The following is a 56790-nucleotide window of genomic DNA, read 5'->3' as shown; positions in this document are numbered from 1 at the left end:
CGGCCTGCATCGCCTGATTCAATCGCGCCAATCGCCGCGCGCCTACATCGACAAGGCCACCGGCGAAGAGATCATCGTCCATCCGAAGAACGACCTGTTCTTTATTCCCGTGAAAATCTGGCCATACATCCTGGCGGTTCTGGGCATCGTGTTCTTCTTCCAGAAATAAGCCGCCACGCAAGGCAATAGATTTTTTAAATTGGAGTGATGAAAGCGCTTCCACATGGTATAAAGTGGCAACACTTTTACTTTCTCATCCCATGCCCTCCGTCAGAACGCCGATCAGTACGCCGCCCATGTTCAACCTTGCGTGGCCGTTGCTGGTCGAGCTGGGACTGGCGATTGCCTCCAGCATCATCGGCACCGCGCTGGCCTCGCGCATTTCGGACGAGGCGGGCGGCGCTTTCGCCATCGCCAGCCAGGTGTCGGCCGCGCTGTTCATTTTGTTCCGCATCATCGGCGCCGGCGTCAGCGTGGTGGTCACGCAGAATCTCGGCGGCGGCCAGCGCGCCGCGGCTGACAAAGTGGCCCGTGCCGTGGTCGGCGCCAGTACCTGGCTGGGCGCGGTCACCGGCCTGATCGCCATGCTCGGCGCGCACGGCCTGCTGCATCTGCTGAATACCCCCGCTGAAGTCTTCCCGATTGCCGCACCGTTTCTGATCGCGCTGGGCCCGGCCATGCTGTTCGATGCATGGAACGCCTCCATGGCCGGCGTGATGCGCGCGCATCTGCGCACGCGCGACACGCTGGTGGTGCTGATCATCATGCACGTCAGCCACCTGCTGCTGGCGCTGCCGCTGATGTACGGCTGGGGACCGCTGCCGGCGCTTGGCCTGCCGGGCTACGCGCTTGCTTTGGCCGTCAGCCGCATGATCGGGCTGGCGCTGCATCTGATGATGTGGCGCACCCACCTTGCCATTACCGTGGCGCGCGACGACTGGTGGCGCTTGCCGCGTCCCGAACTGTCCGCCGTGCTACATATCGGCTTGCCCGGCGCGGCGGAAAATATCGCCTGGCGGCTGGCCTTCATGGTCAGCGTGGCGACGGCGGCCGAACTGGGCACCAAGGCTTTGGCCACGCAAGCCTACGTGTTACAGCTGATGGGCGGCGTCATGATGTTTAGCATCGCTACCGGGCTGGCGGTGGAAATCGTGGTCGGCTACCTGATCGGCGCCGGCCGTTTGCGTGAAGCGCACCGTGTGGTGCGGCGCGCGCTGGCACGCGGGCTGGTGGTGTGCGTGCTGATCGCTGCCTGTGCGGCGCTGCTGGGTCGCTGGCTGCTCGGCTGGTTCACGCAGGACCACGAGATTCTCGCCGCCGGCGCCACGCTGCTGTGGATCACCGTGCTGCTGGAACCGGGCCGCACCTTCAACCTGGTGGTGATCAACGCGCTGCGCGCGGCCGGTGATGCGCGTTTCCCCGTGATGGCCGGCGCGTTCTCGATGCTGTTCGTGCTGGCCGGCGGCAGCTGGCTGCTGGGCGTGGTGCTGGGCTGGGGCTTGCCTGGCGTCTGGATCGCCTACGCGGCCGATGAATGGATACGCGGCTTGATCATGTGGCGTCGCTGGCAAACCCACGCCTGGGTGCCGCACGCTCGCAGCTCGCGCAAGCGGCTGCGTTCCCCGCTGGTGATCGAGGGCTAGGCCAGTCCGGACGCTGTTTTTTGCGTGACGGGCAGGTTGCGCGCGATCACGCGCAGCATGTCTTCAACGTCAATCGGCTTGGCGATGAAGTCGTTCATGCCGCAGGCGATGCATTCTTCACGCTCGGATTCCATCACGCCGGCCGTCATCGCCAGCACCGGCAGGTTCAGGCGGAGTTCATTGCGAATTTTGCCGGTGGCTTCAAAGCCGTCCATCTCCGGCATCTGCACGTCCATCAGCACCAGGTCGTAGCGGTGCGCCTCGGTGCGCAGGCGTTCAACGGCGAGACGGCCGTTGTCGGCGGTGTCAATGGTCGCGCCGGCGTGCGTCAGCATGGTGCTGGCCACCAGTTGATTAATCGGATTGTCCTCCACCAGCAAGATACGCACGCCGTCGAGCCGCTGGCCGATGATGTCTGCATCGGCCGCTGGCACCGCATCGCGCGCGCTGGCCTGGGCTTGTTGCAGCGTTTCCGCCAACCGCGCGCCGGTGACGGGTTTGAGCAGCACCGCGTCCGCCATCTGAGCGCCGTCGGTGTGCAGCAGCCTGCCCTGGCCGAAAGCGCTGATCATCAGGATCACCGGCGTTTTGGCGATGGCGTCGTCGGCGCGGATCGCCTGCATGGTGGCCAGACCGCACATGCCGGGCATGTCCCAGTCCACCAATACACCATCGTAGCGCGGACCTTGACTGTGCAGTAGCGCCAACGCCTGCTCGCCGGTGCTGGCGCTATCGCAGCTCCAGCCGCGCGCGCGTATCGTGCGACACAGATAGTCGGCGCTGGTGCTGTCATCGTCCACCACCAGCAGGTGCTGGACCGCGCCGAGACGTTCCTGCGCCGGTTCGACGCCGGCCTGCAGCGGCACGGTGAGAATGAATTCGCTGCCCACTCCGTGCGTGCTGCGGACGTCGATGTCGCCGTTCATCAGCGCGGCCAGGCGGCGCGAGATCGCCAGTCCAAGGCCTGTGCCGCCGAAGCGGCGCGTCATAGACGCATCGGCCTGCGAGAAAGGCGCGAATAACTGCGTCAGGCGGTCAGCGGGAATGCCGATGCCGCTGTCACGCACCGTGAAGCGCAGCGTTGCCGGCGCCTGCGCCAATTCCACCAGCACCGATACTGATCCTTTTTCGGTGAACTTGATGGCGTTGCCGACCAGGTTGACCAGCACCTGTTGCAGCCGGTGGCCATCACCCACCAGCGATTGCGGCACGCCTGCTTCAACGCCGATCGCCAGTTCCAGATCCTTCTCACCGGCGTTGACGGTCATGATGGTGGCAACCGCCTCCAGCATGGCGGACAGGTGGAACGGCGCCGGCGCCAGCTCCATGCGGCCCGCCTCGATCTTGGAAAAATCCAGCACGTCATTCAGGATGCTGAGCAGCGAGTGACCTGACGACCGTATCATGTCCACGTACTTGCGCTGTTCGCCCGACAGCGTGGTATTGCCCAGCAAATGTGCCATGCCCAGCACCGCATTCAATGGCGTGCGGATTTCATGGCTCATGTTGGCGACGAATTCGCTCTTGGCGCGGCTGGCCGCTTCCGCCAGGTCACGCGCGGCGATCAGCGAACTTTCGGACTGCCGCAATGCGCCTGTCATCTGCCGCGCCAGCGCGGTGGCGTAGGCCTGGCGTGCGGTCAGCGCCCGCACCACGCCGAAGAACAGCAGGCTGATAATCACGCCGGCCAGCAGCACGATGTGCGACTTCTGGCGGTCGATGGCGTCTTCAAATGTCGGCTGCGAGGCAAAGCGCAGCGTCCATTGGTGATGCAGCAGGTCCAGCGACATGGTGCGCAGATACGGATTCGGATACTGCTGCGGATCGGCCGGTGCGCGCTCGCTGGAATACAGCAGCGAGGCCGGACGGGCGCCGTTGCCGTCGAAGATCTCCACCCGCACCGTGTGATCGGCGGGGCCAAGCAGGTCGCGCATCAACTCGTCGGCGCGGATTGGGCTATAGGCAAAACCCTGCAACGCTGCCATGCGCTGCTCGGGCGTGCTGTCCGTGCCGAGGCGCGAGTCCTTGCGATAGATCGGGAAGTACATCAGGAAGCCGGGCAGGCCGGTGTTGTCGTGATCCTGCACCAGCACCACCTTGGCCGTCAGCGCCGGCGAACCGCTGCGCGCAGCCTGCAGCAAGGCCACGCGGCGGGTCGGCTCGGACAGCATGTCGTAGCCGAAGGCGCGCAGGTTGCGGCCGGCGAACGGCTCCAGGTACATCACCACCACCGAGCTGCCGCTATCGGGACCTTGGTTATTGCTCCAGATGTGGAAGTCCTCGTAGCCCTGGTTGCGGATGTCCTTCTCGGTGGGGTCGCGCTGGTCGGCGCGCAGATACATGCCGTAGCCCAGTCCCATCACGCCGGGGAAGTTGTACGGCAGGTCCATGCCTTCGGCGAAGTCGCGCCACTGGTCGCGCGTTGGTTCCTGCTGCGCCTTGAACAGCGCCTGGGCGCCGCGCAGGCCGGATTCATACAGCGTCATGCGGCGTGCGATGCGCTTGGCGATATCGGCACATTCGGATTCGAACTGCTCCTGCGCGCGCCGCTCGGTGCTGGCCGACAGCAGGTGCCACACCGCCACCGTCAGGCCGACGCCGATCAGCAGCGTGCCCCATTGCGCGGCGTTGTAGCTGACCGCATCGTTGCCGGCGCGCTTGCGTTCACTGACGTCGGCGCACAGCACCATGGCGATCAGGCTGCACAGCATGATGAAACTGACCAGCGCAATCAGCGCGTCGTTCAGCGTGCCGACCGCGAATGGCCCGTAGCCGTGGATGGTGCCCGTCACTGCGCAGCAGGCGGTCACCATGCAGATGGTGCTGGCGCCGCGCAGGCCATGCCGGTGTGAAGACCAGGCGATGGCCAGCACGAACAGATACGGCAGCCATCCCAGTCCATCGTCGTAGGAGTAACGGCGGCCGAACACTGCATACGACAACGCCGCCAGCACCAGCAGCGACAGCGCGATTTCCAACGCGCCGCGCCAGTTCCAGCGCGGCAGCCGCCGCACGCACCAGATGATGATGGCCGGGCCGACAAGCAGCACGCCGGCCATGTCGCCGACCCACCAGGTCAGCGCGATGGCGCCATGCGCGGCGGCCGGCGCCAGTCCGCTATAGACCAGCGTGCTGCTGCCGATGACGGCGCTGACCGCGCTCATGGCCATCGCCACCAACGCGAATTTGTAGACGTTCTGCTGTTGGCCGATCGGCTGTTTGATGTCGAAGTAGCGTTTGACCAGCCACACGCCGGACAAGCCTTCGAGCGTATTACCGCTGGCGATCAGCGAGGAGGCCAGCAGCACGCCGCTGTTGAGCGGCAGGCCGTTGGCGTGGAAGGTGGCGAGGTTGGCGGCCAACGCTCCCAGGAAGATAGCCGGCCAGGCGCGATAACCGATCAGCAGCAACGCCGCAAAGGCGATGCCGGACGGCGGCCAGACTGGCGTCGCATTCGTATGCGCGAACGCCAGCAGCAGGCTGGCGCGGGCAATCAAGGCGTAGCACAGCGTGAGCAGCACAAGCGCGCGCATGGCGGATTCTGTGGTTGTCAACGATGAGCCACTATAGCGTAAATATTGTCATAATGGTTTGGCAGATGCACCCATCGCGGGTTATATTTTGTCATCTTTGTTGATAGCGAGTGAACCTTGTCCTTGTCTTCCAACGATACCCTGATCGTTGCTGTGTCGGTGCTATTTGCCGTGCTGGTCGGCCTGTTGTCCCTGGTGATGAACGTGCGCCAGACGGCGGCGCGCGACGCGGCCCGGCTACGCAGCCAGGAAAGCGAACGGCGCGCGCGCGTGCTGGCCGACACGCTGCCATTACTGATCGCTTACCTCGACCGCGACCTGCGCTACCGCTTCGCCAACGCCCATTACCGCGCGCAGTGGGGGCTGGAGCCGCAGGATATGTTGGGTAAAACCGTCAGTGAAGTATTCGGTCCGGCGGCCGGACCATGGCTGGAGGATTTGGAGTCGGCGCTAGCCGGGCGTCGCTTGCATTACGAACGCGACTTCCAGGGCCCCAATGGCGTGGACCACTTCCTGGTCGATCTGGTGCCGGACATCGCACCGGACGGCCGCGTCTCCGGCTTCTACTTGACCGCGATGAATATCACCGACCGCAAGAACAGCGAGCAGCGCGCCGAAGCGGCCAGCCGCGCCAAGAGCGAGTTTGTCGCCAATATGAGTCACGAGATCCGTACGCCGATGAACGCGGTGCTGGGCGTGGCCTACCTGCTGGAGAACACGCCGCTGACCCAGGCGCAGAAGGAATACGTCGGCATGATACGGTCGTCCGGCCAGATGCTGCTGGGTGTTTTGAACGACGTACTGGATTTTTCCAAGATCGAGGCCGGGCGCATGGAGCTGGCGCCGCAGCCTTTCCTGCTGAGGGAAGTACTGGACTCACTATCCAACGTGATGTCGCTGCCGGCCAATGCGCGCGGCATCAGCCTCGCCATCGACGCCGACGACGAAGTGCCGCCAGTGCTGGTGGGCGACGCCATGCGCCTGCAACAGATTCTCCTCAACCTGGTGGGCAATGCGGTCAAGTTCACGGAGCGCGGCGGCGTGTCGGTGCGGGTGATGCTGGAGCAGGCTGCGGCGGAGCAGGGCTTGCGGCTGCGTTTCACGGTGCGCGACTCCGGCATCGGCATGGACCTGGAACAGCAGAGCCGCCTGTTCTCCGCCTTTAACCAGGCCGACGCCTCCACCACGCGGCGCTTCGGCGGCACCGGCCTGGGACTGGCGATCTGCCGCCGGCTGACGGAGCTGATGGGCGGCGCTATTTCGGTGCGGAGCACGCCGGGCGCCGGCAGCGAGTTTGTGGTGACGCTGCCGTTTGGCGTGGCCGACGACGACGTCCCGGTCGAACATCCGGCCTTGCAGACCGCCGCCGCGCAGGGCTGGCTGATGCCGGAGGCGCCGGCCTCGCAGGACGCGCCACCGGAGCCCGAGCCGGCGCCCGCTCCCCGATTGCAAGGACTGCGGCTGCTGCTGGTGGAAGACCATCCGCTGAATCAGCTGGTGGCGCGCGGCATGCTGGAACACGCCGGCGCCAGTGTGGAGGTGGCGGAAAACGGCCAACTGGCGGTGGACCGCCTGCGCGACCGCGCCGAAGACTACGACATCGTGCTGATGGACGTGCAAATGCCGGTGATGGACGGCTTCGAGGCCACGCGCCACATCCGTCATGCACTCGGCCTGAAACTGCCGGTGCTGGCGATGACGGCGGGCGTGATGCAATCGGAGCAGGACCAGTGCATCGACGCCGGCATGGACGATTTCATCGCTAAACCGGTGGATGTGGAGCAGATGCTGGACACCATTTCGCGCCATTGGGACGCAATTCGCGCCCGCTGAACGCATTTCGTCACATGGCCGCACGGCCGCCCCGGTGCGTGGATAAAGTGGCATCACACCTTAACCACTTGATCCAACCGGGAGCCTGACATGTCCAAATTGATCCTCGCCTTGCTGCTTGCTGTTTGCTTCTCTGCCCATGCCGCCGACCTGACCATCCATGTTGACGGCGTCGCCAGCGCCGAAGGCAATGTCATGATCGCCGTCTACAACTCGGCCGACACCTTCCTCGCCAAGCCACTGCGCGCGGTGCAGGCACCGGCCAAAAACGGCACGGTGGAAATTAAAGTAGCCGACCTGCCGGTTGGCGACTACGCCTTCGCCGTCTACCACGACGCCAACGCCAACGGCAAAATGGACCGCAACATGGTCGGCATGCCGACCGAGGACTACGCCTTCAGCAACAACGCCTTCGGCAAGCGCGGCGCGCCACGCTTCGAAGAAGCCCGCATCGCGCTGCCGGCCGATGGCGCCGTCACTGCCGTCAACCTGCGCTGATCGGAGAGCCGACATGACCAACCGCCGCCAATTCCTCAGCTTCGCCGCACTGGGCCTGGCTTCCTCGTCCGCACTGGCCGACAGCCTGACCTACGAATCCTTCCACCACGCGCTGGACGGTAACGCGCGGCTGATGGCCTACGCCGACCATACCGGTGACGTCTCCGGCGACGCCACGGTGCTGGGCCGGATGCCGGCGGACCTGAACGGTGTCTTTTATCGTAATGGGCCGGGACGCTTTGAACTGGGCGGCGAACGCTATCACCACTGGTTCGACGGCGACGGCTTCGCCCAGCGCTGGCAGATCGGCGACGGCAAGGTCAGTCATATCGGCCGCTTCGTCGCCACGCAAAAATTCCAGGACGAGAGCAAGGCAGGGCAATTCCTGTATCCGGCCTTCGGCACCTACGTCGGCCGCAAGGCAGTCAAGAACAACGACAGCGTCAACGTCGCCAACACCAATCTGCTGCCGTTCAATGGCCGCGTGTACGCGCTGTGGGAGGGCGGTTCGGCTACGGAAGTCGATCCGCAAACGTTGGCCACGCGTGGCATCAAGACCTGGCGCCCGGACCTGAAAGCCATGCCGTTTTCGGCGCACCCGAAGATCGACCCGGACGGCGGCCTGTGGAACTTCGGTAATGCGCCGGGCTCCAATCAGTTGGCGATCTACCGCATGAATGCAGTGGGCGAGGTCACGCGCACCGCCATGATCCCGGTGCCGCAACTGAACATGGTGCACGACTTCGTGGTCAGCGGCCGTCACCTGATCTTCCTGGTGGCGCCTTACGATATGCGCACCGGCCCCGAAGTCAGCTTGGGCGACAGCATGCACTGGGCCGGCGACAAGCTGCCACTGCGCGCCATCGTCATCTCCAAGGATACGCTGGCGCTGCGCCAGGTATTCGAACTGCCGGCACGCTCGGTGTTCCACTTCGGGAATGCCTATGAAGATGGCGCCTGCACCCGGCTGGACGTGGTGCTGCATGAAGGCGATGCCTTGCGCAAGGTCGGACTGCCGATGCGCGGCCAGATGCGCATGGTGGGCGACAATCCCTCCAGTACGGTGCAGATCACGCTGGACTACGCCAGTGGCCAGGCGCGCGAGGCGCGGATGTTCGGCGTCAGCGAATTCCCGCGCGTGATGCCACAGGTGGTGTCGGCGCGTCACCGCAAACTGCTGGTGCTGGGCGCCAGCGGCCGCGAACTGATACTCGACAGCGTCAATGTGATCGACACCGACAGCGGCAAAGTGGACGGCTACGCCTTTGGACCCGGCTGGCAAGTCGAGGAGCACGTATTGGTACCGCGCCGTGGCGCGCGTTCGGAGACGGATGGCTATGTGGTCGGCGTGGCGCAGGACACGCGCCGCGCACAAAGCGTACTGACGGTGTTTGATGCGCACAACATCAAGGCTGGTCCGGTAGCGCTGGCACGCTTGCCATATCGCGCGCCGGTTTGCTTTCATGGTAACTTTCTGGCGGCATGAATTAAATGAAAGCAGAGATGACGCAACAAGACCGTAGCCTGGTGCGCGAGCACCCGCTGGAGCTGATCCCGTTTTTCCGCCGCTGGCAGCCGTCGCTGGTCCGCGACTGGCTGTACACGGTGATCTGGAGTACCTTGCTCGGCGTGGTGCTGACCGCGTTTGTGCGCCTGCTGACCAATGACGACGCCACCTTGTACGAGCGGCTGTGGTCCATGCTGCTCATGTCGAATCTGGTCGGCGCGATCTTCCATGGCAGCGCATTGGCGGCCAATCGGCTGTTGGACGGCTGGCCGCGTCGCGCGCACCGTCTGCCGCGTGTCCTGTTCAACATGGCCCTGATGGCGTTCAGTGTGCTGGCTGGCGTCCTGCTGGGGAATATGATCTGGAACGGTAGTAATCCGCTGCACCTGCTGGGCAACCGCGCGGTGGTGTTGCAGTGCCTGGTGATCGGCGCGTTTGTGGCGCTGCTGATGTACATGGTGCGCAGCGCCGCCGAGCGTCGCAGCGCCCGCGCCATGGAAGCGGTGCGTCAGAAGGAATTTGTGGCGGCCAGTGCGCGCATGCTGGCCGAGGCGCGGCTGCGCGCATTGCAAGCGCAGATCGAGCCGCATTTTTTGTATAACACGCTGGCCAATGTGGTGAGCCTGATCGGACCTCGTCCGGCCCAGGCGCAGCACATGCTGGAGCGCTTCATCGACTATCTGCGCGCCAGCCTGGCCGCCAGCCGCAGCGACGAGGCGACACTGGCGTCCGAAGCCGCGCTGATCGCCGCCTATCTGGACGTGCTGGCAGTGCGCATGGGCGACCGCCTGCGCTACCGCATCGACGTGCCGGACGAGTTGCGCCAGTTCCGCATCGCGCCGATGCTGCTGCAACCGGTGGTGGAAAACGCCATTGCGCACGGCCTGGAGCCGAAGGTGGAAGGCGGCGAGATCGTGGTCAGCGCGCGGGTCGAAGGTGAGCAGGTCAGCATCCGCATCAGCGACACCGGCGCGGGCCTGAACGAATCGGCGCCGCGCAAGCCGGGGGGCGGCGTCGGCCTGAGTAATCTGCGTGAGCGCCTGGGCAGTTTGTATGGCGGCGCCGCTAAGGTAGAATTATTGGAAAATCAACCCTGCGGCATGACGGTGCGCGTCTTGCTGCCTTTGAATGTGAGTCCGACATCGATACCATCCGTGCCCTGATCGCAGATGATGAAGCCCATCTGCGCGAATACTTGGAAAGCCAGCTGAAAACCGTTTGGCCGGAACTGCGGGTCGTGGCTCGCGCCGCCAACGGTATCGAAGCGCTGCGCATGATCGATGAAGAGGCGCCGGAGGTGGTGTTTCTCGATATCCGCATGCCGGGCCTGACCGGGCTGGATGTCGCCGCCAAACTGGTGGACAGCCCCAAGCCGCCGCACATTGTGTTCGTCACGGCCTATGACCAGTATGCGGTGGAAGCCTTTGAGCACTCGGCGGTGGATTACCTGCTGAAGCCAGCCAACATCGAGCGTCTCGAGAAGACCGTCGCCAAGCTGAAGGTGCGGTTGAAGCCTGCGTCGGCCGAAGGCGCGGTGCCGGCGGCGGCGTTGCACGCCTTATTGGCGCAACTGGCCGTTGCAGTGCCGGCGGCTGCACCAGCCGCCGCGCCGCTGCAATGGATACGCGCCACGCACGGCGAGGAAACGCGTTTAATCCCGATCGACGACGTGATCTACTTCCAGAGTAACGATAAATACACCAGCGTGTTTGTGGCGGATGGCGAAAGCCTGATCCGCACGCCGATCAGCAAGCTGCGCGAGCAGCTCGATGAACAGCAGTTCTGGCAGATCCACCGCAGCGTGATTGTCGCCGCGCGCCATGTGGCCGGCACGCGGCAGGATTTTCGCGGTCGCTTGATGGTGCAGCTGAAAGGCCGCCCGGAACAGCTGGTCGTCAGCCGTAACTACGTCGATCTGTTCCGGGGGATGTGACTCTTTACTTGGCCAGTACCGGCTTGACTTTGGAAGCCGCCAGCTTGGCGTTGACGCGTGCGGTTTCGACGTCGTCGGCGGTCGCCAGGGCCACGCCCATGCGGCGGCGGGCGAACGATTCCGGCTTGCCGAACAGGCGAATGTCGGTGTTCGGCACACGCAGCGCGTCGGCCACGCCCTCAAAGGCGATGCCTGCCGCTTCGTGCTGGCCGTAGATGACAGCCGAAGCGCCCGGCGCCTTCAGCGCCACGTTGACCGGCAGGCCGAGAATCGCCTTGGCGTGCAGTTCGAATTCGCTTTGCACTTGCGTTGCCATGGTCACCATGCCGGTATCGTGCGGACGCGGGCTGACTTCCGAGAACCACACCATATCGTCCTTGACGAACAGCTCTACGCCGAACAGGCCGAGGCCACCCAGGTCCGCCGTGACCTTGCCGGCGATGTCGCGTGCGCGCACCAGCGCCACCGGGTCCATGCGGCATGGCTGCCACGATTCCACGTAGTCGCCTTGTACTTGCACGTGGCCGATCGGCTCGCAGTATTGCGTGATGACCTGGCCATCTTCGCCCAGCGAACGCACGGTCAGCAGGGTGATTTCGTAGTCGAAGTCGATAAAGCCTTCAACGATCACGCGGCCCGAGTCCACGCGGCTGCCGGCGGCGGCGTAGTCCCACGCGGCTTTGACTTCGGCGGCGCTGTCGATCTTCGACTGGCCTTTGCCCGACGACGACATCACCGGCTTGATCACGCATGGGAAGCCCACGGCTTCGGCGCCGGCGGCCAGTTCTTCCAGGCTGCTGGCGAAGCGGTATGGCGACGTGGCGATGCCCAGCGTTTCTGCTGCCAGACGGCGGATGCCTTCGCGGTTCATGGTCAGCTGCGCGGCGCGCGCGGTTGGAATGCAGGTGATCTTGCCGGCTTGTTCCAGCTCCGCCAGTTTGTCGGTGGCGATGGCTTCGATTTCCGGCACCACCAGGTCAGGCTTCTCTTGCTCGATCAGCGCCGCCAGCGCATCGCCGTCGGTCATGTTGATGACGTGGGCGCGGTGTGCCACCTGGTGACCAGGCGCGTTTGGATATCGGTCGACGGCAATCACTTCGACGCCCAGGCGCTGCAGCGCGATGATGACTTCCTTGCCGAGTTCACCGGAGCCAAGCAGCATGACTTTGGTGGCGGTAGGGGACAGGGGCGTGCCGAGAGTGCGTGGAGTGTTCATAGCTTGGAAATGGAAGTTAGAAAGAATAAACCAGTGTCACCGAGGTTTGCGTGTCGGTGTTTTTCTTGTCAGCCGGGACGTTGGTATCGCTGCGGATATTGAACGCGGCCTTCATCTGCATGGTGCTGTTGATTTTGGTGCGCAGCGCGGTTTCCGCCATCGAATGGATATTGTCGGTGCCGCGTTCGACGATGACGTTCTGGCTGAATTGTGCGCTGTCGCTCAGCTTCCATTTCAGGAGTGCCGCACCGCGCACAGTCGGGCCGTTTTCGGTTTCGGTGGGCGAGCGTACGCCGCGGAAGTAGCCGGGACCGACTTCCACGTCCAGCGTGTGCGTGTCCGATTGGTAGATTTGCGTACCGTAACCGACGCCGATGGTCGAGTAGCGGGTATAGGCGCCGAATTTGTCGTCGACGTGGGTCGCCAGCGCATACAGCTTGCCATGCTCGTCGTGCAGCAGCTTGTAAGCCGCTTTGGCCGATGCCGCGTAGCGCTGCGCCGAGCGCTCGCGCACTTGCTGGCCTTCGTCGTTGGTGACTTGTTCATCCTTGAAGTAACCGGACAGGATGTATTCATTGCTCCAGTTGTGCAGCTCCTGCTTGGCATCGAGCTTGCCGGTGACCGAAGTACCGACCGTGTTACCCGAGGTGGAGATGGCGCCCAGTTCAGCGGAAGTGTTCCAGCCATGGGCATTGACCGGGTCCATCGAGTCTGCGGCGGCATAGCCGTGGGCCAGCGCAAGCGCAGAGAGAATAAGGAGAGATTTCATAGGCAAGAGGACACGGCGCCGCGCAGCGGCAACACGCTGTCGTGATACGGAAAGAAGGCGGTATTGTACCCGACATAGAGCGACAATGCCGCATCGGAGACGGGATGTGCGAGGACGTACAGACTGGCGATGCGGCGGAGCGGATGATGAAGGCTCTTATCAAAGGGGCATCAATCATGAAAATCATCCTGTGCGCGGCGTTAGTCGCAATGACTGGTGTGGCCGGCGCCGCCGTCAACCGCTGTGTTGACGCTGACGGCCATGTGCTGTTGACCGACGTCGATTGCCCGCAAGGCAGCCGCGCTGAAGACGACAATATCGAGCGTGTGCCGGCGGCGATGACCACGTCCGTGGCGGCCGCTCCGGCGCCGCGCAGCCGCTGGGCCGATCTGCCGCGCGCGCAAGTGCGCAAGACTGTCAGCACCGATGTCGCCACCTTGCAGGCCGCGCGTCAAAGCCTGACCATGGAAGATGAACTGCGCAAGCAGCGTCGCCTGGTCAGCGCCCGTTGATGTAGTCTTCCAGCCCGGCCGCCAGGGCAGTGTAGACGGCCGCGCAGGCAGGATTGCTACGCAGGTTTTCATGCATGGCCAGCCAGGTCTCCATGCTGATGTTGAACTGGCCGGGCACCACCCGCACCAGATCGGGGTCGCGCGCCGCCAGCCGCACCTGGCAGATGCCGATGCCCAGTCCCGCGCGGATCGATGCCAGGTGGACCAGGTCACTATCGCTGCGTAGCGCAAAGTGGCTGCTGGCCAGGCCGCTCAATAGTGGTTGCAGCTTGCGCGTAAAGGCGCTTTCTGTATCGATGCCGATCAGCGTGTGTTGCTTCATTTCTTCCATATTTTTTGGCATGCCGTGGCGCTCCAGGTAGCGCCGGTGCGCATGGAATCCCAGATCGATATGCCCGACGCGGCGTGCCACCAGCACGTCCTGCTCCGGGCGTTGCATGCGGACGGCGATGTCGGCGTCGCGTCGCAACAGGTTTTCGATGCGGTTGGAGACCGCCAGTTCTATCGTGATGCCGGCATGGCTGTCGCGCAGTTGCACCAGTAAAGGCGGCAGCACTTCCACGCTGACTACTTCGCTGGCCGTCACCCGCACCGTGCCCTTGATCTGCGCGTCGGTGCCACGGCCTATGCCGGAGGCGGCGCGCAGCAGGGCAGATGAAGCGGAAGACAGCGTTTCAGCATAGGGTTGTAGCGCATGGGCAGCGTCGGTGGCGATGAAGCCAGCCTGCGAACGGGTGAACAGCGATAAGCCAAGCGCTTGCTCCAGCGCGTCGATATGGCGGCCGACGGTCGGTTGTGTCAGCCCCAGCGCCCGCGCAGCGCCAGACAGCGAACCTTCCTTCAGTACGGACAGGAAGGAACGGTACAAATCCCAGTTAGGTTCGGCGATAGGCATACGAAATTGTATAGCGGCTATGCAGCTTTCGGTAATTTTCTTTTAGCTCGCGCGAGGGCACACTACATCCATCAACTCACACAGGAGAACAGCATGGACAAAGTGGCACTGGTATTGGGCGCAACGGGCGGCATTGGCGGAGAAGTGGCACGGGTGCTGCTGGCGCGTGGCTGGCAGGTGAAGGCTTTGCACCGCGCGCCGGAGCGTGTGGCAAAGAGCGGCGACGGCTTGCAATGGCTGTCCGGCGATGCGATGGAACATGACGACGTGGTGGCTGCTGCGCAGGGCGTGCAGCTGATTGTGCATGCGGTGAATCCGCCGGGTTATCGCAACTGGGGCCAGCTGGTGTTGCCAATGCTGGAGAACACGATGGCGGCGGCACGCGCCAGCGGTGCGCGGATTCTGCTGCCGGGTACCGTCTACAATTACGGGCCGGATGTGTACCTGCACATCACGGAAGATGCGCCACAGCGGCCGGTGACCCGCAAGGGCGCGATCCGGGTGGAGATGGAGCGGCGTCTGCGCGCCTCCGGCCTGCCAGTGCTGATTGTGCGGGCGGGCGATTTCTTCGGGCCGGATGCGGGCAACAACTGGTTCGCGCAAGGGCTGGTCAAGCCGGGCAAGCCGGTGACGGCGATCAGCAATCCGGCGTCGCCGGGCGTGGGCCATCAGTGGGCTTACCTGCCGGATGTGGCGGAGACCATGGTGCGGTTGCTGGAACTGGGCGAGGCGCTGCCGCAGGTGGCTGTCTATCAGATGGAGGGGCACTGGGATGGCGATGGCATGCAGATGGCCGCTGCGATTGCGCGCGCGGCCGGCCAGCCGCAATTGAAAGCCGGCGCCTTCCCCTGGTGGCTGGTCACGCTGGCGGCGCCGTTTGTGACGGTGTTCCGCGAATTGCGCGAGATGCGTTATCTGTGGCGGCAGCCGGTGCGCATGTCCAATGCCCGGTTACGCAAGGCGCTTGGCACTGAGCCGCATACGCCGTTGGACATTGCCGTTCGCCGTACCTTGCAGGGGCAGGGCTGCTTGCCGGCCGACGCACCACCTCATGCAACGGCTCAGGTCAGCGCCAGCCCGGCGATGCCGACCAAGCCTAGTGCACCGGCGACGGCCGCCAATGGCGCAATGCGCGTTGGCCAGTAAGGCAGCAAGCCGGCAGCCAGCAGCGCGCCGACTGTCAGCATGCCGATCCACGCGACGAATCCGGCGCCCGAGCCCCACAGCAGCACACATGGCACGATGGCCAATGCCAGCAGCAGCGTGCCGCCGGCGTGCAGCAGGTAACGCTTGCGAGCCGGCGCATCGGCGCCATAGACCTGTTTGTGATGGCGGTCGATCGTCAGCGATAACGCGCTCATGCCGGCAAAGCACAGTCCGAGTGCGGTCAGTACGACAAGGGCGTAACTCATGATGCAGCCTTTTTCATGGCGGTTGCGGAAGCCGTCTTGCGCGGGGCCGCGCTGCGCACGCGTAGCGCGGCGGCGGCCAGCAGGGCGCCGATGGCAATGGCGGTCAGCTCGACGGCGGCGCGTTCGATGTCGCGCTGCGCCAGATAAGCCAGCAGATGCTGGCCGGTGGTCAGCACATTCAATAATGGTAGCAGCACGCACAGCACCGCGCCAGCCCACAACTGTTCGCGCCACGCTCGCGCCGGCGGACGCAGTGCGGCATGCAGCAAGGCCGCCAGCCACACGCCAAAGAAGGCTGCCACTTCCCATTCGTGCCGCTCCACCAGGTCATGCGGCAGCAACCGGTTGGACCACAGGAAGCCGATACACGCCAGCGACAAGCCGGCCACGGTGGCCACATTCAGCACGTCGATGATGCGATAGACGCGCGGCGTGCCGGCGCCGAATTCGTTCAGCGATTTCTGGCGGCGCTTCACCATAAACAGGATCGCGCCGGTGGCCATCATCATGGTGCCCGCCATGCCGGCCACGAAGTAGATCCAGCGGATCACCGAACCGGCGAAATGCAGGCGATGTAGCTCGTCCAGCGTGGCCATGGTGGCGCGCGCACCGTTGGGCGGTGCGCGGTGCGGCATTTCGGTCTCGCGCAGCGCGCCGGTGACGCCGTCGAACTTCATCACGCCACGTTTGCTCAGCAGGTTGCCGTCCTGTGTGTCAGGCGACGTGGTGCCGTAGACATCCACCGTCATCGCCGCATCGCCAGGATGGTTGACCACCACCGCATAGGCAGGGCTGTGGAAGGTCGCTTCGGCGACATGCACCAGCGGATTCAGTGACGTCAGCAGGCCGGGCCGGCCGGATGGCTTGCTCTCAGGGCCGTACTCGCGCACATTTGCAGTTTCGCGGGTGCGCAGTTCCTGCGCCCACGGAATGGCCGGCATATACGTGCTCCAGCTGATCGCCAGCCCGCTGTAGACGATCATGAACAGGAAGGGCAGCGTCAACACGCCCGCCAGATTGTGCGCGTCCAGCCACGAACGCTGGCCCTTGGCCGGGCGGAAGGTGAAGAAATCCTTGAAGATGCGCTTATGCGTGATGACACCGGAAATCAGCGCCACCAGCATGGCCGCCGATGCCGCACCGACGATCCACAGGCCGGTGGTCCCGGCATGCAACGCGTGATGGAACTCGACGAAATGCTGACCGCCCAAGGTGTCGCGCACCGCACTGGCTTCTTCCGGCAATGCCGCGCCGGTGGCCGTGGACAGGTGCGCATCGGCGTAATAGCCTTTGTCGTTCAGCCAGAACACCTGAAATTCATCCTTGCCGGCGCGTGGCCACAGCTCCCACATCTTGCTGTTGGCCGCGTGCTGCTCCAGAAAGCGCAGGCCGTGTTTGAGCTGCTGTGCGTGATCTAGCGGGCCGGCAAACGGCGCGGCGGCCGGCTCCTGCACTTGCTCCGGCCGCATCCAGTCGGAGATGGGATCGACGAATACGCTCAGGGTGCCGGTCAGGAAAATGGCGAAGGCCAGCCAGCACACCCACACCCCCACCCAGGTATGCAGCCACGCCATGCGCTGACGCAGGCCGCCGGTCATGCTACGGCTCCGGTGGCGCCGGCAACTGCGGTCAGCACCGCAAGGCTGAAGCTGGCGCCCAGCAGTCCGGCCCAGGCGCGCATCGCGCTACGCGTGGCAAAGGCCCAGATGATGGCCGGCGCATACAACGCCAGGCCAAGCAGTGCGCCGCCCAGCATGGCGTCGCTGCCCGGTCCATTGAGTGCAGACAGCAGCGCGCCGCCGCTGGAGGCAAACAGGTAGCCGCCTACGATGGCGGCAGCAATGCGGTTCATGTCGTGGCCTCCGTCGGCTTAGCGGAAGCGGTAGTTGAGCGACACCGTCACATTGCGCGGATCGCCGTAGTAGTTGCCGTAGCCGGTCGAGTAGTAATGCTTGTCCAGCGCATTATTGACATTGACCGTTGCCGACAGCTCCTTGCTGATGCGATAGCGCGCCATCAAGGCCACCAGCGCGTAGCTGTGCTGCGTGAAGCGTTCGCCGTTCGGGCCCATGCCGTCCTGGTAGATATCGCCTTGCCAGTTCACGCCACCGCCCAGCGTCAGGCCGTTGCCGACGTTGGCCAGGTCGTAGCTGGTCCAAAGTTTGAAGTTGTTCAGCGGCTGGCTGGTTTGCAGGCGGTTGCCTTGCTGGTCTTCGATGCGCGAATGGGCGTAGCCGGCGGTCAGTTGCCAGCCGCGCCGGATCTGGCCCGACACTTCCAGCTCAAAGCCCTTGGCGGTCGCGCCTTTGACGGTGTGGTAGGCGTTGGAGCCATCCGGCAGCACCAGCTGGTCGGCATCCATTTCGGCCAGATTATCCTGGCGCATGCGGAACACCGACAGGCTGGTACTCAGCAGACCGTCCAGCAGATCGCCCTTGATGCCGACTTCCGCGTTCTTGCCTTCCAGTGGATCGATCACGCGATTGTTGCGGTCACGGTAGGTCTGCGGCGAGAAGATGCCGGTGTAGCTGGCGTAGGTCGACCACTGCGGATTGATGGTGTAGACCACACCGGCGTACGGGGTGATATTGCGGTTGCTTTCAACTTCGTCGTTCACGGTCGGCGAACCCCAGCTTACGCTTTCGGTGGTGCGCTTCCAGTTGGTGACGCGCGCGCCGAGGATGACCGATACGTCATCGGTCGGACGCAGTCGCAGCGAGCCATAGCCGGCCAGTTGCTTTTCTTTTTCCGTGTAACTGCCTTTGATGGTGCCGACGTAGTTGGGCGTCGGCGAATTGCCGTTCCAGGTGAAGAAGTTCGGCACGGTGGCGTCGTAGCCCGGCAAAATCCACGCTGGGTAGCTTGGGCCGGTGTTCTTCATATCGGAGGCGCTGAAGCCAATCACCGCTTCGTGCTTGCGGCCAAAGGCCTCGAATGGGCCGCTGGCCACGGCATCGACCGAGAACTGTTCCGGTTTGCTGTTCCACTTGGTCTGCCACAGCGACAGGCCGGCGCCGGTCTGGCGGTCCAGCGAGCCTTGGCCAGCATAGCCTTGCACCGCGTCGTACTGGTTGGCGGCATAGTTGATCGCGACTTTCGCGGTCCAGTCATTGGCGAAGTAATGTTCCAGCGTAGCGAAGGCCAGGCTTTGCTTGCGGATGTAGTAGCTGGAGCTGGAGGCGCTGTTGGTCGAGCGCGGGAAATCGGTCTTGGTGCCGTCGCTGTAATAGACGGCGAAGCCACGGCTGGCGCCATCCAGTCGCTCGTTCTGGTAGCTCAAGCCTGCGCTCAGCAGCGTGGACGGGCCGAGGTCCGCTTCGACGATGCTGTAGAACAGATCCTTGTCCTGATGATAGCGGTCGACGTAGGAGTCGGCGTTTTGATGGGCCACTACCACGCGGCCGCGCACGTGCTTATCTTCGCTCAGCGGCGCCGAGATGTCTGCCTGGGCGCGGTACTTGTCCCAGCTGCCGGCTTCCAGTTCGGCCTCCGCGTGCAGTTCGCGCGTCGGACGCTTGCGCACCAGGTTGATGGCGGCGGCCGGGCTGCCGTTCCCGCCCATCAGGCCTGCGGCGCCGCGTACGACTTCGATGCGCTCGTAGATGGCGGCGTCAAAGCCGGCCGGCTCCACCAGCTTGGTGGTCGGGATGCCGTCGAACATATAGGTGTCGATGGCGAAGCCGCGCGAGAACAGCTGGTCGGTCTCGCGGCTGGCGGATGAATGTTCCAGGGTGATGCCGGTCGTTTGTCCGACCACGTCTTGCAGCGTTTCCAGGTGCTGGTCGGCGATGCGCTGGGCGGTCATGACGCTGACGGATTGTGGCGTGTCGCGTATCGACAGTTCCAGGCCGGTGGCGCCGGTGCTGCGGGCCTGGCCCGGCGCGCCATCGGTGACGCCGTGGACTTCGACCTGGGCCAGCGTGGCTGGTGCGGCGGCTGCGGCGCCGGCAGCGGTGCTGGATGAAGAGGCGTGTTTTTGCAGCGTCAGCGTGCCGTCGGTGCGGGACACCAGTACCAGGCCGCTGCCGGCCAGCAGATGTTCCAGCGCTGCGCGCGGGGTATAGCTGCCTTGCAGTGCAGGGCTGTTCAAGCCTGCGGTGAGGGCTGGATCGAAGGACAGCGAGATGCCTGCGTTGACCGCCACGCCGGACAGCGTGCGGCCCAGCGGACCGGCCGGCAGTTGGTATGCCTGCTGAGCGGCGGCCGGCGCTTCGGCGGCCATGGCGCTGGCGCCCGTGGCGGCATGGCCGGCGGCCAGCGTCATGCTGAGCAGGGCGATGCGGATGGCGCGTGGGAGTCGGCGTTCGGACGAGGCAGGGCGGTTGGCTGGCATTGCGGTTACTTCCTTTCGGTGGCAGATAGAGGGTGTCTGCCTGTATGCCAGCCGAGTCGCAAAAAAGTATCAGCCAAATGGAAAAATATTTTCAGGTGCGGGGAATCAGCGTAATCCAGTAGCCGCGCAAGCGCTGGACGGCATCGACCGGGTAGGTGGAGACCAGCATATCCAGCGTGCGTTCGCTATCACCGATCGGGAAGGCGCCGGAGACGTGCAGCGCCGCCACCGACGGATCGACGCGCACCAGGCCATTGCGGTAGCGCGACAGTTCGGCCACCAGTTCGTCGAGCCGCATCTGGTCGGCCAGCAGCATGCCACGGGTCCAGGCGCTCAGTGCTGGATCAAGGATGCGCAGCGGGGCGACGTGCTTCTGGTTGAAGCGGGTCTGCTCGCCGGCGTTGATGATGTGCGATGCGGCGCTGGCGGTGGGCGTGACACGCACTGCGCCTTCCAGCACGGCGAGGCTGGTGCTGCATTCGTAGCGGCGTACATTGAACACGGTGCCGAGCGGCTCCATCACGCCTTCCGCTGTGCGCACGCGCAGCGGGCCGGCGTCCGGTGCGTGGCCGCTGCGGACCAGGATCTCGCCGCTGCGCAGCACGATCAGGCGCTCGGTTGCCGTGAAGCGGACGTCGATGGCGCTGGCGGTGTTGAGCGTGACGCTGGTGCCGTCGGCCAGCGTGACCGTGCGGCGTTCGCCGACGGCGGTACGGATATCGGCGGTCCACTCCTGCGATTGCGCGTAACGCCAGCCGCCCCATGCCACCGGCACGGTCAGCATCAGCGCGACAATGCGGGCGACTGCTGCGCGGCGGCCGGCACGGTGGCCGTCATGTGCGCGGTTCAGCACCGGCATCGCGAGTTCGGGAGGCAGCGTGCCCAGTTTATCGAGAAGGCGTTCGGCGCGTTCCCACGCCAGTGCGTGTTGCGGGTCGCTGGCGCGCCACTCTTCGCAGGCGGCGTGGTCTTCGGTGGTGGCGCCGTCTTGCAGGCGCACCAGCCATTCGGCCGCCTGTTCCAGCGCTTCGGGCGATACGCGGGCGTTCACGGCATGTCCTCCATCGCCAGCAGGCATTGCAGGAAGGCCTGTTTCATATAGCGCTTGATGGTGATGAGCGACAGGTCAAGATGCGCGGCGATGTCGGCGTAGCCCATGCCGTCCAGCTGCGCCATCAGGAAGGCTTGCTTGACCTTGGGCGGCAGCGCGTCCAGCATGTCGTCGATGACGTGCAGCGTTTCGAAGATCAGCAGTCGCTGTTCCGGCGAGATGGCGGTGGGTTCGGGCAGGGCGGCCAGCGCTTCCAGATAGGCGCGTTCCAGCGCCTGGCGCTGATACCAGTTGACCAGTACACCTTTAGCTACCGTGGTGAGGAAGGCGCGCGGTTCGTGCAGCGCGGCCAGATCGGCGCGGCCGAGAATGCGGGTGAAGGTGTCTTGCGCCAGATCGTCCGCATCGCTGGCGTTACCCAGCTTGACGCACAGCCAGCGCTGTAGCCAGGAGTGGTGCTGGCTGTACAGGGCGGTGAAGTGCGGATGCTTGATCGAGGAAGCGGCGACTGTCATGATATGAGAATAGGAATGATTCTCATTCTATATCACACGGACAGCCGCCGCAAGCACCTTACATGCGTGGTTCGCCGGTCTTGGCGTTGACGCCGATGGTGTTGCCCGGTGGCGTACTCATTTGCACGCGGTGCTGCACGCCACGGTAGTCATAGGTGACTTCCCAGTATTCCGGCTTTTGGTTGCCGACGTTTTCGCAACGGCGGACGTCACGGGTGGAGATGTTGTTCTGGTTGGCGACGTTGTTGCCGATGGCCGCGCCGGCGATTGCACCGCCTGCGGTAGCGACGTCACGACCAGTGCCGCCGCCGACCTGGTGGCCGAGAATGCCGCCGATCAGCGCACCGGCGATCACGCCGCCGGCGTTAGGACGCGATGGTTCGTTGACCTGTTGACGCTCAACCCAGCAGCGCTGCTCTGGCGAGCCAACCACGGCGCGTACGTCGCGGATAGGCACGTCGATGACACGCTCGCTCGGACGGCGGCGCCATTCGTAGCTTGGTTGCGCAACTGGCGGCGGTGCTTCGTTTTCATAACGGTCGCGCATTTTGACTGGGCGTACCGACGAGATGCGGTCGTTCAGTCCCATGCCGCGCAGCGATTCGTAGCTGCCACGGCGCAGCACCATGCATTGGCCGCGGAAGTTGGCGTCTTCGCAGACTTCCCACTGGCCGCGGTCTACCACCACCGACGAGGCGCGGTCGTTGAAGCCATTGCGCGACAGGTCGCGCACCTGAGTGTTGGCGGAATAGGCGCGGCCGCGCAAGCCTTCGCCTTCATAGAATGTGATTTGTGCAAAGGCTTGCGATGCCATACCCAGTGCGGCGGCTGCCACGGCGATTTTTATGGTGTTGTTCATTGTCTTCTCCTGATTGGATGAAGTTTAAGCATGAACTTTTTCCGCTCTCGCATCTGTACGCAAGCGCACACAGTTAGGGCTCGACGGAATGCGCGCGTTTCAGGCAGCGCAGCACGAAGGTGGAGCGGCTGTGTTTCAGGCCCGGCAGTTTGTAGAGCTTCTTGCGCAGGAATTCCTCGTAGCCGGCGGTGCCGGCGACGGCCACCTTGATCAGGTAGTCATAGTCGCCGGTCAGCAAATAGGCTTCCATCACTTCCGGCAGGGTGGCCAGCGCCTGGCCGAATTTTTCGAAGATATCGTCGTCATGCCGGTCCAGCGTGACTTCGATGATGACGGTGTCGGGGTAGCCGAGCGCCGTCTGGCTGAGCAGGGCGGCGTAGCCTTCGATCATGCCGCCTTCTTCCAGTGCGCGCACGCGGTTCCAGCAGGGCGTGGTGGACAGGCCGACTTTTTCGGCCAGCTTGGTGTTGCTCAGGCGGCCGTCCATGCGCAATTCGCGCAGGATGCGGCGATCGATTTCGTCGATTTCCATGGATTGGCATTCGTAAGGATGAATATTCCATGTATTTTAAGCGATGCAGGACAATCTGCTGCCATTCGGCTAATTTAGTATAGATCTGAGAAGCCTATTTTTTGTGTTTATGGCTATGCTATCAGCATGGATACCACACAAAAAACCTACCGCTTCTGCATCGAGCCGGATGCATCTATCGCCACGCTGGAGGCGGCGTTACAGGTCGTGCGGCGATTGGATGTTGAGCTGCGCGCGCTGCGTACCACCTCCACGCCGTATGGCATGGAAGTGCAAATACGATTGGCGGCGCCGGAGGAAGATATTCTGACGTTGTGCCGCATGCGGCTGCATAACCTGATCGGCGTGTTGCCGATCCGGGAAATGCCGACATTGGTAGTCAACAATGCTCGTCAGGCGGTGACGTAGGTGTATTTAATCAGGAACACCACGGCGATGATCCACACCACCGGCTTGACTTGGCGCGCCTGGCCGGTCAGCAGTTTCAGGCCAGCGTAGGTGATGAAGCCAAAGGCGATGCCGTGCGCGATCGAGTAAGTGAACGGAATCACCAGCGCGGTAATCGCGGCCGGCACGCTTTCGGTGGTGTCGCTCCAGTCCACATCGACCAGGTCGCGCAACATCAGGCAGGCGACGAACAGCAGCGCCGGCGCGGTGGCGTAGGCCGGCACCACGCCGGCAATCGGCGCGAAGAACAGCGCAGCCAGGAACAGCACGGCAACCACCAGCGCGGTCAGGCCGGTGCGGCCGCCGGCTTGCACGCCCGCTGCGCTTTCCAGATACGCGGTGGTGCTGGAAGTGCCCAGCAGGGAGCCGGCCACGATGGCGGTGCTGTCGGCCAGCAGCGCTTTATTCAGGCGCTCCATGCGGCCGTTGACCAGCAGGCCAGCGCGCGAGGCCACGCCCATCAACGTGCCGGTGGCGTCAAACAGTTCGACCAGGAAGAAGACCAGCACCACGTTGAACAGGCCGAGACCCAGCGCGCCTTGCAGGTCAAGATGGAACAGCGTCGGTTCGATCGACGGCGGCAGCGACATGAAGCCGTGGAAGGTATTCCCGCCGAAGAAAAAGCTCAGCACCGTCACCGCCACAATGCCGATCAACAGCGCGCCCGGCACCTTCAGGCGATCCAGCGTGACGATCAGCAGGAAGCCGAAGATGGCCATGATGGTGTGCGGATTGTGGACGTCGCCCACGCGCACCAGCGTTTCCGGATTGGCCACCACCAGGCCGGCGCTCTTCATCGCGATCAGCGCCAGGAACAATCCCAGGCCGACGGTAATTGCCACCCGCAGCGAATGCGGTATGCCGTTGACGATGTGCTCTCGTATTTTGAACAGGCTGACGATGATGAACAGGCAGCCGGAGATGAACACGGCGCCCAGCGCGGACTGCCACGGCACGCCCATGCCCAGCACCACGGCGTAGGCGAAATAGGCGTTCAGGCCCATACCCGGCGCCATGCCGATCGGGTAGTTGGCGTACACGCCCATGATGATGGTGCCCAGCGCGGCGGCCAGACAGGTGGCGACGAACACCGCGTCCTTCGGCACGCCGGCGTCGCCCAGGATCGCCGGGTTGACGAAGATGATATACGCCATCGTCAGGAAGGTGGTAACCCCCGCGACGACTTCGGTGCGGACGTTGGTGCCGTGCTCTGCGAGCTTAAAAAATTGTTGTAGTGACGGCATGCGCGCGCTCCTGCTAGTGACTGTTAAATTCGTCGAGGGCGAAAGAATAGCACGGATGGCTGTGGCAGCCGGAGGTGCCAAATATATAAAAGAATGCGATAATGCAAAATTAGTTGTCTATTACACTCTACCATGGGCGCCGCATGAAGGCACGCATCTGGGGCGCGCGGGGCTCATTGCCGGTCGCCCTGAACCACAAACAAATTCGCGCCAAGCTGGTGACGGCGCTGGAAGGCGCCATCGGCCGCGATCTCGATACGCCTGAAAAAGTGGCGGATTATGTCGACCATGAACTGAGCTTCGACGTGCGCGGCACCTATGGCGGCAATTCCAGCTGCGTGGAAGTCGAAGCCTGGGATGGGGATGCGGTGCATGAACACATCATCCTCGACCTGGGTTCAGGCGTGCGGCCGCTGGGCGGCGCCAAGCTGGCGCGCTACGGCGCTGCGCTACCGCAGACCTATCATGTGTTCCTGTCACACCTGCACTGGGATCACATCATGGGCTTCCCGTTTTTTACACCAGCTTACATTCCGGGCAACCGCATCATCATCTACGGCTGCCACCAGGAGCTGGAAGCGGCGCTGCGCCGCCAGCAGGACCCGATCAGTTTTCCGGTGCCGTTCGATCAGTTGGCGGCCGACATCTCGTTCGTGCAGATGACGCCCGGCGTGCCGCTGCAAGTGCGCGACGTGACGGTGACGGCCAAACTGCAACTGCACGGCGGCGACTCCTACGGCTACCGGCTGGAGCAGGGCGGCAAGGCGATGATCTACACCACCGATTCGGAACACAAGCTGGATGACGCGGCCGGACTCGCGGCCTTCGTCGATTTCTTCCGTGATGCCGACCTGGTGATCTTCGACGCCATGTACTCGCTGGAGGAGTCGATTTCGGTGAAGGCCGATTGGGGCCATTCCAGCAATGTGGTAGGTGTCGAACTATGCCAATTGGCAGGCGTGCGCCAGCTTTGCCTGTTCCATCATGAACCGGTGTACGACGATGCGCGCATTTCGCGCGTGCTGGCCGAAACGCGGCGCTATGCCGAGGTGACCTGCGAGGCGCCGCTGGAGATTGTGTCGGCCTACGACGGCATGGAAATCACGCTCTAAGAGACTTACAATAGCGCCTGCATTCATTTTCTACAGGACCACGCATGACCGAGTTTTCCACCGATATCTATACCGAGCCGTCGCCAGTCGATGTCAACACCCTGGCCAACCTTGGTCCACTGACGCCGATGGCGGGCATCTGGAAAGGGGAGCGCGGCCTGGATACCAAGCCGAAGGCGGACGGCGCGCGCAAGCAGGCGTATGTCGAACGCATCGAGCTATATCCGATCGATCCGGTCACCAACGGTCCGCAGCTGTTCTATGGCCTGCGCTACCTGATCATCATCAACAAGCCGGATAACGTCAAAACTTACCACGAGCAGGTGGGCTACTGGCTGTGGGAACCGAAGACCAAGACTGTGATCCAGACCTTGGGCATCCCGCGCGGCCAGATCGCCATGGCGTCGGCGGTGGTGGAGCCGGACGCCAAACAGTTCGAACTGGTGGCGCGGCTGGATTCAGATACTTACGGCATTCGCTCCAATCCGTTCCTGGAATATGGTTTCAAGACCGTCGAGTACCGCATCAAGGTCACCATCAACGACGACGGCACCTGGGGCTACGAAGAAGATACCGTGATGCTGCTGCGCGGCGAGGAAGAATTCCACCACACCGACCGCAACCTGCTGCACCGCGTGGCCGAGCCGCTGCCGAATCCTCTGGCCAGCGGCGTGCCGGCTTAATCAGCTCTAATCGGCGATGGCGTAACCGTCGCGGCCATTGCGTTTGGCGGTGTACAGCGCACTGTCGGCGCGGGCTACCAGTTCCGCCGGTGTTTCATCGTCGCCTTCATGCAGCGCCACGCCGATGCTGGTGGTGACGTGGCGCGGCGCGCCGTTCAGCGTGAAGGGGGCGTGCATGGCTTCGACGATTTTGCCGGCCAGCCGCGCCGCTTCTTCTGCATTTGCCACCAGCTCGAAGACGATGACGAATTCGTCGCCGGCCAGCCGCGCCACCGTGTCCGAAGCGCGCACGCTGGCGGTGAGGCGCGCGGCAAACTCCTTCAGCACCTGGTCGCCGGCGCCGTGGCCCAGCGTGTCGTTGATCTCCTTGAAGTAGTCGATGTCCAGATAGGCCAGCGCCAGCGGCTTGCGGTTGCGGCGCACCCGCAGCACGGCCGAATGCAGGATCTCCTCGAACATCAGCCGGTTGGCGATGCCGGTCAGGCTATCTATGCGCGCCAGCTGCTTGAGGCGCTCCTCGATTTCCTTCATGCGGGTGGTGTCGTGCGTCAGCGAGTAGATGCCCAGTACTTCGCCATCGGCCGATAGCTCGGGCAGGAAGGTGGTTTCCAGTGTGTGCGTGCGGTCGCCAATGCGCGCTTGCAGCTCATAGGTGGCGGCCTCGCCGCGATAGGCCTGGTCCAGATGCGGTTCGGCGGTGCGGTATTGGTCGCCGCCGATGCCTTCGGCCAGGTGGTGGCCAATCAGCGTTTGCGGATCGGTGCCAAACCAGTGCTGGAAGGTCGCATTGAGGAACTGGAACTTGCGCTCGCGGTCCAGGTAGGCAATCAGCACCGGCAGGTTATCGGTCAGCAGCTTGAGGCGCTTTTCGCTGGCGGCCTGCTGCAGTTCGGCGTTTTTGCGTTCGGTGATATCCAGCGCCATCATGTAGAAGCCGGAGACCTTGCCGTCGGCGCCGATGTCGGGCACCAGGTCGCCCATCATCTGGCGCTTGACGCCGCGATAAACACCTTCGCGCTCGTAGTGCACGCGCTGGCCGCGCAGCGCCGCTTCGCTCAGTTGCAGCAGGCTGCCGGCGAAATCCTCGCCCAGTACATCGTTGACCGGCTTGTCCAGCATGCTGCGCGGATCGAGCCCCAGCAGCACGCGGAAATGGTCGTTGGTGAAGCGGTAGCGCAGATCGCGGCCGATGTAGGCGATCAGCGCCGGCATGCTGTCGGCAATGGTGCGCAGGCGTTTTTCGCTGGCGGCGATTTGCTGTTCATATGCCACTTGATCCGTAATATCGTGCAGGAAGGCGGTGGCGTGGTAGGCGCCGTCGTGGCGCAGCGCGCCGAGAGACAGTTCCACCGGAATTTCGTGGCCGTCCTTGTGCATGGCGGTGAGGCGCACGCGCGTGTTGATGATCGGTCCTTTGCCGGCCAGTGCAAACTGCATCATGCCGGTGTGGTGGGTGTTGCGCAGGCTGGGGGGCACAATCAGTTCCGCGATGTTGCGGCCGATGGCCTCGTCGCGGGTCCAGCCGAAGGTGCGTTCGGCGGCGGCATTCCATTTGGTGACGATGCCGGTGTTTTCGCAGCTGACAAAGGCGTCCGGCGCGCGCTCCAGGATATTGCTGATCAGGGATTCGCTGTCGCGGATGGCCTTTTGCGCGGCTTCGCGTTCGGCGATCAATTCGTAGAAGGCGGCGCTTAGTTCGCCGATTTCGTCGCAGCGCTGACGTTGCAGGACGCTTATGTCGGCTGCGCCGCTGCGGATATCGCCGATATTCCGGTGCAAACGGCCGATCGGTTTGAACAGCGTCTGGATCGCCAGCCACGCCATGATGCCGGCGATGACGGCAAATACGGCAGCGGCCAGCATGGCGTGCTGGCGCATCTGGATCATCGGCGCGAATGCTTCATCGACCGGGAAACGGGCGCCGATAATCCAGTCGGTCGATTCCAGGTGCTTGTACGAGTAGATGCCTTCGCTGCCGTCCTTGTTCACCGCCTCGGTCCAGCCTTCGAAGCCGCGCAGCGCCAGTTCGGTGGCGCGGTTGTAGCCGGGGCGGGCGTTGATGTGCTCCAGCAGCCGCTGGTGATTCGGGTGATGCAGCAGGATGCCTTCGCGCGTCATGATGAACATGAAGCCGGTCTTGCCGGGCTTTTGCGCGGCGATCTGCTCCAGGAAAGTGGAGTTGGTCAGGTCGATGCTGCCGCCCAGCAGCATGACGGTGCGGCCCTGCGCGTCGTGCACCGGTTGCAGGATCATGATCGACGGCAGGCCGGTTTCCACGCTCTTGTAAGGCGGCGAGATCACCGGCTTGCCACCGGCCAGCGCGTTTTCCAGGAAGGCGCGGCTGCGCGGATTGAGCGCCCGCGTTGGTTCAGCATGATCGCCTTCCATGTGCAGCAGCGTGCCTTGCGGCGTGAAGATGTGCAGATTGAGGAATTCCTTGCGCGCCACCGCATGACGTTCGACGTAGGCTTGCATCACGGCGGGATTGGCGCCGGCGTCGAGCGGCAGGGTGTCGGCCAGACTGGCCAGCAGCACTTTGCGGGCGGTGATTTGTGCATCCACCTGGGCGGCGGCGGATGACAGCAGCGCGTATTGCTGGTCGCCGATCACGCTTTTCATGTCGCGTTCCGCCAGCAGTAGCGCCACCAGCGTGACGATCAGCGTAGCCGTTAGTACCAGCATGACGACGACCACCGTCATGCGGAACTTGAGGCTACGCGGTAGCGTTGCGAAAACGGCCATGTCACTGAGAGTGGGGCTGTGGTGAAACGAGTATGTCACACCCTGACAGGCAAGACCAGCGGGTACAATGCGCGCTGCGGCAACGCCACAGTCGGTGTGCCGTTCTTTACAAGGAATGCGGATTATGCTGCGGGCGATTTTGTGGGATAACGACGGTGTGCTGGTCGACACCGAACAGCTGTTTTACGAGGCGAACCGGGAGCTGTTCCGTCCCTTCGGGCTGGAACTCAGCGCGCAGCACTTCTTCGACTGGTATCTGGCCGATAACTGCGGCGCGTGGCATTTGCTGGCGCCACCGCTGAGCGAGGCGCGGATGGAGGCCGAGCGTAGCGGACGCAATGTGCGCTACGCGGCGCGGCTGGCATCCGAACATATTCCGGCGATTGACGGCGTGGCCGAGGTACTGGCGGCGCTGACGCCGCGCCTGCGCATGGGCGTGGTCACTAGCTCAAATGCCGATCATTTCGAGATTATTCACCAGCGGCTGGATCTATTGCAGTATTTCGAGTTCGTGCTGACGCATGAATCGTACACCCACAGCAAACCGTCGCCGGAGCCGTATCTGCTTGGGTTGGCGCGCATGGGTGTGCGCGCCGACGAAGCGCTGGTTGTCGAGGATTCGCCGCGCGGCTTGCAAGCCGCGACGGCGGCCGGCATCCGCTGCATCATCCTGCGCAATGCGCTGACGCGGCATCACGATTTTCCCGGCGCCTGGCGCGTGGTTGATTCCATGGCGCAGGTGCGGGACGAGGTGGAGGCGCTGCTGGCCTCCGCTTGATTAAGCGCCGAGCGGGATGCGGGCGCTGCGCGGCGCCGGCAGGGCGCTGCGGTGGCGTGCGCCATCCAGCTTGAAGACGCTGACCGCATCCACCAGGTGCGTGGCCTGTTCCTGCATGGTGACGGCGGCGGCGGACGCCTGTTCGACCAGCGCGGCGTTCTGCTGAGTGGACTGGTCCATTTCGGTGATGGCGCCGTTGATGTGTTCAATGCCGGATAACTGCTCCTGCGTGGCGAAGGCGATTTCGCCCATGATATCGGTCACGCGGCGCACGCTGGCGACGATTTCCTCCATCGTGGCGCCGGCCTGGTCGACCAGGCGCGCGCCGGCATCGACCTTGTCGACCGAGTCGCCGATCAAGGCCTTGATCTCCTTGGCAGCGGCGGCCGAGCGTTGCGCCAGATTGCGCACTTCGGTCGCCACCACGGCAAAGCCGCGGCCTTGTTCACCGGCGCGCGCGGCTTCTACCGCCGCATTCAGTGCCAGAATGTTGGTCTGGAAGGCGATGCCGTCGATGACCGAGATGATGTCGACGATCTTGCGCGACGAGGCGTTGATCGAGGCCATGGTATCTACTACCTGCGCCACCACTGCGCCGCCTTTGCCCGCCACGTCGGAGGCCGACATCGCCAGCTGGTTGGCCTGGCTGGCGTTGTTGGCGTTCTGCTTGACGGTCGACGTCAGTTCTTCCATCGACGATGCGGTTTCCTCCAGCGAGCCAGCCTGGCGTTCGGTGCGTTCCGACAGGTCCATATTACCGGCGGCGATTTCGGCCGAGGCGGTGCCGATCGAATCGGTCCCTCTGCGCACTTCGGAGACGATGGCAATCAGGCTGCTGTTCATATCCTTCAGTGCGGCCGACAACTGGCCGACTTCATCGCGGCTGCGGATCTGGATATCGGAACTGAGGTCGCCGCCGGCCACCGTGCGCGCCACCCGCACCGCATAACCGATAGGCCGCACGATGCTGCGCGTGACGTACCAGCCGAAGAACAGGCCCAGGCCGGCGCCGGCCACGCCCAGTGCGATCATCAGTGTGCTGGAGCTGCTGGCAGTTTGCTCGGCATCGGTGCCGGAGTCGCGCATCAGCTGCACCTGGAAAGCGATCAATTTGTCCAGCGCGCCGATGTAGGCGGTTTGCGCCGGCCGCACTTTTTGCAGCAGCAGCGCGGTGGCGCTGTCCTTGTCGCCGGCCTTGATGGCGCTGACCATCTGGTCGCGCAGCGGCGAGTAGATGGCGCGGGTGTCATTCAACTCCTTGAACATGGCCAGCGCCTGCGGCTGGTGCAGGATGCCGCCCAGTTGGTCGAGCAGGGCGCCGATTTCCTTGCTGCGTTGGGTGATGGCGGCGTATTCCGCGCCGGTTTCGCTGGCGTCGATCAGCAGCAGGTCGCGCAGGCTGCGCGACTGTTGCGAGACGTGGTCTTTGACCTCGTTGAGCAGGCCGATTTTCATGTAGCGGTCCTGGATGGTCAGGCTGATGGCGTTGCTGGTGGCGCGGAGTCCAAGCGCGCCGACGATCACCACGATCGCCATCAGCATGGTGGTGAGGGAGAATGCAATCGTCAGCCGGTGACCAATCTTCAGATTAGTAATATTCATGATTTGTTTTATTGTTAGTTGCCAGTGAGAATGTAAAGTGTAGCGTGACATCCCATAGCAACAAAGTAATATTTCTTAATAGAATGAATATATTTTTGAGCCAAGCAACAGCTTGCGAAATGCGGCTTTTTCGAGGTATAATTATTACCAGTGTTGCTGCATTTGAAATATTAAAACATTGCCTTGGTAGGGCTGGATGTTTGAGAGGGCCGCCGTTCGATTGAACGGCGGCCCTTTTTGTTTTCCAGGGGCTCCGCTAGAATGCGGCACCTTTTTTACCCTTGGAAATCTATGCATCTGATACAGCGTTCCGTGGCCGCCGCCACGCTGGTGTGCGGCCTGCTGGCCGTCGGACTGGCCAGCGCCGGCGAATGTCCCGCTTTTTACGTCGATGGACGCCTGCCGGAAATCCGCAACAGCAAGATGACTGCCGCCACGACCGAGCTGTGCTACGGCGTGTTTGGCGTGATGCACAGTGGCATTACGCGCACGCCGCTATGGTCGGCCGAGCACCTGACGGCGGAAAACGTTGACGCGGCCAAGACGCTGTCGCGCGAAAACTCCTTCCATCCTGAATCCCGCCTGCCGGCCTCGGCGCGCGCCGAGCTGTCCGACTACGCTCGCAGCGGTTACGATCGCGGCCACATGGCGCCGAATGGCGATATGCCGGATCGCGCTACCCAGCACGAGAGCTTTACGCTGGCCAACATGGTGCCGCAGGATAGCGAGGTCAACCGTCATATCTGGGCTGGCATCGAGGGTGTGGTGCGCAAGATGGCGCAGAAGGAAGGCGACCTGTACGTGGTTACCGGTCCGGCTTTCATCGGCGGCAATCTGCAGAAAGTCGGCAATGTGCTGGTGCCGACGCATTTGTATAAACTGGTGTACAGCCCACGCCAGCGGGCCGGCGCCGCGTTCTTTATCGAAAACCACGCCGACGCGCAATATGAGCTGCTGAGCATCGCCCAGCTGGAAGACAAGATCGGCATCAATCTGTTGCCATCGCTGACGCCAGCGCAAAAAGCCGTGATGCTGCGCGTGGCGAATGTGCGTCAACGTAAGACGGGGAGTAAATAATGAAGAAATTCGCGCCGTACCAAAACGAGTCGGATGTGCTGAACATCGGCGACCTGTGCATCGAGAATCGTCTGGATCGCATCTCCATCCATGGCGATATCGACCTCACCGCCGACCAGGCCGGCCTGGCCGACGCGCGCGCGCTGCAGCAGTTGCTGGCGGCGGCCGTGGCCCGGCTGGAAGCGCAACAGCTGCCGGACAAATTGCCGCCTCCGGTCACGTCCATAGTCGCTAATCCCTTTGAATGATGCTATTCTGCAAGTAATTGTTTAACTGCCTGAGATAGCGTAATGAGTCTGACAACCGGAATTAATGCGATTGATTCGCTGGTCTATAGTAGCTGGAATACCAAGGCGGGCCAGCCGGTGTCGTTGACCTATAGTTTTCTGACGAGCGTGCCGGACGGCGCCACCATGGATGACGCCAACGGTTTTGCGCCGATGGATGCGGTGCAGCAGCAGGGTGTGCGCCAGGCGCTGGCCACCTGGGCTGCGGTAGCCAACATTACGTTCCAGGAAGTGTCGACCGGCGGCGATATCGAGCTCGGCACCAATGACCAGGGGCAGGCCAGCAGCGGTTATGCGTATTTGCCGGACGGCCGCAACTACACCACGTCGTTGTACATCAACAACCAGGACCGCTACAATTTCAGCTTTGCCGACGGCGATTTCGGCATTTCGGTGCTGATCCATGAGATTGGCCACACGCTGGGCCTCAAGCATCCGGGCAACTACAATTCGACCGGCGGCGATATCGACGGTCCGTTCCTGCCGGCCGCCACCGACAATATCGATTATTCCCAGATGTCGTATAACGTCGGCGCCGGCTTCAAGCTGAACGGCAATTATGGCATCACGCCGATGCTGTACGACATCCAGGCCATGCAATATTTGTACGGCGCCAACATGAGCTACCACACCGGCGCCGACACTTACAGCTTCAGCAAGGACGCGGCGCTGCAGTGCATCTGGGATGCCGGCGGCACCGATACCTTCGATTTTTCCGCCTGCACCGGCGCCACGGTGATCAACCTGAATGCCGGCACGTTCAGCTCGACGGCACCGGGTTACAACAATATCTCGATCGCCTATAACGTCACCATCGAGCGGGCGATTGCCGGCAGCGGCGGCTCGACCATCTACGCCAATGCGGCCGGCAATGTGATCATCGGCGGCGCCGGCAACGATGTGATTTACGAAGGCGCCGGCAACGACCAGATCACCGGTAACGGCGGCAGCGATACGGTCGTATTCAGCAAGTCGCTGGCCTCTTACTCGCTGTTCGGCACGCTCGGCTCGCTGAACGTCAGCGGCGACGGCGTCGATACCTTGCAAGGCATTTCCCGGTTGCAGTTCAGCGACACCAGCATTCAGTTGTCCAACTACAGTTCGTTGTTGGTCGGCACGGGTGCCAACGATGTGCTGACGGCCGGCGCCGGCAACCAGCTGGTGGTCGGCGGCACCGGCCTGGACACGCTGCAGCTGACCGGCAGCAGCGCCAACTATTCGCTGTCTGCCAGCGGTTCGACGGTGACCTTGATCGATACCCGCGCCAACGGCGCCACCGATTTGCTGACCGGCGTCGAACGCCTGACGTTCGCCGACGGCGGCCTGGCGCTGGACACGGCAGGCACGGCCGGCAGCATCTACCGGCTGTATGTTGCGGCGCTTAACCGCGCGCCGGATGACGCCGGCATGGGGTTCTGGCTTTACTCTATTGATCACGGTACGCCGCTGCAGACGATTGCCAACGACTTTGCCTACAGCCCCGAATTCATGCGCACCTACGGCGCCGATTCCAGCGACGCCACCTTTGTCACGCTGCTCTACAGCAACGTGCTACACCGCGCACCGGACGCCTCCGGCCTGCAATTCTGGACCGATGCACTGACCAACCATGTGCCGCGCGCGCAGGTGCTGCTTGGGTTCTCGGAGTCGGCGGAAGGGGTGGCATTGATCGGCCAGAACATGCCGGTCGCGATTTCCTACTCGTCGTATGCCTGATCCGCGCCCGGCAGGCTGATGCGGTTGCGGCCCATGTGCTTGGCGCGGTACAGCGCCGAGTCGGCCGTGGCCACCAGCTGACTGGGATCGGTTTCCACCGAGGCCAGCGCCGTCGCGGCGCCTATGCTTACCGTCACCACATGCTGTTGGCTGCCCAGGTTGGGCAGGCGTAGCTGTTCGACCCGGCAACGGATGCGCTCGGCCACGATGGCCGCGCCTTTCAGCGACTGGTTGGGCAGGATCACGGCGAACTCTTCACCACCGTAGCGCGCCACCAGGTCGTTGGCGCGCATCTCGCTCGACACTGCGCTGGCGATGCGTTGCAGGCATTCGTCGCCGCCCAGGTGGCCGTAGGCGTCGTTGTACTGCTTGAAGTTGTCGACGTCGACCATCAGCAACGACAGCGGCTGCTGGTTGCGCAGCGCGCGCTGCCATTCTGCGGTCAGGGTGTCGTCGAAGCAGCGGCGGTTGGCCAGGCCGGTCAGGCCGTCGCGCGTGGCCAGCTGTTCCAGCGCCACCTGCGCGCGCTTTTCGTCGGTGACGTCGCGCAGCGTTTCCACCACCGCCACCAGCTTGCCGTCGCTGTCGAAGATCGGGCTGGCGTCGGCCGCCAGGTAACGGCGCCGGCCGATGCGTGGCATGTCGCACCAGTTTTCCGCGCACAGATTGTTATCGGTATCATTGCAGCGCGCATGCTGGCGGTAGAGCCGGTGCAGCTCGGCGCTGCGCCCCTGGATCACCAGGTCGGCCAGCGTCGGCCGCTGCTCGCCGTAGAAGCTGCGCCAGTGGTCCGAGGTGCCCAGCACTTCCCACGCCGCCACGCCGGTGAGCCGCTCGCAGGCGCGGTTCCAGATGATGACCTTGCAGTTGATGTCGATCACGAAGGTCGGGATCACCAGCAGTTCCATCAGCTTGAGCGCAAAACCATGTTGCTGGTCGGCCTGTGAAAACTCCATCACGTGCTGGATTTTTTGTGTTCCGGTCATGGCGCGCCTTGTTTGTTTTTACGGAAGAGGGAAGGACATGGTCAGCGCCGTGCCGGCGCCGGGCGCGCTGGCGATGTCGAAGCGGCCGCCGGCTTCGGCCACGCGCTGGGCGATGCCGCGCAGGCCGTGGCTGCGCCGTCCGGCGCCGAGGATGGCCCTGGGCGGCGGCAGGCCGACGCCGTTGTCGCGCACGATCAGGCTCAGGCTGTGCTCCTGGCGGCGCAGGCGGACGCACACTTCGGACGCCTGGGCATGGCGCACGATGTTGCTCAGCGATTCTTGCAGCACGCGGTAGACCAGGTTATCCATGCGGTCGCCGGGGCGTCCGGCAAAGGCGTCCGGCGCGGCGTCCAGCCGGCAGCGGATGCCGCTCAGGCGGGCGAACTGGTCGATCTGCTGTTGCACCGCGCCTTCCAGGCCCGATGCCAGCGCTTCAGCCGGCAAGTCGTCGACAATCGCGCGCATGGCCCGCGTGGCTTGCTGGACGCGCTGTGCCAGCCGGTCCAGTGGCGCCTGCAGGGCCGGATATTGCTGCGCCAGCGCGGCGGTGTCCATGCCGAGCGCCAGCAATTGCTGGCCGAGATCATCATGCAGGTCGCGGGCGATGCGGCGGCGTTCGGCGTCGCGCAGCGACTGCTGGCTGGCGCCCAGCCGCGCCACCTGGCGGCGCGCTTCCTTGAGCGCCCGCAGCGTGTGGACGCGCTGTCGCCACCACAGCCACAGGCAGGCGGCACACGCCAGCACGCAGATGCTGGCGCAAATGACGTCGATTTCTAGCAGGGGCGGCGCATGTCTCATGGTGTATCTTCCCAGAGTGGACCCACATGTGACCTTAGCCTGCTTGCCGGCAGGAAGCTTTGTGAAATGTCAATATCTGGCCATGCTTTCCGGAAATCTGTGGCGTGGGATATAATTGAGGGTTGTCCTATCAGGAATTATCGTGACTTACAGCATCAAAGAGATTTTCTACACGTTGCAGGGTGAGGGTGCCCACGCCGGCCGTCCGGCGGTGTTTTGCCGCTTCTCCGGCTGTAACCTGTGGACCGGCCGCGAAAGCGACCGCGCCAGCGCCATTTGCCAGTTCTGCGATACCGATTTTGTCGGCACCGACGGCGAAGGCGGCGGCAAATTCAAGTCGCCAGAAGAACTGGCCGCGACCATCAATGCGCTGTGGCCGGAAACTTATACCGCTAGCAAGTATGTGGTGTTCACTGGCGGCGAGCCGCTGCTGCAACTGGATAAGCCGCTGATCGACGCCATGCACGCGGTCGGCTTTACGATCGCGATTGAAACCAATGGCACGCTGCCGGTGCCGGACGGCGTCGACTGGATCTGCGTCAGCCCGAAAATGGGCTCGGAACTGGTGGTCAAAAAAGGCAGCGAAATCAAGGTCGTGATCCCGCAGACCAATCAGGATTTGTCGGTCTACGAACAACTGGACTTCGAGAATTTCTTCGTGCAGGCCATGGATGGCCCGCTGGCCGAGTTCAATACCAAACTCGCGATCGAAACCTGCAAGCGCAACCCGAAATGGAAGCTGAGCTTGCAAACCCATAAACTTTTACAGATACCCTAATCAATGCTGACCATCACCCGCAAGCTGGAATTCGACGCCGGCCACCGCATTCCCGACCACAAGAGCCAGTGCCGCAACCTGCACGGCCACCGCTATACGCTGGAAATCACGCTGACCGGCGCTGTCATCGATGTCGAAGGCAGTTCCGACAACGGCATGATCATGGACTTCTCCGACATCAAGTCGCTCGCCAAGGAACACCTGGTCGACGTCTGGGATCACGCCTTCATCGTCTACGAAAAGGATAACGCGGTGCGCGAGTTCCTGGCGTCGCTGCCGGACCACAAGACCGTGGTGATCGACCGCATTCCTACCGTGGAAAACCTGGCGCGCGTGGCGTTCGACATTCTCAAGGCGGCCTACAAGGACCGCTATGGCACCGGCCTGCACCTGCACAAGCTGGTGCTGCACGAAACCCCTAACTGCTGGGCCGAGATCACCGATGGTGTCTGATACGGCCTTCATGCAGCTGGCGCTGGAACAGGCGCAGCAAGCGTGGGACCTCGGCGAGGTGCCGGTAGGCGCTGTCGTCGTCAAGGACGGCGAGGTGATCGCGGTCGGTTGCAACCAGCCGATCGGCAAGCACGATCCGACTGCGCATGCGGAAATCGTCGCCTTGCGCGCCGCCGCCGAAAAGCTGGGCAACTACCGGCTGCCCGGCTGTGAGTTGTATGTGACGCTGGAGCCGTGCGTGATGTGTTCCGGCGCGATGATGCATGCGCGGCTCGCAAAAGTAGTGTTCGGTGCCAGCGATCCCAAGACCGGCGCCTGCGGCTCAGTGCTCAACCTGTTCGAGCAGGGGCAGCTGAATCACCACACCGAAATCGTCGGCGGCGTTATGGCCGAGGAGTGTGGCGCCATGCTGAAGAACTTCTTTGCCGCCCGCCGCGCGGCGGCCACCGCTGCCAGACGCGCCACGGCAGAATAAAAATGGTATGCTGAATCCCAGGTGTTATCTGGGAGATGGTCTTGGCTACCGCACAAGTAAACGGCATCACGATTGCCTACGAAACCAGCGGAAGTCCGCTCGATCCGCCGGTGCTGCTGATCATGGGGCTGGGCATGCAGCTGATCGCCTGGCCGCAGGATCTGGTCGACGGCTTGGTGGAGCAGGGCTATTATGTGATCCGCTTCGACAACCGCGACATCGGCCTGTCCACCAAATTCCATCAGCATAAAAAGCCCAACCTGGTGTGGGCATACCTGAAATCCCTGTTTGGCCTGAAGCAGACCAGCGGTTATACGCTGCACGATATGGCAGACGATGTCGCAGGCCTGCTCGATGCGCTGGGCATTGCGCAGGCGCATGTAGTCGGCGTTTCCATGGGCGGCATGATCGCCCAGATCTTCGCGTCGCGTTTTGCCGGCCGCGCGCTGAGTCTCACGTCCATCATGTCCACCAGCGGCCGTCGCGGCTTGCCCGGTCCGTCGGCATCCGCGCGCAATGCGCTGATGCGGCCTTTGCCGCATGGCGCCACCCGCAAGGAGGTGGTGGACCGCAGCGTCGAGACCTTCCGGCTGATCGGCAGTCCGTCGTTCCCGATACCTGAACGGACCATGCGCGCTTCCATCGGGCGGGCGCTGGATCGCAGCGTCAGCCCGGATGGCATGGCGCGGCAACTGCTGGCGATCGTGGCATCCGGTGACCGTACACCGCTGCTGCGCAAGATACGCTGCCCGGCGCTGGTGATACACGGCGCGGCCGATCCGCTGGTGCCGGTGGCCTGCGGCATCGACACGGCGCGGGCCATACCAGGCGCGCGGCTGGAGGTCATCGAAGGCATGGGCCACGATCTGCCGCCGCAACTGATCGAGCGCCTGCTAGCCTTGCTCGACCAGCACCTGCGCGGTAATATGACGCCGGAACTTCCCCCGCTGACGCCGCATCGTGCCGGCAGCGGCACCCATCACTGACAGAGACATTTTGAGCACATCCAAAATCGGTATCGCGATTGCCGCACCGAGCGGCCGTCCGCCGGACAACGACGCCCTGCAGCGCGGCGTGCAGCGCCTGGAACAGCAAGGCTTCCTGGTCCATAATTACTACGACGACGGCAAGAAATTCCAGCGCTTCGGCGGCACCGACGCGTGGCGCCTGGCGCAGCTGAACGCCGCCGCTGCCGATCCGGCGGTGCAGATTGTGATGGCGGTGCGCGGCTCGTACGGCATGTCGCGCCTGCTGCCGATGATTGACTTTGGCAAGATGGCCGACAGTGGCAAGCTGTTTGTCGGCTACAGCGATTTCACCGCTTTCCAGATGCCGCTGTTCAAGCAGACCGGCCGCACCAGCTTCGGCGGGCCGATGATGTGCGACGACTTCACCCGCGACGAGCCGGTAGCCTACACCATCAATCAGTTCTGGGACTGCCTGCGCGGACCGGTGCATACGGTGCGTGGCGCCGTGGCCGATGGCGGTGCGGATAATCCGGTGGTGGATGTCAGCGGCAAGCTGTGGGGCGGCAACCTGGCGATGATGGTCAGCCTGCTTGGCACGCCGTACTTCCAGGCGCTGGATGGCGGGATTTGCTTCATCGAGGACATCAGCGAACATCCGTACCGCGTGGAACGCATGGTGCTGCAACTGTTCTACGCCGGCGCGCTGGCCGGCCAGCGGGCGCTGGTGCTGGGTGATTTTTCCGGCTACAAGTTGAACCCGATGGACAACGGCTACGACTTCGACGCCATGCTGGCCTACCTGCGCGCCACGCTGCCGATTCCGGTGCTGACCGGCCTGCCGTTCGGCCACATCAAGGACCGCGCCACGTTGCCGTATGGCGGCGTGGCGCATCTGGTGTCGGACCAACGCGGTTTCGACCTGACGATCGGCGATTACACAACGCTGTAATCACCGCACCCGGCGTACGCGTGGCGCCTTCGGTTTCAAGGAACGTGCTGCCCGGCCTGTTGCGGCGCCATCTACTGTTGATGATAGCTCACCGCAGCGCGCGGCGCGGGGGACTTGATTTCATGGTATACGTCGGTTTTGATCAGGCGCTCATAGAAGATGCGCGCACCCGCTTCGGTCCAGTGGTCGAAGTCGAAGTAGGAGTAGTTTCCGTCGACATAGAACTGGCAGCCGCCGTCACAGAAGATCTGCTGCACATCGACGAATTGGCTGTTGGCCAGTTGCGCCATGCGCTGGACATGCCCTTCGTCGGAGATGTTCTTGATCCCATCCAGGTACTTATTCATGCCGATCGGCGACTGATGCTTGCGGGTGATGGCATTGATCGAAGCGCCCCAGACCGGCCCCAGTAGCGGCTTGTGGCCGAAGAACAGGATCTTCAGCGCAGGGTTTTTGGCCCGCAGCAGTTCGGCCCCGATCTTGTAGCCCTTGACCGGATCAGTGCTCTCCGACCATAAGTGGGTGTAGATCAGCGTGTCGGCAGTTTTCAGCTCCTCGGAATTGAGCAGTTTGTCGAATTCGCGCTGGCATTGGTCCCGCACCACTTCCGGCTCGCCGCCCGCCAGCGAGAAAAAGGCCGCGCACTGATGCGAGGTTTTGAATAGCTGCAGTCCGATTTCGCGGTCGTTGCTCAAGGCCTTGTAGATGTCGTAGGCCTGGCTGTCGCCATAGATCAGCACTTTCGGCTTGCCGGCGCTGTAGTTCGAGACCAGGCTACCATCCCAGTAGCGTTGCCGCTCCGCCGTCATATCGGCATCGGACATGGCCAGATTTTGCTGGCGGCCAAATATCAGGCCTTGCTTCTGGTAGGTGACGAATCCGCCGGCGCCGACGGCCAGCATCAGGCCAGCCAGCACCGGCGCCTGCAGGCGCGAAACGCCGGTGCGCACCGGCCGTTCGATGCAGCGCACAGTCAACCAGGCCAGCAGCACGGCCAGCAGCATGAGCAAGACGGTGACCGCAGGCGGCTGTGTGACGCCGCCGCGTACAATACGGGGAAACACCAGCAAGGGCCAGTGCCACAAATACAGTGGGAAGCTGATCAGGCCGAACCACACCATCACCGGATGGGCGAGCAGGCGGCGGTTGATCCAGGCTTGGCTGCCGGCGCCGATGAGGAGTACGGCGCCGCCGACCGGCAGCAGCGCTTGCCAGCCTGGGAAGGGACGCAGATTTGAGCAGGTGGCCAGGCCGACGATCAGCAGGCCGAAGCCCAGCAGCGACAGCCATGACGCGCGTGCGCCGCCCAAGGGGGCGCCGCGGCGCAGCGTTGCGAAGGCCAGCAGGGCGCCAGCCAGCAATTCCCAGCTGCGCGATAAGGGCGAGTAGAAGGCCGCGACCGGATGGTCGGTCACTAGCGCCAGGTTGAGCGCCATCGACAGCGCGGCGATGACGCCGGCCATCACATAAAAGTTCAGGCGCCAACGGTAGGCGACCCACAGCAACAACGGCCAGAAGATGTAGAACTGCTCCTCGATGGCCAGCGACCACAGATGCAGCAGGGGCTTGGTTTCGGCCGCGCTGTCGAAGTAGCCGCTGCCGCTCCATAGCAGGAAATTGGAGACGAAGCCGGCACCGCCGGCCACCTGTTTGCCCAGTTCGGTGTACTCGTCCGACAACAGGATGTACCGGCCAGCCACGATGGTAGCGCTGAGCACCAGCAGCAGGGCCGGGAAAATCCGCTTCACGCGGCGCTGGTAGAAAACGGCAAAGCTGAAACGCCCGGTCTGCAACCCGCCGGCAATGATGGTGGAGATCAGGTAGCCCGAAATAACGAAGAAGATGTCGACGCCGACGAAGCCGCCCGGCAATATGGCAGGGAAGGCGTGATACACGACCACCGCCAGCACCGCGATGGCGCGCAAGCCGTCAATATCGGGCCGGTAGGCGGGATGGGGCAATTGCCCGGTGTTTGAGGTGAGAGGACTACTCATGGTGGCAGTAAGTGCTGCGCGAACTCAGCGGTAAAATGGAAATGGTGCGAAGCTTATCACATTGCCTATCCTGCAAGCGTCAGATTTTCTCACGGCGCCGGCTACCGGCAGGGGCGGGCGCCGGAGGCAAGCGCTTGCTGTATAATTTTGTCTTTCCGCTCTACCTAATCTGCAAGGTCCAATTCCACAATGCTCAGCACAGCAAATATCACGATGCAATTCGGCGCCAAGCCGCTGTTTGAAAACATCTCCGTCAAGTTCGGCGATGGCAACCGTTATGGCCTGATCGGCGCCAACGGCTGCGGCAAATCCACGTTCATGAAAATCCTCGGCGGCGATCTGGAACCGTCGGGCGGCAACGTGATGCTGGATCTGAACGAGCGCCTGGGTAAGCTGCGTCAGGACCAGTTTGCATTCGAAGACATGCGCGTGCTGGACGTTGTGATGATGGGTCACACCGAGATGTGGGCCGCGATCTCCGAACGCGATGCGATCTACGCCAATCCGGACGCCACCGACGACGACTACATGAAAGCCGCCGACCTGGAAGGCAAAGTCTCGGAATACGACGGCTACACCGCCGAGTCGCGCGCCGGCGAACTGCTGCTGGGCGTGGGCATCAGCATCGACCAGCACCAGGGCCTGATGAGCGCCGTGTCGCCAGGCTGGAAGCTGCGCGTGCTGCTGGCGCAGGCGCTGTTCTCGAATCCGGACATCCTGCTGCTGGACGAACCAACCAATAACCTGGACATCAACACCATCCGCTGGCTGGAAGATGTGCTCAACGAGCGCAACTCCACCATGATCATCATCTCCCACGATCGCCACTTCCTGAACCAGGTGTGCACCCACGTGGCGGATATGGATTACGGCACGCTGAAGATCTACCCAGGCAATTACGACGACTACATGCTGGCGTCGACCCAAGCGCGTAACCAGCAGCTGTCCAACAACGCCAAGGCGAAAGAGAAAGTCGCCGAGCTGCAGGACTTCGTGCGCCGCTTCTCGGCCAACAAGTCCAAGGCCCGCCAGGCAACCTCGCGCGCCAAGATGATTGACAAGATCAAGGTGGAGGACATCAAGCCATCGTCGCGCGCCTATCCGTTCGTGCGCTTCGAGGGCGAGAAGAAGCTGCACCGCCTGGCCGTTGAAGCGGACAGCATCAGCAAAAAATACGACCGCACGCTGTTCAACAACTTCAGCATCATGGTTGAAGCGGGCGAACGCATCGCGGTCATCGGCGCCAACGGCGCCGGTAAGACCACGCTGCTGCGTTGCATCGGCGGTGACGACATCGCCGGCCTGCACGCCGATCACGGCATGGTGAAGTGGGCGGAAAACGCCAACGTCGGCTACATGCCGCAAGACCCGACCGAGGACTTCGCGACCGACATTTCGCTGACCGACTGGATGGGCAAGTGGACCAAGGAAGGCGACGATGACCAGGCCGTGCGCTCGATCCTGGGCCGTCTGCTGTTCGGCGGCGACGAGGTGAAGAAATCGGTGCGCGTGCTGTCCGGTGGTGAAAAAGGCCGCATGATGTACGGTAAGCTGATGCTGGGCCGTCACAACGTGCTGCTGCTGGATGAGCCGACCAACCACATGGACATGGAATCGATCGAGTCGCTGAACATTGCGCTGGACAAGTACGCCGGCACGCTGATCTTCGTCTCGCACGACCGTGAATTCGTGTCGTCGCTGGCGACCCGCATCATCGAGATCAAGGAAAACGAAGTGGTCGACTTCCGTGGCGGCTACGAAGAATATCTGACCAGCCAAGGTATCGACTAAGCCATCATGCAAGCCATCGAGATCAAACCCGTCGAGTATGAGCATCCACAAGACGGCGCCAGCTGCGTAGCCCATGCCTGGGCGCGCACGCCAGCGACTCCCAGCGCCGAACAGCGCGTGGAGCTCAAAGAACGCATCAAACGCCTGTTGAAGGAAAAGCAGGCGGTGTTGGTGTCGCACTATTATGTAGACGCCGACTTGCAGGATCTGGCCGAGGAAACCGGCGGCTGCGTCTCCGATTCGCTGGAGATGGCGCGCTTCGGCCGCGATCATCCGGCCAAGACGCTGGTGGTGGCGGGCGTGCGGTTCATGGGCGAGACGGCCAAGATCCTCAGCCCGGAAAAGCGCATCCTGATGCCGGACCTGGACGCGACCTGTTCGCTGGACCTGGGCTGCCCGGCCGACGAATTTGCCGCCTACTGCGATGCCCACCCGGATCGCACGGTGGTGGTGTACGCCAACACCAGCGCCGCCGTCAAGGCGCGCGCCGACTGGATGGTGACGTCGTCGATCGGCCTGGATATCGTCAAGCACCTGCACGAGCAGGGCAAGAAGATCCTGTGGGCGCCGGACAAGCATCTCGGTTCCTACATCCAGAAGCAGACCGGCGCCGACATGCTGCTGTGGCAGGGCTCCTGCCTGGTGCACGATGAATTCAAGGGCGTGGAACTGGAACTGCTGAAGGCCCAGTACCCGCAGGCGAAGATCCTGGTGCACCCGGAGTCGCCGGCCAATGTGGTGGCGCTGGCCGATGTCGTCGGCTCGACCACGCAGATCATCAACGCTGCGGTGGAATCGGACGCCGACACCTTCATCGTCGCCACCGACAACGGCATTCTGCACAAGATGCGCGCCGCCGCACCGGGCAAGCGTTTCATTGAAGCGCCGACCGCCGGCAACAGCGCCACCTGCAAGAGCTGCGCACACTGCCCATGGATGGCGATGAACGGCCTGCAAAACCTGGCCGACGTGCTGGAAAATATGGACGATCCGGTGGCCAGTGCCGCCAACGAAATCTTCGTCGATGCGGAAATCGGCAAGCAGGCCGTGACCTCGATCACGCGCATGCTGGACTTCGCTGCGGCCAAGAAGGCCAAGGTGCAGCCAGGTCCGGATCTGGCGCAAGAAGCAAAACTGTTTTCGGGAATCGGCCCTGCATGATGAGCACTCTGGTAAACAAGTTCGCGCCGTTTGACGACGCGTTGAAATCGGCCTTTGAATCCAATCTGCTGGCGGCGTTGCTGGAAGACGTGGGCACTGGCGACCTGACTGGCTTGCTGGTGCCGGAAGGCGGTCGCGCCAAGGCACGCGTGATCGTGCGCGAAGATGCGGTGCTGTGCGGCGCGCCATGGTTTGAAGGCGTGATGAACTGCATGCAGGCCGGCATTGAAATCGACTGGCAGTACGCCGAAGGCGATTTGATGAAGGCCGACAGCGTGGTCTGCACCATCGAGGGTCCGGCGCGCGCGCTGCTGACGGCGGAACGTGGTGCGCTCAACTTCATGCAGCTGCTGTCCGGCGTGGCCACCGCCACCCGCAAGTATGTGGACGTGATCGCGGGCACCCGCGCCGCGATTCTCGACACCCGCAAGACCTTGCCGGGCCTGCGCCTGGCGCAGAAGTACGCGGTGCGCGTGGGCGGCGGACAGAATCAGCGTCTGGCGCTGTACGACGGTATCCTGATCAAGGAAAACCATATCGCTGCGGCGGGCGGCATCACCAATGCGGTGCTGGCGGCCAAGGCGTTGGACAAAGGCGTGTCGATCCAGGTGGAAGTGGAATCGCTGGACGAGTTGAGGGAAGCACTGGATGCGGGCGCCGTCTCCATCCTGCTGGATAACTTCGACACCGGCATGATGCGCGAAGCGGTGGTGATCAACGCCGGCCGCGCGCTGCTGGAAGCCTCGGGCGGCATCAACTTCGACACCGTGCGGGCGATTGCCGAAACGGGTGTGGACCGCATCTCGATCGGCAGCCTGACCAAGGATATCCGGGCCACCGATTATTCTTTGCGCATCGTCGGTTAATCCGCGTAGAATAATCCGCAGGATGCCGGAGGTCCGGCAGTGGAGACCCGCTTGCGAAAGGCACGTCGGCTTTATTTGACTGGCTTGTGCGGCATGGCGCTTTGCGCCTTGCCGCCGTTTTCATTTGCGCGTCCGGCCGGACCGCGCGAGCTGGTGGCAGCCGGCACCCGTAACGAAGGCATCTACGAACGGCGTCCCAACGGCGAATTTGCCGGCTTGGGCGCGGATCTGGTGCGGCTGCTGGCGCGACGCCACGGCTATCAGCCCCGCTTCGAAATCTATCCGTGGCGGCGCGCGCTGGAGGTGGTCGGCGGCGGCAAGGCCGATCTGCTGGTGTCGCCATACAAAACTGCCGAACGCCTGCGCGTGATGCGCTACAGCGAACAAGCCTTCTTCCAGGATGAACTGGCGTTTTATGTACGCGCCGACGCCATGCCGATATGGGAGGGCGATTACACCTTGCTCAAAGGCCGGCGGATTGTGATTATCAATGGTTGGGCCTACGGTGAGGCATTCGCCAAGGCTTTGCCGCTGATGAATGTCAGCGTGACCAACACGGTTGAAAACGGCCTGCAGATGCTGTCGCACGGGCATATCGAGATGTTCGCTTCCAACCGGCGCGATACCGATCCGGTGGTCAAACAACTGGGGCTTGGCGACCGGGTGTTGGCGCTGGCGCCGCTGATCGATGTGCAGGATGCGTACTTTGCGTATCCGCTGGCGCCGCGCCACCGCGATCTGCCGGCGCAGATGGATCATTTACTGATCGAGTTGAAGAAGAACGGCGAGCTGCAAAGGCTGGCGCGCCGTTACGGCGTTACGCTGCCGTGATCGACTTGCGCATCTTCGCCAGCGGCACCTGCACTTCGCCCGGCAGGGTGATCTCAATCGGTTCAACGATCTCGAAGCCGCAGGCTTGATACAACGGCACGCCGGGCATGGTCGCTGCCAGTTCCAGTGTGGTGAAGCCACCGGCTGCTGCTGCGTCGGTGCAGTGCTGCAGCAGCATGCGGCCCAGGCCTTGCCGCGCCGCTGACGGATCGACAAAGAAGGCGCGGATGCGGGCCGCTTCGGTGGCCGGGTCCAGCAGGGGATCTGCGCCTTTCTTGGTGCGGTCGGCGCCGAACAGCGTGCTGCGCTTGCTCCAGCCGCCGCATGCAGCCAACTGGCCATCCTTCTCGATGATGAAGTAAGTTTGATCCGCCACCAGTTGCGTATCCACGCCAAAGACGTAACGCGTAACGGCTTGTGCTTGCTCGGACGTGTAAAACCCGGCGCTCAGTTCAATCCCTGAGCGGGCGATCAGCGCTTCCATGGCCGGGATATCGACCGGAGTGGCATGGCGGACGTGGATCGTCATTTGCGTCGCGGCGGCGTCAGGATCGACGGCAGTGCCTTGGCCAGCGTCTCCGGATAGTCGCGGCTGAAGTGCAGGCCACGGCTTTCCCGGCGCAGCAAGGCGCTGTTGACGATCAGGCTCGCTACTTCGACCAGGTTGCGCAGCTCCAGCAGGTCGTGCGTGACGCGGAAGTTCTGGTAGTACTCGTCGATTTCTTCCTTCAGCAGCGCAATGCGGTGCTGCGCGCGTTCCAGGCGCTTGCTGGTGCGGACGATGCCGACATAGTTCCACATGAAGCGGCGCAGTTCATCCCAGTTGTGCGAGATGACGACTTCCTCGTCGGCGTCGCCAACCCGGCTTTCATCCCAATCCGGCAGGTAGGGCACTTCGCCTTTTTCCTTGGCCGTGATGTCCATCGCGCAGGCGCGGCCGATCACCACGCATTCCAGCAGCGAGTTGCTGGCCAGGCGGTTGGCGCCGTGCAGGCCGGTGCAGGCGGTTTCGCCAACCGCGTACAGGCCAGGCAAGTCGGTGCGGCCGTGCATGTCGGTGACCACGCCGCCGCAGGTGTAGTGCGCGGCCGGCACCACCGGAATCGGCTGCTTGGTGATGTCGATGCCCAGTTCCATGCAGCGAGCGTAGATGGTCGGGAAGTGCTCGATCAGGAACTCGGCCGGCTTGTGGCTGATGTCCAGGTGGACGTAATCCAGGCCGCGCTTCTTGATCTCGAAGTCGATGGCGCGCGCCACCACGTCGCGCGGCGCCAGTTCGGCGCGTTCGTCGTGGGCCAGCATGAAGCGCTGGCCGGCGGCGGCGCCAGCTTCCGGCGGCAATTTCAGCAAGCCGCCTTCGCCGCGTATTGCCTCGGTAATCAGGAAGGACTTGGCGTAAGGGTGATACAGGCAGGTCGGATGGAACTGGATGAATTCCATGTTCGACACCCGGCAGCCGGCGCGCCAGGCCATGGCGATGCCGTCGCCGCTGGCGGTGTCTGGATTGGTGGTGTACAGGTACACTTTGCCGGCGCCACCGGTACACATCACCGTGTGTTCTGCTGCAAAGGTATGTACCTGACCGGTACGCTCGTCCTGCACGTACAGGCCGTAGCACTTGGGCTGCGCGCCTTTCTTGTTGGCGTCGACCTTGTCGGAGGTGATCAGGTCAATCGCACAGTGGTGCTCGAACAATGTGATATTCGGATGCGCGCGGACTTTTTCTTCCAGCGTGGTCTGCACCGCGTTGCCGGTGGCGTCGGCGGCGTGGATGATGCGGCGCTGGCTGTGGCCGCCTTCGCGGGTCAGGTGGAAGCCCAGCTCTGCCGATTCGTCGCGGGTGAACGGCACGCCCTGGTCAATCAGCCATTCGATCGCTTCGCGGCCGTGTTCGACGATGTAGCGCGTGGCGCCTTCGTCGCACAGGCCGCCGCCGGCGATCAGGGTGTCATCAATGTGCTGGGTGTGGCTGTCGCCGGAGTCCAGTACGGCGGCAATACCGCCCTGGGCCCAGTTGCTGGCGCCGTCCCGCAGGGCACGTTTGGAAATAATCGCTACAGTCCGCGTTTCGGCCAGGTGCAGGGCGACCGACAGGCCAGCCAATCCGCTACCGACAATTGCAACATCAAATTTCATGGTTACATTATTACGAGAAGGTAAATGAACCATGACTATAGACCATTTGTCATAGGAGCGTCACAAAAGCCCTTTTTGATGAGTGGATTGCGGGCCGTCAAAACGGCGGCTTGCAGTGTTCCTCATCATGATAGCTCCGTCGGGGGAATCTATCGTGATCAGGATCTTTCATCATTATGTATCCAGGGTAGCGTTCATGCTGCTGTTGCTGGAGCTGTCGATATTGCTGGCGGCGGGCATCGCCAGTTCACCGCTGTGGCTGTCTGACCCAGGTCAACGCTATGTGCCGGCGCTGGCGTTTGCGCTGGTGATGGTGTTCAGCATGGGCACGCTGGGTATGTACCAGCACGACCAGTCGCGCGAAGACATCAAGAGCATTGTCTTGCGCATCATGCCGTCGCTGGCCCTGGGATTTGGCCTGATGCAATTGCTGGCGGCGCTGTTGCCGGAAATGCAGCTGGGGCGGCTGGGCAGCATGGTCTTCCTGCTGGGTGGCGGCGCGGTGCTGCTGGCACGGCTGGTGGTGTTCACCTCGGCCCAGTCGAGCATGCTGGAGCAGCGGCTGATCATCGTTGGCGACGGCGCGATTGCGCGCGAGTGCCTGGCGCTGGCGGCCAGCAGCGCCGGTTTTCATCCGTTCCGGGTGGTGGGCGTTGTGCCGGTGCAGGGGGAGATGCGCGCGGTGCCGCCGGCCATGCTGTTGCCGGCCGATCTGCCATTGCTCACGCTGGCGCGGCGTTACGCCGCCGATGAAATCGTGGTGACGGTGGGCGACCGGCGCAATGGCGCCTTCCCGGTGCGGCAGTTGCTGGAGTGCGCGCTGGGCGGCGTGCCGGTGACCGACGCGGCGACCTTCTTCGAGCGCGAGGCATGCCAGATCCGCATCGATTCGCTGCAACCGAGTTATCTGATTTTTGGCGGCGGCTTCGATCAGGGCGTGCTGCGCGCCATCGTCAAGCGCTTGCTGGATTTGCTGGCCAGCGCCGCCATCGGCCTGCTGGCAATGCCGCTGATGCTGGCGACCGCGCTGGCCATCAAGATTGAGGACGGCGGTCCGGTGTTCTATCGTCAGGAGCGGGTGGGACGCGGCAACCGGCTGTTCCATGTGCTGAAGTTCCGCAGCATGGGGCAGAACGCGGAGCGGGATGGCCAGCCGCAGTGGGCGGAGCAGAACGATCCGCGCGTGACGGCGGTCGGCCGCTGGATACGCAAGCTGCGCATCGACGAACTGCCGCAGATGCTGAATGTGTTCCGCGGCGAGATGAGTTTTGTCGGTCCGCGTCCCGAGCGCGCGTATTTCGTCGACCAGTTGTGCGAGCAGATCGCATACTACAACGTGCGGCATGGGATCAAGCCTGGCATCACCGGCCTGGCGCAGGTGCGCTACCGCTACGGCGCATCGGTGGAGGATGCGCTGCGCAAGCTGCAATACGATTTATATTATGTGAAAAATAATAGCCTGTTCCTCGATCTGCTGATTTTGGTGGACACGGTGCAGGTGGTCTTGTTCGGTAAAGGTGGCCGCTGATGCAGTGGGACGGCGCCACAGGCGTGGCAGCGTTCAGCCATGGCGTGGCCTTGGTGGCGTTTGGCGCGCTGGCCGCGCTGTTGCTGCGGCCTGCATGGCGTCAGCGTCCGCATGCGCGCGCCATGGGATGGTCTGCTGTGGTGACGGCGCTATGGGCGGCCTGCGCGATGGCCGAGGTGCTGATCGCGCCCATCGCACCGATCTTGCCTGGCGTGGCGGACGCGCTGCGCTGCGCTAGCTGGCTGGCCTTGCTGATGCGGCTCTCCAGCGCGGGCTGGCGATTGCTGGCGTGCGCGATGCTGCTGCCGGCTGCGGCGCTGGCGGTGGCCTTGCAGCCCGATGCGTCGCCGCTGCTGCACGCAGGCCTGCCGCTGGCGTCATCGGTACTGGGCATGCTGCTGGTCGAACATCTGTATCGCAACGCGCCGCAGAACACGCGTTGGGGCATCAAGTTTGCCTGTTTGGGCATCGGAGCCTTGTTCGCTTTCGACTTTTATCTGTACAGCGACGCCATGCTGCTGCGGCGCGTGAATCCGGATATCTGGGCTGCACGCGGCATCGTCAATGCCTTGAGCGCGCCGCTGCTGGCGATGGCGATGGCGCGCGGTCCGGTGTGGACGCCGGGGCTACAGCTGTCGCGCCAGATCATGTTCCATTCCGCCGCGTTGCTGGGTGCTGCGATGTACCTGCTGGCGATGGCCGTCAGCGCCTGGTATCTGCGCTATATCGGCGGCGCGTGGGGCGCGCTGATGCAGCTGGCCTGTCTGTGCGGCGCCGCGCTGCTGCTTGTCGGCGTGCTGTTTTCCGGCGCCATGCGCGCGCGGCTCAAGCTATTCATCGGCAAGCATTTTTATCAGGGCCGTTACGACTATCGCGAAGAATGGCAGCGCTTCACGCGCGCGCTGGCCGACGATGCGGGCGGCCTGTCCGAGCGGGCGATTCAGGCCATGGCGGGGCTGGTCGAAAGCCCGGCGGGCATGCTGTGGCTGCGGCGCGAAGACGATCTGTTTCGGCCTGCGACCCGTTGGAATATGCCGCTGCCCGATGCCGACGAACGATCCGATAGTCCGCTGTGCCGCTTGCTGGCGGTGCGCGGCTGGGTGGTGGATCTGCCGGAATGGCGTCGCCAGCCCGCACGTTATGAAGGCCTGCCACCGCCATCGTGGAGCGCCGGCGTATGGCTGATCGTGCCGCTGATGCTGGATCGCAGCCTGTTCGGCTTTATCTGCCTGGCTTTGCCGCGTACCGCATTGCAGCTCAATTGGGAAGTGCGCGACGTGCTGAAAATCGCCGGCAGCCAGGCCGCCAGCTACCTGGCGCATCGCGCGTCGGCCGATAGTCTGGCCGTGGCGCGGCAATTCGAGTCCTTCAACCGCATGTCGACCTTCATCGTGCATGACCTGAAAAACCTGGTCTCGCAACTCTCACTGCTGTTGGTGAACGCGGAAAAGCACAAGGCCAATCCAGACTTCCAGAACGATATGCTGGATACGTTGTCTCACTCGCTGGGCAAGATGAAGCATCTGCTGCTCAAGCTGCGCCGCGACGATGCCCCCGATGCCGCCGCGCCGCTGCAACTGGATCAACTGCTGATGCGCGTGGTGCAGCTGCACGCCAGCAGCGAACCGCGTCCTTCGCTGGAATTGTGTAGTGCCGGTCTGACGGTGCTGGCCAACGCCCGGCGGCTGGAGCGGGTCATCGGCCATCTGCTGCAGAACGCGGTCGAAGCCACGCCGCGTTCCGGCCGGGTTGCGGTGCGCATGCAGGAAAGCGACGGTGCGGCAGTCGTCGAGCTGTCCGATACCGGCCATGGCATGAGTGAGCAGTTTGTGCGTGAGCGCCTGTTCCAGCCGTTCGTCTCGACCAAGGCGGCAGGCATGGGCATCGGTGTGTTCGAGAGCCGCGAATATCTTAGCGAGGTCGGCGGCCAGTTGCAGGTCGCCAGCGCGCCATCCCAGGGCACGACGTTTCGCGTGACGCTGCCGTTACATAAGGAGTCCGAACATGGGCAAGAATAAGCTACTGGTGGTCGAAGACGACGCGGGACTGCAAAAGCAGCTGCGCTGGAGTCTGGACGCCTATGACGTCGTCACCGCAGACGACCGCGAATCCGCATTGGCACAATTACGCCGTCACCAGCCGGCGGTGGTGACCATGGACCTCGGCTTGCCGCCCGATCCCGACGGCGCCAGCGAAGGTCTGGCGCTGCTGGCGCAGATACTGGCCGCAGCGCCGGACACTAAGGTGATCATCCTGTCCGGTAACCAGGAGCGCGCCAATGCGCTAAAGGCCATCGGCATGGGCGCCTACGACTTTCATCAGAAACCGATGGACGCGGACACGCTGTCGCTGGTGATTGCGCGGGCCTTCTATCTGCACGCCATGCAGCAGGAAAACCGCCGCATGCTACAGATTCAGTCCGATTCGCCGCTGGCCGGCATCATCAGCCGCGATCCGGTGATGCTGAAACTGTGTCGTAGCGTGGAGAAGGTGGCGCCGTCCTCGGCCACGGTGATGCTGCTGGGTGACTCGGGCAGCGGCAAGGAGTTGATTGCGCGCGGCCTGCATAACCTGAGTACGCGCCATGAGAAGCGCTTTGTGGCGATCAATTGCGCGGCGATTCCGGAGCATCTGCTGGAGAGCGAGTTATTCGGCTACGAGAAAGGCGCGTTTACCGGCGCGCAGCGGCAGACACCCGGCAAACTGGAACTGGCGCACGGCGGCACTTTCTTCTTCGACGAAATTGGCGACATGGCGCTGGCGTTGCAGGCCAAGCTGCTGCGCTTTTTACAGGAGCGCGTGATCGAGCGGGTGGGCGGACGCAGTGAGATCAGCATCGACGTACGCGTGGTCTGCGCCACACATCGCAATCTGAAGACGCTGTCGGCGGAAGGTGGCTTTCGTGAAGATCTGTACTATCGCCTGAGCGAGATCGTGCTGACGATACCGCCGTTGCGCGACCGCGCCGGCGACTGCGCGCTGTTGGCGCATCACTTCCGCAACAAGTTCTGTGCCGGCGAATCACGCTCGCTGCTGGCATTCAGCGTGGAGGCGCTGGCCGCCATCGAGGCCTACGCATGGCCGGGCAATGTGCGCGAGATGGAGAACTGTATTCGTCGCGCCGTCATCATGGCGGAAGGGCCGCAGATCACACCTGCCGATCTTGGGCTACCGGATGGGCAGGAGGAATCCGTTAACCTGCGACAGGTGCGAGAGACGGCTGAATATAGGGTGATGGTGAAGGCGCTGGCGCGGGCGGATGGGAATATCGTCAAGGCGGCGGAGCTATTGGGCGTGAGCCGGCCGACCTTGTACGATTTAATGAATCACCACGGCTTGAAGTAATCACTCGCGCCACTCGCCGGCGGCGGTCAGCTTGTTTTTCAGGCCGGGCAGCGGAAAGCCCATGCCGTAGGCCTTTTGTGCGCTGGCGCGGGCTTTGTCGTAGTCTTTCTTCTTCACGTACAGCAGGCCCAAGTTGTAGTGGGCGGTGGGATTGGATGGCTCCAGCCGCGCTGATTCCTCCAGGTGTTCCAGCGCGGTGTCGGTCTGGCCGATCGCCAGCAGATAGGCGCCATACAGCGAATGGACGCGGGCGTCGTCGGGACGGAAACCCAGTGCGCGGTTGAAGAAGCATTCCACCGTGTAGTGGGCGCCGTGAGGTTTGCGGTTCTTGTCGCGCAGCGCCAGGCGCGACATGGCCGACAATGCGCGCGGATGGTTGGGGAAGTGTTCCAGCGTGTAGCCGATGTCGGCGCCCAATGGACCGCTGGCGCCGCGTACCAGGCGCTCGACGTCGGGAGTGAAGTGGTAGTTTTCCACTACGCTCAGGCCCTGACGGTCGTCGGGGCTGCTGTAGTCGCCGCCGGGATTGTGCTTGACGTAGGGCGGACAGTCGTCGGCTGCTGCGGCGTTTGCGCAGAACAGGATCAGGGCGATGGCGAGGGGTTTCATATTGATTCCTTGCTGTGGAGACGGTCCAGCAGCGCGGCCAGTTTGCGGGTGCGCGCTGCGCGCGAGTGGCGGGCGATCAGTGCCGGTGGTGCGGTTGGCGCTTGCTGCTGGCGGCACAGGCGCAGGAAGTGGCGCAGCGCGGTAGCGATATCGTCAACGCAATCCAGCCGCGCCGTGGTGTGGATGCCGGCGCGACGCAGCAGGCCGGCAGTGTCGCCGTCCGGGTGGGTCAAGGCCAGCAGCGGACGGCGGGCACGCAGGTACTCGTACAATTTGGCCGGAATCTGGCCGTTGCAGTTTTCCGCCTGGAGCAGCAGCAGGCCGTCGGCCGTCAGCATTTCGGCCAGCGCCTCTTGGTACAACAAGGGCGGCGCCAGTTCAATGATTGGCGCCAGGTGCGGGTGGCGTGCGATCAGGCCTTGCAGATAGGCGTCGTGGCCGCTGGCGCGTAGCACGAGGCGAAAGCTTGCCGGCTGTATCTCGCCTTGCGCCAGCAGGCGCGCCAATGCGGCAAACAGTGCGCCGGGGTCGCGCTCCGACGGGTAGATGACGCCACTGTGCAGCAACCGGAAAGGACCGGGCGACGACGTGGCACGCGGGGTAGCGATTTCCGCGCCGATGAAACTCACCTCGTCGTAGCCGTTTTCGATCAGGGCAATGCGGCGGGTATCCGCTCGCGGAAAACGGTGACGCAAGTCGCGCACGGCGCCTGGCGTTGTGCAGATGACGGCCGCGCCGCGTTGCATGGCCTGCTGCTCAATCCAGCCGTGGATGCGGCGGCGGCGCGGGTCCGGCGGGTAGTCGGTATCGATCATCGGATCGCGCTGGTCGGCAATCCATGGAATGCCGGTCAGGCGATGCAGCGTGAGGCCGATCAGATGCGCGGTGGCGATCGGGTAGCTGGACCAGATGAACTGCGGCTGGTATTGGCGTATCAGCCGCAAGCCGGTGGGCACGGCGCTGAGCCACCATGAAATCCAGCGGTCCGGCTGCGCCAGCAGGGACGGATAGCGGCCGGCGATGGCCAGTTGGCGCGCCGCATCGAGCGCAAAGCTGCGGTGCACCGGCACTTGCGGCACCGCGTCGGCGCGGCTGTAGTCCGGATAGGCATTGGGGCTGACCGACAGCACCATCGGTTGCCAGCCCAGTTGCGGCAGGTATTGGGTAAAGGCCAGCGTGCGGTGGATGCCGCTGCCACCGCGCATCGGCGGGTAGTGATAGGCGATCATCAGCACGCGCTTTACCATGCTCGTATCCATTTGGTGCAGATGTCGGCGACTTCGTCGCGCCAGACCTGGCGGGCAAAGGTGTGGTTGGCGTGCGGGATGATGGTCTGGCGCACGCGAGGTGATGCCAGCAACGTGCGCCAATGGGCGCTCTGGCGTGGTAGCGCCATGAATTCGCGCGCACCCAGATCGGCGCCGCTCAGGATGATGAGGATCTGGCCGCGGAAGCGGCACAGCGCCTGGTGCAGCCGTTCCGGCAGCGATTCAATTTGCGCGGACGGCTGGCCGGCGGCCGTCGCCACCTGGCGGAAGGACGAGAGTGCGCGGCGCACGCCGAAGCGGCCCTGCGCCAGCTTGCGCCAGAATTCACCGTCACGGATGCGCTGCAGGTAGTAGTGGCGCAGCGTGGTGCGGGCTTCGCCTTGTGTGGTGCGCACCCACGGGTTGAGCATGATCAGGCCCGCGATGCGTGGATCGTCCGGCGCGTGAAAGGCAGCGGCGGTGGCGCCGTCGCACAGGCCCCATAGCACCAGCTCCTTCAATACTGGCATGGCGTTGAAGAACTGGCCGATGGCCGCTTCCAGGTCGTCCTGGATCGATTCGAAATCGCGCATCTCGCCTTCGCTGTCGCCCATGCCGCGATAGTCGAAGCGCATCACCGGCACATTGTGTTCGGCCAGGTGGCGCGCCAGCAGCACGAACTGGCGATGGCTGCCGATGCGATATTGCGGGCCGCCGGTGACGATCAATACGCCGCGCGTCGACGGCTGGTCCGGCATATGGAGGATGCCGAACAGCCAGCAGTCCTGGCAAGTGAATTGGAGTACGCGTTGCTGCGGCATTATGTCGGCTCCCTGGGGGCGGCGGCAGTGGTTGCGGCCAGTAGCTCGGGCGCGACGCCGATTTCGCTGCTGGTCCAGAAAGCCTCGCCGTGGACGGGATAAGCCTGCACCCTGGCGCCGCTCTGGCGCCAGCGCTCGATCAACACTTCGGACGCTGGCTGCAATGTCGCGTGGTTGTTGCCTGCCGCGCTGGCGTAGTCGGCGGCGGCGTCCTGTGGCGCGGGACTCAGTTCCATCCACTGCACCGGGCAGCGCGGCGCCAGCGCTTCCGCATCCAGCTGGCCGATGGCGGCCGACAGCGCGGGCGACATCAGGTAGCCGGCGA

The 56790-nt window shown here is 63.4% G+C and carries 52 protein-coding genes (2 of these 52 running past the window's edge); 28 read left to right on the top strand and 24 right to left on the bottom strand.

What is annotated here, in order from left to right:
* Both GTP69_RS02035 and GTP69_RS02030 read left to right on the top strand, forming a co-directional pair.
* Positions 1 to 169: the 3' portion of a hypothetical protein gene (locus GTP69_RS02035; RefSeq protein WP_161053302.1), read on the top strand. 164 nt of this gene lie to the left of the window's left edge; only the last 169 of its 333 coding nucleotides appear in the window; the start codon falls outside the window, past its left edge; the stop codon is at positions 167 to 169.
* A 127-nt stretch (positions 170 to 296) separates the two neighbouring features.
* Complete coding sequence (locus GTP69_RS02030) at positions 297 to 1643, top strand: MATE family efflux transporter (RefSeq protein WP_229260760.1); 1347 nt, start codon at positions 297 to 299, stop codon at positions 1641 to 1643.
* Here GTP69_RS02030 and GTP69_RS02025 read toward each other — a convergent pair.
* Positions 1640 to 5176, bottom strand: coding sequence for a CHASE domain-containing protein (locus GTP69_RS02025; RefSeq protein ID WP_161053300.1), 3537 nt, complete (start codon positions 5174 to 5176; stop codon positions 1640 to 1642). The genes GTP69_RS02030 and GTP69_RS02025 overlap by 4 nt on opposite strands.
* A gap of 117 nt (positions 5177 to 5293) precedes the next feature.
* Here GTP69_RS02025 and GTP69_RS02020 point away from each other — a divergent pair, with 117 nt between their 5' ends.
* From GTP69_RS02020 to GTP69_RS02000, 5 genes are all read left to right on the top strand, one after another.
* Positions 5294 to 7009, top strand: coding sequence for an ATP-binding protein (locus GTP69_RS02020; RefSeq protein WP_229260759.1), 1716 nt, complete (start codon positions 5294 to 5296; stop codon positions 7007 to 7009).
* 90 nt (positions 7010 to 7099) lie between these two features.
* Positions 7100 to 7507 (top strand): DUF2141 domain-containing protein, encoded by a 408-nt coding sequence (locus GTP69_RS02015; protein ID WP_161053299.1) that lies wholly within the window; start codon positions 7100 to 7102, stop codon positions 7505 to 7507.
* Positions 7508 to 7520: 13 nt separating this feature from the next.
* The gene (locus tag GTP69_RS02010; RefSeq protein ID WP_161053298.1) at positions 7521 to 8993 is read left to right on the top strand and encodes a carotenoid oxygenase family protein; all 1473 of its coding nucleotides are present in this window, start codon (positions 7521 to 7523) and stop codon (positions 8991 to 8993) included.
* A gap of 17 nt (positions 8994 to 9010) precedes the next feature.
* Positions 9011 to 10177, top strand: a complete 1167-nt coding sequence (locus GTP69_RS02005) for a sensor histidine kinase (RefSeq protein ID WP_229260758.1) — start codon at positions 9011 to 9013, stop codon at positions 10175 to 10177.
* A 20-nt stretch (positions 10178 to 10197) separates the two neighbouring features.
* Positions 10198 to 10947 carry a LytR/AlgR family response regulator transcription factor gene (locus GTP69_RS02000; RefSeq protein ID WP_229260789.1) on the top strand — a complete coding sequence of 250 codons (750 nt, stop codon included), beginning with the start codon at positions 10198 to 10200 and terminating at the stop codon, positions 10945 to 10947.
* 4 nt (positions 10948 to 10951) lie between these two features.
* Here GTP69_RS02000 and purT read toward each other — a convergent pair whose 3' ends face one another.
* On the bottom strand, positions 10952 to 12163 hold the full coding sequence (gene purT / locus GTP69_RS01995) for a formate-dependent phosphoribosylglycinamide formyltransferase (protein WP_161053296.1): 1212 nt from the start codon (positions 12161 to 12163) through the stop codon (positions 10952 to 10954).
* Positions 12164 to 12179: 16 nt separating this feature from the next.
* A complete protein-coding gene (locus tag GTP69_RS01990; protein WP_161053295.1) occupies positions 12180 to 12932 on the bottom strand; it encodes a DUF481 domain-containing protein in 753 nt (250 codons plus the stop codon).
* 176 nt (positions 12933 to 13108) lie between these two features.
* On the opposite strand from GTP69_RS01990, the gene GTP69_RS01985 reads away from it, so the two are divergent.
* On the top strand, positions 13109 to 13444 hold the full coding sequence (locus tag GTP69_RS01985) for a DUF4124 domain-containing protein (protein WP_229260757.1): 336 nt from the start codon (positions 13109 to 13111) through the stop codon (positions 13442 to 13444).
* Here GTP69_RS01985 and GTP69_RS01980 read toward each other — a convergent pair.
* Positions 13431 to 14339 (bottom strand): LysR family transcriptional regulator, encoded by a 909-nt coding sequence (locus GTP69_RS01980; protein WP_161053293.1) that lies wholly within the window; start codon positions 14337 to 14339, stop codon positions 13431 to 13433. The two genes, GTP69_RS01985 and GTP69_RS01980, sit on opposite strands and share 14 nt — an antisense overlap.
* Before the next feature lie 93 nt (positions 14340 to 14432).
* Here GTP69_RS01980 and GTP69_RS01975 point away from each other — a divergent pair, with 93 nt between their 5' ends.
* The gene (locus tag GTP69_RS01975) at positions 14433 to 15485 is read left to right on the top strand and encodes an NAD(P)H-binding protein (RefSeq protein ID WP_161053292.1); all 1053 of its coding nucleotides are present in this window, start codon (positions 14433 to 14435) and stop codon (positions 15483 to 15485) included.
* On the opposite strand, the gene GTP69_RS01970 is transcribed toward GTP69_RS01975, so the two are convergent.
* The 8 genes from GTP69_RS01970 to GTP69_RS01935 all read right to left on the bottom strand — a co-directional run bounded on the left by GTP69_RS01970 (position 15401) and on the right by GTP69_RS01935 (position 23041).
* Positions 15401 to 15751 carry a DUF3325 domain-containing protein gene (locus GTP69_RS01970; RefSeq protein WP_161053291.1) on the bottom strand — a complete coding sequence of 117 codons (351 nt, stop codon included), beginning with the start codon at positions 15749 to 15751 and terminating at the stop codon, positions 15401 to 15403. The genes GTP69_RS01975 and GTP69_RS01970 overlap by 85 nt on opposite strands.
* Positions 15748 to 17349: a PepSY-associated TM helix domain-containing protein gene (locus GTP69_RS01965; RefSeq protein WP_161053290.1), complete on the bottom strand. Its 1602-nt coding sequence runs from the start codon at positions 17347 to 17349 to the stop codon at positions 15748 to 15750. The genes GTP69_RS01970 and GTP69_RS01965 overlap by 4 nt, the downstream gene beginning before the upstream one ends.
* Positions 17346 to 17603: a DUF3649 domain-containing protein gene (locus tag GTP69_RS01960; RefSeq protein WP_161053289.1), complete on the bottom strand. Its 258-nt coding sequence runs from the start codon at positions 17601 to 17603 to the stop codon at positions 17346 to 17348. The genes GTP69_RS01965 and GTP69_RS01960 overlap by 4 nt, the downstream gene beginning before the upstream one ends.
* An 18-nt stretch (positions 17604 to 17621) precedes the next feature.
* Positions 17622 to 20084 (bottom strand): TonB-dependent siderophore receptor, encoded by a 2463-nt coding sequence (locus tag GTP69_RS01955; RefSeq protein WP_161053288.1) that lies wholly within the window; start codon positions 20082 to 20084, stop codon positions 17622 to 17624.
* Between the two features lie 91 nt (positions 20085 to 20175).
* Positions 20176 to 21135 carry a FecR domain-containing protein gene (locus GTP69_RS01950; protein WP_371867766.1) on the bottom strand — a complete coding sequence of 320 codons (960 nt, stop codon included), beginning with the start codon at positions 21133 to 21135 and terminating at the stop codon, positions 20176 to 20178.
* On the bottom strand, positions 21132 to 21650 hold the full coding sequence (locus tag GTP69_RS01945) for a sigma-70 family RNA polymerase sigma factor (protein ID WP_161053286.1): 519 nt from the start codon (positions 21648 to 21650) through the stop codon (positions 21132 to 21134). Before GTP69_RS01945 ends, GTP69_RS01950 begins: the two co-directional genes overlap by 4 nt.
* Positions 21651 to 21708: 58 nt before the next feature.
* On the bottom strand, positions 21709 to 22509 hold the full coding sequence (locus GTP69_RS31690; protein WP_161053285.1) for a beta/gamma crystallin-related protein: 801 nt from the start codon (positions 22507 to 22509) through the stop codon (positions 21709 to 21711).
* Positions 22510 to 22582: 73 nt separating this feature from the next.
* On the bottom strand, positions 22583 to 23041 hold the full coding sequence (locus tag GTP69_RS01935) for an Lrp/AsnC family transcriptional regulator (protein ID WP_110847902.1): 459 nt from the start codon (positions 23039 to 23041) through the stop codon (positions 22583 to 22585).
* Between the two features lie 126 nt (positions 23042 to 23167).
* On the opposite strand from GTP69_RS01935, the gene GTP69_RS01930 reads away from it, so the two are divergent.
* The gene (locus tag GTP69_RS01930) at positions 23168 to 23449 is read left to right on the top strand and encodes a hypothetical protein (RefSeq protein WP_161053284.1); all 282 of its coding nucleotides are present in this window, start codon (positions 23168 to 23170) and stop codon (positions 23447 to 23449) included.
* Here GTP69_RS01930 and GTP69_RS01925 read toward each other — a convergent pair.
* A complete protein-coding gene (locus tag GTP69_RS01925) occupies positions 23434 to 24732 on the bottom strand; it encodes an NCS2 family permease (protein WP_161053283.1) in 1299 nt (432 codons plus the stop codon). The genes GTP69_RS01930 and GTP69_RS01925 overlap by 16 nt on opposite strands.
* Before the next feature lie 143 nt (positions 24733 to 24875).
* On the opposite strand from GTP69_RS01925, the gene GTP69_RS01920 reads away from it, so the two are divergent.
* The gene (locus GTP69_RS01920) at positions 24876 to 25844 is read left to right on the top strand and encodes an MBL fold metallo-hydrolase (RefSeq protein WP_161053282.1); all 969 of its coding nucleotides are present in this window, start codon (positions 24876 to 24878) and stop codon (positions 25842 to 25844) included.
* 44 nt (positions 25845 to 25888) lie between these two features.
* Complete coding sequence (locus tag GTP69_RS01915; RefSeq protein ID WP_161053281.1) at positions 25889 to 26527, top strand: FABP family protein; 639 nt, start codon at positions 25889 to 25891, stop codon at positions 26525 to 26527.
* Positions 26528 to 26533: 6 nt separating this feature from the next.
* Here the strand turns inward: GTP69_RS01915 and GTP69_RS01910 are convergent, their stop codons facing one another.
* Complete coding sequence (locus GTP69_RS01910; RefSeq protein WP_161053280.1) at positions 26534 to 29269, bottom strand: PAS domain S-box protein; 2736 nt, start codon at positions 29267 to 29269, stop codon at positions 26534 to 26536.
* 124 nt (positions 29270 to 29393) lie between these two features.
* Between GTP69_RS01910 and GTP69_RS01905 the strand changes: the two genes are divergently transcribed.
* Positions 29394 to 30047: an HAD family hydrolase gene (locus tag GTP69_RS01905; RefSeq protein WP_161053279.1), complete on the top strand. Its 654-nt coding sequence runs from the start codon at positions 29394 to 29396 to the stop codon at positions 30045 to 30047.
* Here GTP69_RS01905 and GTP69_RS31685 read toward each other — a convergent pair whose 3' ends face one another.
* On the bottom strand, positions 30048 to 31649 hold the full coding sequence (locus GTP69_RS31685; RefSeq protein WP_161053278.1) for a methyl-accepting chemotaxis protein: 1602 nt from the start codon (positions 31647 to 31649) through the stop codon (positions 30048 to 30050). It lies immediately after the preceding gene.
* Between the two features lie 291 nt (positions 31650 to 31940).
* Between GTP69_RS31685 and GTP69_RS01895 the strand changes: the two genes are divergently transcribed.
* From GTP69_RS01895 to GTP69_RS01885, 3 genes are read left to right on the top strand one after another with little or no spacing between them, the layout of a single operon-like run.
* A complete protein-coding gene (locus GTP69_RS01895; protein WP_161053277.1) occupies positions 31941 to 32726 on the top strand; it encodes a DNA/RNA non-specific endonuclease in 786 nt (261 codons plus the stop codon).
* Positions 32726 to 32974, top strand: a complete 249-nt coding sequence (locus GTP69_RS01890) for a hypothetical protein (protein WP_161053276.1) — start codon at positions 32726 to 32728, stop codon at positions 32972 to 32974. The genes GTP69_RS01895 and GTP69_RS01890 overlap by 1 nt, the downstream gene beginning before the upstream one ends.
* A gap of 42 nt (positions 32975 to 33016) precedes the next feature.
* Positions 33017 to 34729: a DUF4214 domain-containing protein gene (locus tag GTP69_RS01885; RefSeq protein ID WP_161053275.1), complete on the top strand. Its 1713-nt coding sequence runs from the start codon at positions 33017 to 33019 to the stop codon at positions 34727 to 34729.
* Here the strand turns inward: GTP69_RS01885 and GTP69_RS01880 are convergent.
* Complete coding sequence (locus GTP69_RS01880) at positions 34711 to 35715, bottom strand: sensor domain-containing diguanylate cyclase (RefSeq protein WP_229260756.1); 1005 nt, start codon at positions 35713 to 35715, stop codon at positions 34711 to 34713. The two genes, GTP69_RS01885 and GTP69_RS01880, sit on opposite strands and share 19 nt — an antisense overlap.
* An 18-nt stretch (positions 35716 to 35733) precedes the next feature.
* On the bottom strand, positions 35734 to 36513 hold the full coding sequence (locus tag GTP69_RS01875; RefSeq protein ID WP_161053274.1) for a sensor histidine kinase: 780 nt from the start codon (positions 36511 to 36513) through the stop codon (positions 35734 to 35736).
* A 142-nt stretch (positions 36514 to 36655) separates the two neighbouring features.
* Here GTP69_RS01875 and queE point away from each other — a divergent pair, with 142 nt between their 5' ends.
* The 5 genes from queE to ldcA are packed head-to-tail and all read left to right on the top strand — an operon-like array spanning position 36656 to position 40136.
* Positions 36656 to 37291, top strand: coding sequence for a 7-carboxy-7-deazaguanine synthase (gene queE, locus GTP69_RS01870; protein ID WP_161053273.1), 636 nt, complete (start codon positions 36656 to 36658; stop codon positions 37289 to 37291).
* Between the two features lie 3 nt (positions 37292 to 37294).
* Complete coding sequence (queD, locus tag GTP69_RS01865) at positions 37295 to 37744, top strand: 6-carboxytetrahydropterin synthase QueD (protein ID WP_110847917.1); 450 nt, start codon at positions 37295 to 37297, stop codon at positions 37742 to 37744.
* A complete protein-coding gene (tadA, locus tag GTP69_RS01860; protein ID WP_161053272.1) occupies positions 37734 to 38219 on the top strand; it encodes a tRNA adenosine(34) deaminase TadA in 486 nt (161 codons plus the stop codon). Before queD ends, tadA begins: the two co-directional genes overlap by 11 nt.
* 41 nt (positions 38220 to 38260) lie before the next feature.
* On the top strand, positions 38261 to 39205 hold the full coding sequence (locus tag GTP69_RS01855; protein WP_161053271.1) for an alpha/beta fold hydrolase: 945 nt from the start codon (positions 38261 to 38263) through the stop codon (positions 39203 to 39205).
* 10 nt (positions 39206 to 39215) lie between these two features.
* Entirely contained in the window at positions 39216 to 40136 is a 921-nt protein-coding gene (gene ldcA / locus GTP69_RS01850; RefSeq protein WP_161053270.1) for a muramoyltetrapeptide carboxypeptidase, read from the top strand.
* 71 nt (positions 40137 to 40207) lie between these two features.
* On the opposite strand, the gene GTP69_RS01845 is transcribed toward ldcA, so the two are convergent.
* Positions 40208 to 42130 carry an acyltransferase family protein gene (locus tag GTP69_RS01845; protein ID WP_161053269.1) on the bottom strand — a complete coding sequence of 641 codons (1923 nt, stop codon included), beginning with the start codon at positions 42128 to 42130 and terminating at the stop codon, positions 40208 to 40210.
* A gap of 189 nt (positions 42131 to 42319) precedes the next feature.
* On the opposite strand from GTP69_RS01845, the gene GTP69_RS01840 reads away from it, so the two are divergent.
* Genes GTP69_RS01840 through GTP69_RS01825 form a run of 4 tightly spaced genes read left to right on the top strand, consistent with a single transcriptional unit; the run spans position 42320 to position 46779 of the window.
* Entirely contained in the window at positions 42320 to 43921 is a 1602-nt protein-coding gene (locus tag GTP69_RS01840; RefSeq protein ID WP_161053268.1) for an ABC-F family ATPase, read from the top strand.
* Positions 43922 to 43927: 6 nt separating this feature from the next.
* Positions 43928 to 45082, top strand: coding sequence for a quinolinate synthase NadA (nadA, locus tag GTP69_RS01835; protein WP_161053267.1), 1155 nt, complete (start codon positions 43928 to 43930; stop codon positions 45080 to 45082).
* On the top strand, positions 45082 to 45948 hold the full coding sequence (nadC, locus tag GTP69_RS01830) for a carboxylating nicotinate-nucleotide diphosphorylase (RefSeq protein ID WP_161053478.1): 867 nt from the start codon (positions 45082 to 45084) through the stop codon (positions 45946 to 45948). Before nadA ends, nadC begins: the two co-directional genes overlap by 1 nt.
* A gap of 51 nt (positions 45949 to 45999) precedes the next feature.
* A complete protein-coding gene (locus GTP69_RS01825; protein ID WP_229260755.1) occupies positions 46000 to 46779 on the top strand; it encodes a substrate-binding periplasmic protein in 780 nt (259 codons plus the stop codon).
* On the opposite strand, the gene GTP69_RS01820 is transcribed toward GTP69_RS01825, so the two are convergent.
* Positions 46766 to 47308: a GNAT family N-acetyltransferase gene (locus tag GTP69_RS01820; RefSeq protein ID WP_161053266.1), complete on the bottom strand. Its 543-nt coding sequence runs from the start codon at positions 47306 to 47308 to the stop codon at positions 46766 to 46768. The genes GTP69_RS01825 and GTP69_RS01820 overlap by 14 nt on opposite strands.
* Positions 47305 to 48915, bottom strand: a complete 1611-nt coding sequence (gene nadB, locus GTP69_RS01815; protein WP_161053265.1) for an L-aspartate oxidase — start codon at positions 48913 to 48915, stop codon at positions 47305 to 47307. Before nadB ends, GTP69_RS01820 begins: the two co-directional genes overlap by 4 nt.
* Before the next feature lie 196 nt (positions 48916 to 49111).
* On the opposite strand from nadB, the gene GTP69_RS01810 reads away from it, so the two are divergent.
* Genes GTP69_RS01810 through prsR form a run of 3 tightly spaced genes read left to right on the top strand, consistent with a single transcriptional unit; the run spans position 49112 to position 53788 of the window.
* Entirely contained in the window at positions 49112 to 50443 is a 1332-nt protein-coding gene (locus GTP69_RS01810; RefSeq protein ID WP_229260754.1) for a TIGR03013 family XrtA/PEP-CTERM system glycosyltransferase, read from the top strand.
* Positions 50443 to 52461, top strand: a complete 2019-nt coding sequence (prsK, locus tag GTP69_RS01805) for an XrtA/PEP-CTERM system histidine kinase PrsK (RefSeq protein ID WP_161053263.1) — start codon at positions 50443 to 50445, stop codon at positions 52459 to 52461. Before GTP69_RS01810 ends, prsK begins: the two co-directional genes overlap by 1 nt.
* Positions 52448 to 53788 (top strand): PEP-CTERM-box response regulator transcription factor, encoded by a 1341-nt coding sequence (gene prsR / locus GTP69_RS01800; protein ID WP_161053262.1) that lies wholly within the window; start codon positions 52448 to 52450, stop codon positions 53786 to 53788. Before prsK ends, prsR begins: the two co-directional genes overlap by 14 nt.
* On the opposite strand, the gene GTP69_RS01795 is transcribed toward prsR, so the two are convergent.
* The 4 genes in view from GTP69_RS01795 to GTP69_RS01780 are tightly spaced (each overlapping or abutting the next) and all read right to left on the bottom strand, a layout consistent with a single transcriptional unit that may run on beyond the window.
* Positions 53789 to 54397 (bottom strand): tetratricopeptide repeat protein, encoded by a 609-nt coding sequence (locus GTP69_RS01795; RefSeq protein ID WP_161053261.1) that lies wholly within the window; start codon positions 54395 to 54397, stop codon positions 53789 to 53791.
* A complete protein-coding gene (locus tag GTP69_RS01790; protein WP_161053260.1) occupies positions 54394 to 55644 on the bottom strand; it encodes a glycosyltransferase in 1251 nt (416 codons plus the stop codon). The genes GTP69_RS01795 and GTP69_RS01790 overlap by 4 nt, the downstream gene beginning before the upstream one ends.
* Entirely contained in the window at positions 55638 to 56465 is an 828-nt protein-coding gene (locus GTP69_RS01785) for a hydrolase 1, exosortase A system-associated (RefSeq protein WP_202424259.1), read from the bottom strand. Before GTP69_RS01785 ends, GTP69_RS01790 begins: the two co-directional genes overlap by 7 nt.
* Positions 56465 to 56790 carry the end of a hydrolase 2, exosortase A system-associated gene (locus tag GTP69_RS01780; RefSeq protein WP_371867764.1) on the bottom strand. It continues 514 nt past the right edge of the window, so the window shows 326 of its 840 coding nt (coding positions 515-840); its start codon lies off the right edge, out of view; the stop codon is at positions 56465 to 56467. Before GTP69_RS01780 ends, GTP69_RS01785 begins: the two co-directional genes overlap by 1 nt.

The organism is Duganella levis (genome assembly GCF_009857605.1).
Taxonomy (GTDB): Bacteria; Pseudomonadota; Gammaproteobacteria; order Burkholderiales; family Burkholderiaceae_D; genus Rugamonas; species Rugamonas levis.
Note: the sequence above shows the minus strand (reverse complement) of the source record. Positions and strands in the feature narration are given on the sequence as shown.

Bases quoted from the DNA above. Each gene is read 5' to 3' on its own strand.
- GTP69_RS02030 (WP_229260760.1), top strand. From the start codon at position 297: ATGTTCAACCTTGCGTGGCCGTTGCTGGTCGAGCTGGGACTGGCGATT.
- GTP69_RS02025 (WP_161053300.1), bottom strand. From the start codon at position 5,176: ATGCGCGCGCTTGTGCTGCTCACGCTGTGCTACGCCTTGATTGCCCGC.
- GTP69_RS02015 (WP_161053299.1), top strand. From the start codon at position 7,100: ATGTCCAAATTGATCCTCGCCTTGCTGCTTGCTGTTTGCTTCTCTGCC.
- GTP69_RS02010 (WP_161053298.1), top strand. From the start codon at position 7,521: ATGACCAACCGCCGCCAATTCCTCAGCTTCGCCGCACTGGGCCTGGCT.
- GTP69_RS02005 (WP_229260758.1), top strand. From the start codon at position 9,011: ATGACGCAACAAGACCGTAGCCTGGTGCGCGAGCACCCGCTGGAGCTG.
- purT (WP_161053296.1), bottom strand. From the start codon at position 12,163: ATGAACACTCCACGCACTCTCGGCACGCCCCTGTCCCCTACCGCCACC.
- GTP69_RS01990 (WP_161053295.1), bottom strand. From the start codon at position 12,932: ATGAAATCTCTCCTTATTCTCTCTGCGCTTGCGCTGGCCCACGGCTAT.
- GTP69_RS01985 (WP_229260757.1), top strand. From the start codon at position 13,109: ATGAAAATCATCCTGTGCGCGGCGTTAGTCGCAATGACTGGTGTGGCC.
- GTP69_RS01980 (WP_161053293.1), bottom strand. From the start codon at position 14,339: ATGCCTATCGCCGAACCTAACTGGGATTTGTACCGTTCCTTCCTGTCC.
- GTP69_RS01975 (WP_161053292.1), top strand. From the start codon at position 14,433: ATGGACAAAGTGGCACTGGTATTGGGCGCAACGGGCGGCATTGGCGGA.
- GTP69_RS01970 (WP_161053291.1), bottom strand. From the start codon at position 15,751: ATGAGTTACGCCCTTGTCGTACTGACCGCACTCGGACTGTGCTTTGCC.
- GTP69_RS01965 (WP_161053290.1), bottom strand. From the start codon at position 17,349: ATGACCGGCGGCCTGCGTCAGCGCATGGCGTGGCTGCATACCTGGGTG.
- GTP69_RS01960 (WP_161053289.1), bottom strand. From the start codon at position 17,603: ATGAACCGCATTGCTGCCGCCATCGTAGGCGGCTACCTGTTTGCCTCC.
- GTP69_RS01955 (WP_161053288.1), bottom strand. From the start codon at position 20,084: ATGCCAGCCAACCGCCCTGCCTCGTCCGAACGCCGACTCCCACGCGCC.
- GTP69_RS01945 (WP_161053286.1), bottom strand. From the start codon at position 21,650: ATGACAGTCGCCGCTTCCTCGATCAAGCATCCGCACTTCACCGCCCTG.
- GTP69_RS31690 (WP_161053285.1), bottom strand. From the start codon at position 22,509: ATGAACAACACCATAAAAATCGCCGTGGCAGCCGCCGCACTGGGTATG.
- GTP69_RS01935 (WP_110847902.1), bottom strand. From the start codon at position 23,041: ATGGAAATCGACGAAATCGATCGCCGCATCCTGCGCGAATTGCGCATG.
- GTP69_RS01930 (WP_161053284.1), top strand. From the start codon at position 23,168: ATGGATACCACACAAAAAACCTACCGCTTCTGCATCGAGCCGGATGCA.
- GTP69_RS01925 (WP_161053283.1), bottom strand. From the start codon at position 24,732: ATGCCGTCACTACAACAATTTTTTAAGCTCGCAGAGCACGGCACCAAC.
- GTP69_RS01920 (WP_161053282.1), top strand. From the start codon at position 24,876: ATGAAGGCACGCATCTGGGGCGCGCGGGGCTCATTGCCGGTCGCCCTG.
- GTP69_RS01915 (WP_161053281.1), top strand. From the start codon at position 25,889: ATGACCGAGTTTTCCACCGATATCTATACCGAGCCGTCGCCAGTCGAT.
- GTP69_RS01910 (WP_161053280.1), bottom strand. From the start codon at position 29,269: ATGGCCGTTTTCGCAACGCTACCGCGTAGCCTCAAGTTCCGCATGACG.
- GTP69_RS01905 (WP_161053279.1), top strand. From the start codon at position 29,394: ATGCTGCGGGCGATTTTGTGGGATAACGACGGTGTGCTGGTCGACACC.
- GTP69_RS31685 (WP_161053278.1), bottom strand. From the start codon at position 31,649: ATGAATATTACTAATCTGAAGATTGGTCACCGGCTGACGATTGCATTC.
- GTP69_RS01895 (WP_161053277.1), top strand. From the start codon at position 31,941: ATGCATCTGATACAGCGTTCCGTGGCCGCCGCCACGCTGGTGTGCGGC.
- GTP69_RS01890 (WP_161053276.1), top strand. From the start codon at position 32,726: ATGAAGAAATTCGCGCCGTACCAAAACGAGTCGGATGTGCTGAACATC.
- GTP69_RS01885 (WP_161053275.1), top strand. From the start codon at position 33,017: ATGAGTCTGACAACCGGAATTAATGCGATTGATTCGCTGGTCTATAGT.
- GTP69_RS01880 (WP_229260756.1), bottom strand. From the start codon at position 35,715: ATGACCGGAACACAAAAAATCCAGCACGTGATGGAGTTTTCACAGGCC.
- GTP69_RS01875 (WP_161053274.1), bottom strand. From the start codon at position 36,513: ATGAGACATGCGCCGCCCCTGCTAGAAATCGACGTCATTTGCGCCAGC.
- queD (WP_110847917.1), top strand. From the start codon at position 37,295: ATGCTGACCATCACCCGCAAGCTGGAATTCGACGCCGGCCACCGCATT.
- tadA (WP_161053272.1), top strand. From the start codon at position 37,734: ATGGTGTCTGATACGGCCTTCATGCAGCTGGCGCTGGAACAGGCGCAG.
- GTP69_RS01845 (WP_161053269.1), bottom strand. From the start codon at position 42,130: ATGAGTAGTCCTCTCACCTCAAACACCGGGCAATTGCCCCATCCCGCC.
- GTP69_RS01840 (WP_161053268.1), top strand. From the start codon at position 42,320: ATGCTCAGCACAGCAAATATCACGATGCAATTCGGCGCCAAGCCGCTG.
- nadA (WP_161053267.1), top strand. From the start codon at position 43,928: ATGCAAGCCATCGAGATCAAACCCGTCGAGTATGAGCATCCACAAGAC.
- nadC (WP_161053478.1), top strand. From the start codon at position 45,082: ATGAGCACTCTGGTAAACAAGTTCGCGCCGTTTGACGACGCGTTGAAA.
- GTP69_RS01820 (WP_161053266.1), bottom strand. From the start codon at position 47,308: ATGACGATCCACGTCCGCCATGCCACTCCGGTCGATATCCCGGCCATG.
- nadB (WP_161053265.1), bottom strand. From the start codon at position 48,915: ATGAAATTTGATGTTGCAATTGTCGGTAGCGGATTGGCTGGCCTGTCG.
- GTP69_RS01810 (WP_229260754.1), top strand. From the start codon at position 49,112: ATGCTGCTGTTGCTGGAGCTGTCGATATTGCTGGCGGCGGGCATCGCC.
- prsK (WP_161053263.1), top strand. From the start codon at position 50,443: ATGCAGTGGGACGGCGCCACAGGCGTGGCAGCGTTCAGCCATGGCGTG.
- prsR (WP_161053262.1), top strand. From the start codon at position 52,448: ATGGGCAAGAATAAGCTACTGGTGGTCGAAGACGACGCGGGACTGCAA.
- GTP69_RS01795 (WP_161053261.1), bottom strand. From the start codon at position 54,397: ATGAAACCCCTCGCCATCGCCCTGATCCTGTTCTGCGCAAACGCCGCA.
- GTP69_RS01790 (WP_161053260.1), bottom strand. From the start codon at position 55,644: ATGGTAAAGCGCGTGCTGATGATCGCCTATCACTACCCGCCGATGCGC.
- GTP69_RS01785 (WP_202424259.1), bottom strand. From the start codon at position 56,465: ATGCCGCAGCAACGCGTACTCCAATTCACTTGCCAGGACTGCTGGCTG.